General features: G+C 34.7%; 46 protein-coding genes, 1 tRNA gene and 1 pseudogene (1 of these 48 running past the window's edge). 23 read left to right on the plus strand and 25 right to left on the minus strand.

From position 1 onward, the window contains the following. Positions 1 to 308 precede the first annotated feature (308 nt). The gene (locus ACIQ2L_RS08145) at positions 309 to 8,624 is read right to left on the minus strand and encodes an SdiA-regulated domain-containing protein (protein ID WP_396157704.1); all 8,316 of its coding nucleotides are present in this window, start codon (positions 8,622 to 8,624) and stop codon (positions 309 to 311) included. Positions 8,625 to 8,900: 276 nt separating this feature from the next. On the opposite strand from ACIQ2L_RS08145, the gene ACIQ2L_RS08150 reads away from it, so the two are divergent. After that, the gene (locus ACIQ2L_RS08150) at positions 8,901 to 9,839 is read left to right on the plus strand and encodes an L-threonine 3-dehydrogenase (RefSeq protein ID WP_396157705.1); all 939 of its coding nucleotides are present in this window, start codon (positions 8,901 to 8,903) and stop codon (positions 9,837 to 9,839) included. A 4-nt stretch (positions 9,840 to 9,843) separates the two neighbouring features. Here ACIQ2L_RS08150 and ACIQ2L_RS08155 read toward each other — a convergent pair whose 3' ends face one another. Next, the gene (locus ACIQ2L_RS08155; RefSeq protein ID WP_396157706.1) at positions 9,844 to 10,353 is read right to left on the minus strand and encodes a nuclear transport factor 2 family protein; all 510 of its coding nucleotides are present in this window, start codon (positions 10,351 to 10,353) and stop codon (positions 9,844 to 9,846) included. 105 nt (positions 10,354 to 10,458) lie between these two features. On the opposite strand from ACIQ2L_RS08155, the gene ACIQ2L_RS08160 reads away from it, so the two are divergent. After that, on the plus strand, positions 10,459 to 12,063 hold the full coding sequence (locus ACIQ2L_RS08160; protein ID WP_396157707.1) for a murein L,D-transpeptidase: 1,605 nt from the start codon (positions 10,459 to 10,461) through the stop codon (positions 12,061 to 12,063). 168 nt (positions 12,064 to 12,231) lie between these two features. On the opposite strand, the gene ACIQ2L_RS08165 is transcribed toward ACIQ2L_RS08160, so the two are convergent. Next, positions 12,232 to 14,250, minus strand: coding sequence for a M13 family metallopeptidase (locus tag ACIQ2L_RS08165; RefSeq protein WP_396157708.1), 2,019 nt, complete (start codon positions 14,248 to 14,250; stop codon positions 12,232 to 12,234). A gap of 219 nt (positions 14,251 to 14,469) precedes the next feature. Here ACIQ2L_RS08165 and deoC point away from each other — a divergent pair, with 219 nt between their 5' ends. Genes deoC through ACIQ2L_RS08180 form a run of 3 tightly spaced genes read left to right on the plus strand, consistent with a single transcriptional unit; the run spans position 14,470 to position 17,737 of the window. Next, entirely contained in the window at positions 14,470 to 15,372 is a 903-nt protein-coding gene (gene deoC / locus ACIQ2L_RS08170; RefSeq protein ID WP_396157709.1) for a deoxyribose-phosphate aldolase, read from the plus strand. 5 nt (positions 15,373 to 15,377) lie between these two features. Next, a complete protein-coding gene (locus tag ACIQ2L_RS08175; RefSeq protein ID WP_396157710.1) occupies positions 15,378 to 16,844 on the plus strand; it encodes an aldehyde dehydrogenase family protein in 1,467 nt (488 codons plus the stop codon). 11 nt (positions 16,845 to 16,855) lie between these two features. Further along, positions 16,856 to 17,737 (plus strand): aldehyde dehydrogenase family protein, encoded by an 882-nt coding sequence (locus ACIQ2L_RS08180; protein WP_396157711.1) that lies wholly within the window; start codon positions 16,856 to 16,858, stop codon positions 17,735 to 17,737. 100 nt (positions 17,738 to 17,837) lie between these two features. On the opposite strand, the gene ACIQ2L_RS08185 is transcribed toward ACIQ2L_RS08180, so the two are convergent. The 4 genes from ACIQ2L_RS08185 to ACIQ2L_RS08200 form a co-directional block, all read right to left on the minus strand. Then, the gene (locus ACIQ2L_RS08185; RefSeq protein ID WP_396157712.1) at positions 17,838 to 18,788 is read right to left on the minus strand and encodes a transporter; all 951 of its coding nucleotides are present in this window, start codon (positions 18,786 to 18,788) and stop codon (positions 17,838 to 17,840) included. Positions 18,789 to 18,793: 5 nt separating this feature from the next. Continuing rightward, a complete protein-coding gene (locus tag ACIQ2L_RS08190) occupies positions 18,794 to 19,831 on the minus strand; it encodes a cytochrome-c peroxidase (protein WP_396157713.1) in 1,038 nt (345 codons plus the stop codon). Between the two features lie 164 nt (positions 19,832 to 19,995). Continuing rightward, entirely contained in the window at positions 19,996 to 20,781 is a 786-nt protein-coding gene (locus tag ACIQ2L_RS08195; RefSeq protein ID WP_396157714.1) for an MbnP family protein, read from the minus strand. Between the two features lie 116 nt (positions 20,782 to 20,897). Continuing rightward, positions 20,898 to 21,275 (minus strand): hypothetical protein, encoded by a 378-nt coding sequence (locus ACIQ2L_RS08200; protein WP_396157715.1) that lies wholly within the window; start codon positions 21,273 to 21,275, stop codon positions 20,898 to 20,900. A 105-nt stretch (positions 21,276 to 21,380) separates the two neighbouring features. On the opposite strand from ACIQ2L_RS08200, the gene ACIQ2L_RS08205 reads away from it, so the two are divergent. From ACIQ2L_RS08205 to ACIQ2L_RS08230, 6 genes and pseudogenes are all read left to right on the plus strand, one after another. Beyond that, positions 21,381 to 22,349, plus strand: coding sequence for a 2-hydroxyacid dehydrogenase (locus ACIQ2L_RS08205; RefSeq protein ID WP_396157716.1), 969 nt, complete (start codon positions 21,381 to 21,383; stop codon positions 22,347 to 22,349). Between the two features lie 169 nt (positions 22,350 to 22,518). Further along, a pseudogene (locus tag ACIQ2L_RS08210) lies at positions 22,519 to 22,590 on the plus strand (VOC family protein); the annotation flags it as partial. A gap of 53 nt (positions 22,591 to 22,643) precedes the next feature. Then, positions 22,644 to 22,982 (plus strand): TM2 domain-containing protein, encoded by a 339-nt coding sequence (locus ACIQ2L_RS08215; RefSeq protein ID WP_396157717.1) that lies wholly within the window; start codon positions 22,644 to 22,646, stop codon positions 22,980 to 22,982. A 3-nt stretch (positions 22,983 to 22,985) separates the two neighbouring features. Beyond that, entirely contained in the window at positions 22,986 to 23,390 is a 405-nt protein-coding gene (locus ACIQ2L_RS08220) for a DUF2752 domain-containing protein (protein WP_396157718.1), read from the plus strand. After that, positions 23,387 to 23,818 (plus strand): hypothetical protein, encoded by a 432-nt coding sequence (locus ACIQ2L_RS08225; protein WP_396157719.1) that lies wholly within the window; start codon positions 23,387 to 23,389, stop codon positions 23,816 to 23,818. The genes ACIQ2L_RS08220 and ACIQ2L_RS08225 overlap by 4 nt, the downstream gene beginning before the upstream one ends. Before the next feature lie 83 nt (positions 23,819 to 23,901). Beyond that, a complete protein-coding gene (locus ACIQ2L_RS08230) occupies positions 23,902 to 24,618 on the plus strand; it encodes a M48 family metallopeptidase (protein WP_396157720.1) in 717 nt (238 codons plus the stop codon). A gap of 30 nt (positions 24,619 to 24,648) precedes the next feature. Here ACIQ2L_RS08230 and ACIQ2L_RS08235 read toward each other — a convergent pair whose 3' ends face one another. Then, a complete protein-coding gene (locus ACIQ2L_RS08235; RefSeq protein ID WP_396157721.1) occupies positions 24,649 to 26,460 on the minus strand; it encodes a GNAT family N-acyltransferase in 1,812 nt (603 codons plus the stop codon). Positions 26,461 to 26,670: 210 nt separating this feature from the next. On the opposite strand from ACIQ2L_RS08235, the gene ACIQ2L_RS08240 reads away from it, so the two are divergent. The 3 genes from ACIQ2L_RS08240 (at position 26,671) to ACIQ2L_RS08250 (ending at position 29,344) form a co-directional block, all read left to right on the plus strand. Then, positions 26,671 to 27,432: an exodeoxyribonuclease III gene (locus tag ACIQ2L_RS08240; protein ID WP_396157722.1), complete on the plus strand. Its 762-nt coding sequence runs from the start codon at positions 26,671 to 26,673 to the stop codon at positions 27,430 to 27,432. A gap of 58 nt (positions 27,433 to 27,490) precedes the next feature. After that, complete coding sequence (locus ACIQ2L_RS08245) at positions 27,491 to 28,456, plus strand: OmpA family protein (RefSeq protein WP_396157723.1); 966 nt, start codon at positions 27,491 to 27,493, stop codon at positions 28,454 to 28,456. Between the two features lie 360 nt (positions 28,457 to 28,816). Beyond that, on the plus strand, positions 28,817 to 29,344 hold the full coding sequence (locus ACIQ2L_RS08250) for a hypothetical protein (RefSeq protein ID WP_396157724.1): 528 nt from the start codon (positions 28,817 to 28,819) through the stop codon (positions 29,342 to 29,344). Between the two features lie 199 nt (positions 29,345 to 29,543). Here ACIQ2L_RS08250 and acpS read toward each other — a convergent pair whose 3' ends face one another. The 9 genes from acpS to ACIQ2L_RS08295 all read right to left on the minus strand — a co-directional run bounded on the left by acpS (position 29,544) and on the right by ACIQ2L_RS08295 (position 35,896). Next, entirely contained in the window at positions 29,544 to 29,924 is a 381-nt protein-coding gene (acpS, locus tag ACIQ2L_RS08255; RefSeq protein ID WP_396157725.1) for a holo-ACP synthase, read from the minus strand. A 25-nt stretch (positions 29,925 to 29,949) separates the two neighbouring features. Then, complete coding sequence (locus tag ACIQ2L_RS08260; protein WP_396157727.1) at positions 29,950 to 30,519, minus strand: nucleotide pyrophosphohydrolase; 570 nt, start codon at positions 30,517 to 30,519, stop codon at positions 29,950 to 29,952. Beyond that, positions 30,509 to 31,384, minus strand: a complete 876-nt coding sequence (locus ACIQ2L_RS08265; RefSeq protein ID WP_396157728.1) for a dCTP deaminase domain-containing protein — start codon at positions 31,382 to 31,384, stop codon at positions 30,509 to 30,511. The genes ACIQ2L_RS08260 and ACIQ2L_RS08265 overlap by 11 nt, the downstream gene beginning before the upstream one ends. Positions 31,385 to 31,486: 102 nt before the next feature. Further along, positions 31,487 to 32,500, minus strand: coding sequence for a nucleotide kinase domain-containing protein (locus ACIQ2L_RS08270; RefSeq protein WP_396157729.1), 1,014 nt, complete (start codon positions 32,498 to 32,500; stop codon positions 31,487 to 31,489). 29 nt (positions 32,501 to 32,529) lie between these two features. Next, positions 32,530 to 33,267, minus strand: coding sequence for a hypothetical protein (locus ACIQ2L_RS08275; RefSeq protein ID WP_396157730.1), 738 nt, complete (start codon positions 33,265 to 33,267; stop codon positions 32,530 to 32,532). Between the two features lie 12 nt (positions 33,268 to 33,279). Continuing rightward, the gene (locus tag ACIQ2L_RS08280; RefSeq protein ID WP_396157731.1) at positions 33,280 to 34,119 is read right to left on the minus strand and encodes an ImmA/IrrE family metallo-endopeptidase; all 840 of its coding nucleotides are present in this window, start codon (positions 34,117 to 34,119) and stop codon (positions 33,280 to 33,282) included. A 2-nt stretch (positions 34,120 to 34,121) separates the two neighbouring features. Continuing rightward, positions 34,122 to 34,460 (minus strand): helix-turn-helix domain-containing protein, encoded by a 339-nt coding sequence (locus tag ACIQ2L_RS08285; protein ID WP_396157732.1) that lies wholly within the window; start codon positions 34,458 to 34,460, stop codon positions 34,122 to 34,124. Further along, on the minus strand, positions 34,450 to 34,740 hold the full coding sequence (locus ACIQ2L_RS08290) for a hypothetical protein (protein ID WP_396157733.1): 291 nt from the start codon (positions 34,738 to 34,740) through the stop codon (positions 34,450 to 34,452). Before ACIQ2L_RS08290 ends, ACIQ2L_RS08285 begins: the two co-directional genes overlap by 11 nt. 364 nt (positions 34,741 to 35,104) lie before the next feature. Further along, on the minus strand, positions 35,105 to 35,896 hold the full coding sequence (locus ACIQ2L_RS08295) for a helix-turn-helix domain-containing protein (RefSeq protein WP_396157735.1): 792 nt from the start codon (positions 35,894 to 35,896) through the stop codon (positions 35,105 to 35,107). A gap of 318 nt (positions 35,897 to 36,214) precedes the next feature. Here ACIQ2L_RS08295 and ACIQ2L_RS08300 point away from each other — a divergent pair, with 318 nt between their 5' ends. The 3 genes from ACIQ2L_RS08300 (at position 36,215) to ACIQ2L_RS08310 (ending at position 39,733) form a co-directional block, all read left to right on the plus strand. Beyond that, complete coding sequence (locus ACIQ2L_RS08300; protein ID WP_396157737.1) at positions 36,215 to 36,607, plus strand: response regulator; 393 nt, start codon at positions 36,215 to 36,217, stop codon at positions 36,605 to 36,607. Positions 36,608 to 36,636: 29 nt separating this feature from the next. Beyond that, positions 36,637 to 37,176 carry a heme NO-binding domain-containing protein gene (locus ACIQ2L_RS08305; RefSeq protein ID WP_396157738.1) on the plus strand — a complete coding sequence of 180 codons (540 nt, stop codon included), beginning with the start codon at positions 36,637 to 36,639 and terminating at the stop codon, positions 37,174 to 37,176. Between the two features lie 70 nt (positions 37,177 to 37,246). Continuing rightward, positions 37,247 to 39,733, plus strand: coding sequence for a PAS domain S-box protein (locus ACIQ2L_RS08310; RefSeq protein ID WP_396157739.1), 2,487 nt, complete (start codon positions 37,247 to 37,249; stop codon positions 39,731 to 39,733). A 380-nt stretch (positions 39,734 to 40,113) separates the two neighbouring features. Here ACIQ2L_RS08310 and ACIQ2L_RS08315 read toward each other — a convergent pair whose 3' ends face one another. From ACIQ2L_RS08315 to ACIQ2L_RS08330, 4 genes are all read right to left on the minus strand, one after another. Then, on the minus strand, positions 40,114 to 40,689 hold the full coding sequence (locus tag ACIQ2L_RS08315; protein WP_396157740.1) for a hypothetical protein: 576 nt from the start codon (positions 40,687 to 40,689) through the stop codon (positions 40,114 to 40,116). A gap of 193 nt (positions 40,690 to 40,882) precedes the next feature. Next, positions 40,883 to 40,956, minus strand: a tRNA-Asn gene (locus ACIQ2L_RS08320). A gap of 191 nt (positions 40,957 to 41,147) precedes the next feature. Continuing rightward, a complete protein-coding gene (gene rseP / locus ACIQ2L_RS08325; protein ID WP_396157741.1) occupies positions 41,148 to 42,497 on the minus strand; it encodes an RIP metalloprotease RseP in 1,350 nt (449 codons plus the stop codon). Positions 42,498 to 42,598: 101 nt separating this feature from the next. Then, positions 42,599 to 44,515 (minus strand): M1 family aminopeptidase, encoded by a 1,917-nt coding sequence (locus tag ACIQ2L_RS08330; RefSeq protein ID WP_396157742.1) that lies wholly within the window; start codon positions 44,513 to 44,515, stop codon positions 42,599 to 42,601. A 177-nt stretch (positions 44,516 to 44,692) separates the two neighbouring features. On the opposite strand from ACIQ2L_RS08330, the gene serS reads away from it, so the two are divergent. From serS to mgtE, 6 genes are all read left to right on the plus strand, one after another. Next, positions 44,693 to 45,964, plus strand: coding sequence for a serine--tRNA ligase (gene serS, locus ACIQ2L_RS08335; protein ID WP_396157743.1), 1,272 nt, complete (start codon positions 44,693 to 44,695; stop codon positions 45,962 to 45,964). A 99-nt stretch (positions 45,965 to 46,063) separates the two neighbouring features. Beyond that, positions 46,064 to 47,842, plus strand: a complete 1,779-nt coding sequence (locus ACIQ2L_RS08340; RefSeq protein WP_396157744.1) for a tetratricopeptide repeat protein — start codon at positions 46,064 to 46,066, stop codon at positions 47,840 to 47,842. Between the two features lie 84 nt (positions 47,843 to 47,926). Further along, the gene (locus ACIQ2L_RS08345) at positions 47,927 to 48,250 is read left to right on the plus strand and encodes a DUF4286 family protein (protein WP_396157745.1); all 324 of its coding nucleotides are present in this window, start codon (positions 47,927 to 47,929) and stop codon (positions 48,248 to 48,250) included. Positions 48,251 to 48,261: 11 nt separating this feature from the next. Further along, on the plus strand, positions 48,262 to 48,582 hold the full coding sequence (locus ACIQ2L_RS08350; RefSeq protein WP_396157746.1) for a hypothetical protein: 321 nt from the start codon (positions 48,262 to 48,264) through the stop codon (positions 48,580 to 48,582). Between the two features lie 111 nt (positions 48,583 to 48,693). Further along, complete coding sequence (gene rsmA / locus ACIQ2L_RS08355; protein ID WP_396157747.1) at positions 48,694 to 49,473, plus strand: 16S rRNA (adenine(1518)-N(6)/adenine(1519)-N(6))-dimethyltransferase RsmA; 780 nt, start codon at positions 48,694 to 48,696, stop codon at positions 49,471 to 49,473. Then, positions 49,463 to 50,815: a magnesium transporter gene (gene mgtE / locus ACIQ2L_RS08360; RefSeq protein WP_396157748.1), complete on the plus strand. Its 1,353-nt coding sequence runs from the start codon at positions 49,463 to 49,465 to the stop codon at positions 50,813 to 50,815. The genes rsmA and mgtE overlap by 11 nt, the downstream gene beginning before the upstream one ends. A gap of 115 nt (positions 50,816 to 50,930) precedes the next feature. On the opposite strand, the gene ACIQ2L_RS08365 is transcribed toward mgtE, so the two are convergent. From ACIQ2L_RS08365 to ACIQ2L_RS08380, 4 genes are all read right to left on the minus strand, one after another. Next, positions 50,931 to 52,001: an arabinogalactan endo-beta-1,4-galactanase gene (locus ACIQ2L_RS08365; RefSeq protein WP_396157749.1), complete on the minus strand. Its 1,071-nt coding sequence runs from the start codon at positions 51,999 to 52,001 to the stop codon at positions 50,931 to 50,933. A gap of 80 nt (positions 52,002 to 52,081) precedes the next feature. Next, positions 52,082 to 55,558 carry a tail fiber domain-containing protein gene (locus ACIQ2L_RS08370; RefSeq protein ID WP_396157750.1) on the minus strand — a complete coding sequence of 1,159 codons (3,477 nt, stop codon included), beginning with the start codon at positions 55,556 to 55,558 and terminating at the stop codon, positions 52,082 to 52,084. A 230-nt stretch (positions 55,559 to 55,788) separates the two neighbouring features. Further along, positions 55,789 to 57,546, minus strand: coding sequence for an ATP-binding protein (locus tag ACIQ2L_RS08375; protein ID WP_396157752.1), 1,758 nt, complete (start codon positions 57,544 to 57,546; stop codon positions 55,789 to 55,791). A gap of 10 nt (positions 57,547 to 57,556) precedes the next feature. Next, a protein-coding gene (locus ACIQ2L_RS08380) for a response regulator (protein ID WP_396157753.1) crosses the window boundary here: on the minus strand, positions 57,557 to 57,671 show its 3' end. It continues 512 nt past the right edge of the window; only the last 115 of its 627 coding nucleotides appear in the window; its start codon lies off the right edge, out of view — the gene reads right to left on this strand; its stop codon occupies positions 57,557 to 57,559.

Here is a 57,671-nt window from a genome sequence, read left to right on the forward strand (position 1 = left end):
TGTTAGATTGTATTTCAAGATGGAACAAAATTATAGAATTGTGCAGTAAACTAATTTGATATAGAGTAGACAAATTATGTGAAAAGAGTAGACAAATGATGAAAATAAGAGTAGACAAATGATGAAAATAAGAGTAGACAAGTTTATTAAGAGTGATCTTGATGTTTATTGATTTAATTTAGTTACCCTAAAATTTACACTCGTTTATTGTCTACACTTACCCCGACTTTGAGCCAAGATTACAACACATAACAAAAAAAACCGCTTCGTTTCCGAAGCGGTTTTGATTATCAATTGTCAATTAAAGCTTATCTCTTAACCACTCTAACGGTTTCCAAATTATCTTCTTGTGCTACAACTACGTTGTACACGCCACTTGGATATCGATCTCCAATTGTTGTCGTTTCTAAATCATTTGTTCTCACCTCTCTTTGCTCAATTAATCTGCCTACCATATCGTATACTTTTACGTTTACTATTGATTGGCTTGCTGTTTTCACATCCAACATAAAGTTATCCGCAAATGGGTTTGGATACGCCGTAGCTTTAAACTTCGGTGCAACTGCTCTAAGAATTTCTGGTGCTACTACATTAATTTCGCATGAATTTCCATAATCACCAAACACGCCATTTATTTCAATTGCTACTTCAATAAAATAGGTTTGTCCTACTTGTGCCTCAGGGAAATCACTCAATTTAAAGTACGAATAATCAACTATTTTAGTAGCTACAACCAACTCATCTTCTGGATTCTCTGGATCAGGTTGTACTAACCTAACTCTGTATCTAGGGAAAAATTGGTAAGGAACAATGTTTAATTGTTGTGCCAATGTATAATCATTTCCACATTGCGTTTGAACCAACTGTGTTGTTGGGAATGCTGGTGTGGTAATATGACATTCCGCGCCATATCCGGATGGTGTAGACACTCCGTTAATTAGAGTGTAATACTGAGCCGATATCGAATAATTCGTATTGAACGATAAGGTAGTTCCAAACGACGACAGTTGTGTATAACGAGTTGGTAGTATCGCTGTAGCGAAGTACGTTGCGCCTCCTGTTACTCTAATTTGGAATTGGTATCCTGTAGCTCCAACAGCTGATCCTGATGCTACCGTAGCAGTCATCGACGATACTGTGGCTGGTGCTTCTACTGTTCCACACGTTGGCGCCACCAAATTGATTTTAGGAATTGGTAATGTGAACAAATCACATTCTGCTCCAAAAGTTGTGGTTTGCGTTGAGTTATCAGCTGGATCTAAATATGTATACGCTACAGAAACTTTATAAGCACCATTATACTCTAATGGTAGTCCTGTAAAAGTGTTGGCACTAATAAAACGACCTGCTGAAGGTGACGTAAAGAACGGTCCTGTTACTGGATCTGTTCCAGCTGCTTTTCGAATACGGAAAATGTATCCTGTAGCATTCAACCCTGCATTAGCAGAGATGGTACCATTCAAACCAGTTAACGTAGCACCACATGAACCTGTAGACAACGTAATTGCGGCTACAGCCGGTGGCGTTACAGTCATTGTATTTCCTAGATAACCAAGAATCTCATCATTGATAACCGCTGCTGCACTAATGGTATACGTTGCCGTATACGAACGCATCGGTCCTGGGATCGTTACATAACGCGTTGGTAAAGTAACCTCTTGAACCTCGTTTGCTTGTCCTGTTTGTATCTTAGTAATGATAAAGCGGTATTTAAGGTTTGTATATGGTGAGAATGAATACAGATTTGCTGCAACTGCATTTGAAAACGTAGTTAAGGTAGTCGTAGTTGAAGTCATATTGACAACCACTGGTGCACATCCTTCTGATAAGGTAGAATTACAGTTGTCATCAACATTGTTATAACAAACCTCAGGTCGTCCTGGGTTAATTAGGTTTGCTGCAACGCCATTAATAGCACCCGTATCAGTACAATCACCACCACCTGTTAAAGTAGCGTTAGTGTAACCAGCACCTGGTGAAGTACATGATGGCACAGCTACTCCAGTGTAATATCCGTCGCCATCAGCATCTAAATACCATAGTGGTTGTGGAGTCTCGCTTACTGTTACAGTAGCCGAAGCTGAACCTGCACATGATGGAGAGGTAACAGTGTAAGTATATACTCCCGCACCTGCTAAAGCTGGACTCCAAATACCACCTGTTTGTGGTGTTCCGCCAAGAGCAGAAAATAACTGTGCTGTTGTTACTGTGGTACCCGTACAAATCGATAATGTACCATTTGTACCTGCGTTTGGAGGCAATACATTATCAGTACGTGCTGGTACTCTTTGGATTCTACAGTCATTCACTAGTGGTGTATCAGCGATGCCATAAGGTGTGGTACTAAATTGATTTTTCATGTACTCTGCAAACGCATCTTGCTCAGAACCCGAATTCGCAAACGATGCCATCGCTGGACCTTGTTCAGGCACTGTATTCAAATCAAGTCTGCTTCCCGGAACTGATGAAGCAACAAATGGATAACCATCACCATTTCCTGCAAGGAAGTTCAATGTAACCACTCTAAAAGTACGTGACAAATTACCAACTGTTACACCATTAACCACTAAGGTATCGATAACATTACCAGCTGAATCTGTAATCACTGCATTCAAAATTTTTGAACCAGATGCATTACTGAAATTATAACTGTATCGTACACCTGCAACTTGAGCAAATTGTCCAGGAGTGGCAGTAGCTGTAGTTGCATTAACAGCATGTTCCAGAATTGCTCTCAAGCCGCTTGCTGTTAGTGTCATTAATGAAAGTTGATTGTTGAAACGCAATGAGTTTTCAATATCTAATTGAGAAATATCGCCAGATTGTTTACCTGCTCCGGGATTAGCAATTGGCGGCACTAATGTTACATTGTCTCCAACTGCAATTACGTTTCCAATGGCAGAACGGATACCTCCACCATTTTTGATAGAGATAACAGTAGTAGGATCATAAAACTTAGCTAACCATAAATTAGCTTCAGATGTAATATTACCAAGATTCGTTTCTTCTGTACGTACAAAATTTCTACGTCCTTCAAGGAAAACGGATGTTTTACCAAAGAGATTACCATCTTTTGAATTAATTACATTTCCGATAGCGTTACATAACAACTGTACCTGATAGCCACGAGTACCTGGTAAAAAGGCATTGCCAACATTGGCTCCCCAAACATCATTTAATCCTTGTTGGTCAGTTGCATAGACACCAGAAATAGCATCGTTGATTGATGCTGGTAACAAGTTACCATCTGAGTCAAAATCAACTACTAATCTTCCTACGTATTTGTAGTTGCCATCAGTGTTTAACACAGGCACTGTTCTTCCAGCTAAATCTGTTGCAAGGAAAGGATAAGTTCCAGCAGCTACATCACCTGCACGCAAACGGTCATTCGCATCAGCTAATAATGTATTAGAACCAGCAGCGATAATAATATCTACTCCAGTTAGTTTTGTAGCAAGATCTTGTTCGAAAGCAATTTGTTGCAAGTGAGAAAGAAGAATCACTTTATTACATCCGTCGGCAATTAAAGCATCTACCGTTGGCTGAACAATTCCTGCCAATATATTCATATCATTTGCACCTCCGCCAATTACTGTTGTAGCGCCGGGAGATGAAATACTTGCTAATATTTGTGTTGTACAACCTACAATACCAATTTTTTGACCACCTTTCATAATGATAGTTGATGGAGCAAGTTTGGTTTTGGCTGAAATCGCAGCAGGTGTTTCAGTAGGACTAGACATAAAGCTAGTATTTAATCTCAAACGATTGGTTGTTGAAATTGAAGCTAAATTTGAATCTCCACTGAAATTTAGATTTGAACTCAAGTATGGAAATTGTGCGCCATACCAAGTTGTAGTCGTTGCACCTGTATTATTTGCACCAGCAATCATTGTTCTAATTTCATTCGTACCTAAATCGAACTCATGATTACCTAATGCTGAAGCTTCGATACCAATAAAGTTCATAATAGAAATATCAGCTCTACCAATACTTACTGCTAAATTCACAGGAGGGCTTGTAAACGTTGTATTGTAGAAATTCTCGTAAGCCGTTTTATATACTGGAGCAAGTGTCGGATCGCCTCCTGAACTTAAGAATGGACCAGGAATATAGTTGTCTCCCGATGAAAGCTTAATTGTATTTACATAGCTTTCTTCAAGTTGGTCTACAATTGCAGCAAAACGTGGTGCATCTTGAACTGCTTCAACAGCACCCTCGAAATCTGAAGCATGTAGTACTTGTAATGTAAATACGAAATCGCTTATAGCGATATTTTGCGTAGTTGTGGTTCCTAAAACAATTCCCGATGAAGGATTGCTAATAGTTAATGTAGCAGTTTCAAGTGGCTCAACTGTATTGTCGCTCACTACTGTAAAAGTAACTGAACCAGTAGTTGAACCTGAAGGGATTGTAATTGTTGCATTGCTTAAAGTATAATCGGCAGCAGTAATACCTGTTCCTGATACACCTAAAGAAATTGTTTCATTAACACATACAGGTGCCGAGGCAGTTGCAGTAACAGTAACTATTGTAGCTGCTGTTTCAGTAGCTGTATTAGTTGTCACAGAAAGATCTACCGTGGCTGCTGGTAAAGAGGTTACCGTTGTTGTAGCTGTTGCAGTACAACCTTTAGCATCAGTAATTGTGTAAGTAAAAGTACCACCGCCAACAGTTAACGGACTTCCCGATACAGTATAAGGTAATGTTCCTCCTGTTGCCGTCACCGTAACTGTAGTCGTTGCACCAAAACATACTGTTGATAATGCTGGAGTAGCTGTTGCAGTAATGGTTGGACAAGGTGCTGTTATAATTGTACCTGGTGAACCAATTTCTGTTGCACTGTTGGCAGCAATAAATGCTCCATTAACACTTACGGCACTAAATTGTGTAATTGGTGTAACCAAACTATTAACACCTGCTTTATTGTCAAAAGTGGTATATGGAGCTGCAGCAGGCGAACTGCCAAACAATACCGAAGTTTGTGGAGTACTACTAGTTGTATTATATAAATTGACTTGATCTCCTCCAGTACCTAAACCAATTCCGCTACCCGTATAATTCCCGATGCGTAAGCCTCCTGTCGGATTAGTTCCAAACCAATTGTTCAAGAAAGCTGTAGTTTTACCAGGTAAATCATTAGTTTCGATAAAGATAACTGACTCCCCAGGATTGATGCTTGTGATTCCGTTTAACGCTACCGCAGCCGCAGGAGATTGTGAACTATCATCCACTTTCCAACCTGTAATATCAACGGCTACAGCTTTTGTATTCGTAACTTCAAACCAATCAGCACCCACAGGGCTGTTACCGCTTGACCAAGGAGCAACTTCTGAAATAAACAAACGACCTACAGAACCTGGAGAACCAATTTCAGCAACATCGTTTACGGCAACAAAAGCATCATTAACGCCCACCTCACTCAATAAAGATATTGTAGTATTGTTGAGTCCAATTGCGTTGTTGAAGGTTTTAAATAAAACTGTCGGAGAAGCTCCAAAAATAACATTAGCTTGTAAAACGCCACTTGCGTCATATAAATTCACCGCGTCACCACCTGTACTTAATCCGATACCAGAACCTTGATAGGTACCCACTTGTAAACTGGCTGGAGGATTGGCTCCAAACCAAAGTGATTTAAAGTTAGCAACAACTGTCGCAGCTGGATTAGAAGCGGAACTTTCCAAGAAAATTACTGATTCGCCTGGAGCAATACTTGTAATTCCTGTTAAGGCAAGTGAAGCAGCAAACGAGTTGGAACTATCGTCTACTTTCCATCCAGAAATGTTAAGAGCAGTTGCTCCGTTGTTGGTTACTTCAAACCAATCGGCAGCCGCTGGACTGTTACCACTTCCCCACGGAGCTACTTCAGAAATAGTTACGTTTGGAAGTTGTGGTGTTTCATTTACTAAGTCAGTAACTGACAATACAAAATTTACTGACGCGTCAGGTGTAGCACCTACGGTTGTATCGTCAACATTTACCGTAACGTTGTATGTTGATTTGGTTTCAAAATCAAGTACCGTTCCGGGTTTTATGAACAAGCTTGATGCCGTAATTTGGAAATTATTTGCATCAGCTCCAGACAACGAGTATGTATTTGTTCCTAAACCATCGTCAGTAAGCAAGATATCAGCAACTCTAACCGCTGGTGTAGTTATTGAGTTTTCAATAATGCTAGGAACGGTATTAGTCAACGCAATGGCAGTTGGCGCTTGATTTGGTGTTGTAGAAGGAGCATATACCCATAATTGTGGATGGTTTATGTCGCCACCACCATTTTCACTCACAATATAAATATTACCGTTATTATCCATAGTAATTCCTTCGTGTTGCTGAGAAGCAACATTTAGAGGATTTCCTGGATCAGTAACAATAGTAAGTGTACTAGCAATATTACCGTTTCTGTCTATATTTACCACTTGGGCATTTTCCTGACTTAATACCAAAAGATTTGGTGACGTTGACTGCGTAGGTATGTTGGCCAATACAAATACATCAGCAACATCTATAAAACCTAACAATGCTGGGTCAAAAAGATTAACAGAGTTCACTGTTGTAGGCGAACCATTTGTAGCAGTTCCAGCAGCAAAATCTACATTTGTTTGAAAAATCCCTATAGGATCGATTTCCTTAAGACAGATAAATCCTCCTGTAATTGGATCATAACAAAGACCTTCTGTTCCTGTATTCGGAACAAATGTTCCTATTTTTACAGTTTGCGTATTGCCTCTTGTAAGTGTGGTACCAGCAGCATAAGTAAATTTTACCAATTGTCTGTCGCGCTCTTCGCTCATTACGAATTGTCCACCACCAATATAGGTAAGCCCTTCTGTATCATAGAAATCAGTTCCTTGTGGACTACCTCCTAAAGCCATGGTCATCGTATCAATTAAAACACCTGTTTTTGATACTTGAGTAACAGAAGTACTACCATCGGCAGTGATGAATAACGTATCAGTATCCCAATTGTAAGCTACAGCCGATGCTTCTTGACACAATAAGTTATTCGTTGGAGCAGTTGTTCTTGTTGGTTCTGGTAAATCATAACGACCTACTCTAACATACGTAGAAAGGTCTATAGTCAATGCACTATCATTATCAGTAATAGCAATATTTTGAGTAGTTGTTGTGCCAAGCGTAATTCCAGCTGATGGACTGCTTATAGTTAAAGTTGCAGTTTCTGTACTTTCAACTAATGCATCATCAGTTACTGTAAAAGTTACTGAACCTGTTGTTTGACCGTTTAATATCGTAATGGTTGAATTACTCAATGTATAATCACCAGCTGTAATATTAGTTCCCGATACTCCTAAAGCTACTGTTTCATCAGCGCTTACAGCTGAAGAAGCGGTTGCTGTAGCTGTAATCGCAGTCGTTCCTGCTTCTGAACCTGCATTTGCACTAACTGAAAGTGAAACTGTTGGGTTAGGAGCAACATCATTATCAGTAATAGCAATATTTTGAGTAGTTGTTGTGCCAAGCGTAATTCCAGCTGATGGACTGCTTATAGTTAAAGTAGCTGTTTCTGTAGTTTCAACTACAGCATCATCTACAACTGTAAAAGTTACAGAACCTGTAGTTTGTCCGTTTAAAATTGTTATCGTTGAATTACTCAATGAATAATCACCAGTTGTAATATTTGTACCAGATACTCCTAAAGCTAGAGTTTGATCACCAGTTACGGCGGAAGAAGCAGTTGCTGTAACAGTGATGGCTGTTGTTCCTGCTTCTGTTCCTGAGTTGGCAGAAACGGAGAGATTAACGGCGGGGTTGGAAGGAATTACTGTGCCACTTACCGTAACGTTATCGAATCGCCATGTTCCTCCTGTTGCAACACTGGCGGGAGTATTAGATTGTCTAAATTGTCCTGTTGATTGGTAATGAGCGGCAACTGCCCTAAATCCAAAATTTGCGTTATTATCAACAGCAGTAATAGAAGATAAATTTACAATAACTCTCCTGTAGACATCGCCTGCATTATTTTCAAAACGTCCATTATTCAAAATACCTGCACACAGGGTCGTATTCGATGCTGTCATGGTAAAATTATTCCATGTAGTACCATCTGTGGTATATTGTAATCTAACAGTATTGGTAGAAGTGTTGGAAAAACGTTGATCCCATTGCACAATGATTCCTGAACGTCCAACAGTAGATACATTAAACTGAGCACCGCTTGATTCATTAGTTGTACCAGGATTGGCGGTACTAATTGCCCAAGCACCAGGATTGGCACCTGATTGGGCTCCACATCCACTTCCTGATAGGAGCATTCCTGTTGCTGTCGTAACTCCTGTCATACTTCCAACTAAAGTTGCAGAGCCGGAACCTGTATTAGGTGTTGGGTTGGCATTGGTACCTTGCAGCGGTTCAAATGTCCATTGCGAAATAGTAGTTTGAGACGTGGCATTTTGGACGAATCCAAATAAAGAGAGCATTAAAGTTAAAAAAAGAGCAAATTGTGTGTTTGCTTTTTTTCTCTTAACAAATGATTTAGAAGTTAATTCTAATTGATTTCGACTGGTATATTCAACATCGTTGAATAAACTTGACAGTTGGGTTAATTTAAAATTTAGAGAGTCAAGAAAGTTCTCAAATTTTAATTGTAAATAGTTCTTCATGTTTTGTGATTTTTGTTTTGAAGCGTAAAATTAAAATTCGAATCTTTTACTATCGAATTTCTTCAAACAACAAATCATTAAATTACAAGTGCTTAAAACATAATTTGTGAATTATTATTTAACAACTTGTTAATTATTTACTAACAAAAAAAGATAATTATGTTAAAGCTAAAAGCATTTTCGATTCAAATAGTTTTTGTTCTGTAATGATTTATAATAATTACTAGAACCAATATTTTTAAAATTATATCTTTGTTTAACAAACTAACAACTGAAATGAGTACAAAAATCCTAATCATCGGTGCTTGTGGGCAAATAGGAACCGAACTTACTCAAAAGCTAAGAAGTATTTATGGCAATGATAATGTAATCGCTTCCGATATCAGAAAGCTTAATAACGATATTGTTAACTCCGGAATTTTTGAGGTCGTAAATGCTTTAGACTACAATCAGATTGAGCATTTAATTGAGCAGTATCAAATTACCGATGTCTATTTGATGGCAGCACTACTATCGGCTACAGCCGAAAAAAACCCAGCATTTGCCTGGGATTTGAATATGAATTCTTTGTTTCACGTTTTGAATCTGGCGAAAGCCAAAAAGATTAAAAAGCTATTTTGGCCTTCAAGCATTGCCGTATTTGGCCCAACAACACCTAGGTATAATACCCCACAATATACCATAATGGAACCCACAACGGTTTATGGAATTAGTAAGCAAGCGGGTGAAAGATGGTGTGAATATTACCATAATGTGTATGGCGTTGATGTACGTAGTATTCGTTATCCGGGATTAATTAGTTGGTCAACCGAACCTGGGGGAGGAACTACCGATTATGCAGTTGACATATACCACAAAGCTTTGAAAGAGGGAAAGTATGAATGTTTCCTCTCAGAAAATACAGCGCTACCTATGATGTATATGGATGACGCAATTAGTGCTACCGTTGAGATTATGCAAGCACCTAGTGAGTCAATAAAAATACGTTCTTCCTATAATTTATCTGCAGTTAGCTTTGCTCCGACTGAAATAGCAGCAGAAATAAAAAAACATATTCCTAATTTTTCGATTTCGTATAAACCTGATTTTCGTCAAAAAATAGCGGATAGTTGGCCAGCTTCAATAGACGATAGCTTTGCAAGAGATGACTGGAACTGGAAACACAAATTTGATTTAGCTTCTATGACCAACGAAATGCTGGAAAATCTAAAATAATAGCTTACTTTTTTTCTTTTAAAGATCTAATTAATGCGTCTTCTATAGATGCTTTAATTTTTATGACGTCATCGGTTTTATCATTGGGAATAGTCATGGAAAGCACATAGTGTTTTATTTTCCATTGCCCATTAATTTGAATCAGTACCCCAGAACCACGACAGATTTTCATCTGCGTATCTAATAGCTCGTCAAACCAAGCCATTTTTTTATCATTACTTAAATAAATATGTCTTTCCAAAGCGGTAAAATTCCATGCTTTACCTTTATCAAAATAGGGTTTTGCAAATGCTTGAAAAGCGGGTTTAGTCCAATTTTCTGTAGCATCAGTTCCAATACAGATGGAATCATCGGTTAGCGCGTCAAAATAGTTTTCGTAATTGGCTTCGGATGCGGCTTTGTGCCAATTATCTAAAAGGGTATTAATTTTTTCTTTTTGAATTTCCTCTCCGTTTTTCAAAGCCGTAAAAGAAAGAAAAAAGAGTGCTGCAATAATTAGTGTAACTTTTTTCATAATTCAACTTCTTAAAATAATTAGTAATTAATATGATTTATAATTATTGTTTTTTGTGTAATTTTATCTCATAAAAAATTCAAAAATAGTAAAAAATAGTAAAAAATGAAAAGATTATCCTTTTTTGTTTTAAGTATAGTATTTGGTACTTTAGGACTTTCTTTTGTAAGCTGGTCGTGTAACAAAAAAGAAACGAACACTATTGTTTCTAGAGAGTTATCATCTAAAAAAACGTATCTTTATGAAGACGTACCTTTTGATAGTACTAAAGTAGCATCTTTTTTTGTAAAATACCCTAAACTACTGACTTTTCAAAAATCAATAGTAGCGCTCTATAAAAACAGACAATACCATTATGCTTGGTTTGATAAAAAAGGGGTAAATGAGGCGGCAGAAATGTTGTACAATAAAATGAGTACTGTGCAAGAGGAGGGAATTCAAAAAAATTTCCCTTATAAGACAGATTTAGATGTAATTTTTCAAAATTCTAAAACCTACTTATCGCCAAACTTGGATGCAGAATTATTATTATCTTCCTTATATTTTTTCTACGCTAAAAATGTTTTGACAGGTGTTGACGAAGAAGCCACAAAAAAAATAGGATGGTATTTGCCGCGAAAAAAACTTTCCTACGTTAGCTATTTAGATTCTATTATTGCAAAACCAGAATTATTGGCTAAAGACGATAAAGTAGTTTTAGGGCAATATTATAAGTTGAAAGAAATCTTAAAAAAATACCGTTTAAGTGAACAAAAAGGAGGATGGAATCCTATTAGAGTTGCGCCAGATTTTAAGTCAATAAAACCAGGAGATTCAAGCCAAACAGTATCTGACATCAGAACTAGATTGTTTGCAACAAACGATATAGCTTCTGACAATAAGAGTAAAGTATATGATACAGATTTAGTAAAAGGGGTAGTAAAGTATAAAAAAAGAAATGGATTTAAAGAAGATGAAGTAATTACTCAAAAACACATAGACGAGATGAATGTGCCTGTAGGAGAACGTATTAAAACTATTATTGTTAATATGGAACGTTGTAGATGGATTTCAGAAGAATTTTTACAAGATTCTGAATATATTGTTGTTAATATTCCTTCTTTTAAATTGACATATGTTAAAAATAACCGACCTGAATTTAAATGTAATGTAGTTGTTGGGGCAATGATGACTAAAACAGTCATCTTTAGTGGTAAAATGAGTTATATTGTTTTTAGTCCCTATTGGAATTTGCCTACCAGTATAATTAATAAAGATGTGAAACCAGGAATGAAAAAGAATAAAAATTATTTAGTACAACACAATATGGAATGGAACAATGGGAATGTTCGCCAAAAACCAGGGCCAAATAATTCATTAGGTAGAGTGAAGTTTATATTCCCTAATTCAAACAATATTTATTTGCATGATACACCTTCAAAAAGTTTGTTTAATGAAGAATCAAGAGCATTTAGTCATGGGTGTATTCGAGTGGGTAAACCAAAAGAATTAGCCTATGCAATTTTGAAAGATGATAAAAATTGGCCTACGGATAAAATTGATGCCGCTATGAATAAAACAGTAGAAACTACCTATTCATTAAAAAGAAAAATTCCTGTTATTATTGGCTATTTTACTGCTTGGGTTGATGATGAAGGTACTATCAATTTTTATAAAGATATCTATGAAAGAGACAATCGATTGTCTTCTATTTTGGTAGAGGAAGAATAATTTATTTTCTCTGAATTTCTTTTTCTAAAGAGTTAGTCATTAGTTGAAATAGAATACCAGGATAAACATTTACTATTTATTTTGGTTATATTAAATGAAATTATACTATTTAAAAAAGCCCAATCTTGTTTTTCAACGAGATTGGGCTTTGATAATTTAATTACAAAACTACCAAATCTTAACTCGTTTTTCTGGAGCAAGATATAAGGAATCAGTTGGTTTAATATTGAACGCTTCATAAAATTCGGGAACGTTTCGAACAACGCCATTAATTCTAAATTTAGCAGGTGAATGCGGATCACTTGCAATTTGACTTCGAAGTGCTTCTTCACGAGTCTTTTCTCCCCAAACTTGACCCCAACCTAAGAACACACGTTGCATACCCGTAAACCCATCTAAAACAGGGGCTTCTTTTCCATTTAATGTTGCTTTATACGCTTTAATAGCAATGCTTAATCCACCTAAATCACCAATGTTTTCTCCAAGTGTATATTCACCATTTATATTTAAATCTGGGAGGGCTTTAAAGCTGTTGTATTGTGCCACTAAAGCATTTGTTTTTGCTTTAAATGCAGTTAAATCAGAAGCAGTCCACCAATTCTTCATAACACCATCGCCATCAAAAGTACTTCCTTGATCGTCAAATCCGTGACCAATTTCGTGACCAATAACTGCTCCAATAGCTCCGTAATTTACCGCATCATCTGCTTTCAAATCAAAGAAAGGTGGTTGTAAAATAGCCGCTGGAAAAACTATTTCGTTAAGTGATGGATTGTAATAAGCGTTTACAGTTTGTGGGGTCATTCCCCATTCGGTTCGGTCTACTGGCTTTCCTAGTTTGTCCAGATTTCTTTGGTATTCAAATGCTGTGGACCTTTGCGAATTACCATACAAATCATTTTTAGCAATTTTCAAAGATGAATAGTCCCTCCATTTGTCTGGATAACCAATTTTTATCAAGAACTTATCTACTTTGTTAAGTGCTTGTTTTTTGGTTTCTGCACTCATCCAGTCTAGTTTTTTGATGCTTTCAGCATAGGCTTTTAATAAGTTTTTAACCATAGTTACCATACGCTCTTTGGCTTCTGGTGAAAAATGTTTTTCAACATATACTTTTCCAACGACTTCACCTAAACTCCCGTTAACGGTATTTACACCGCGTTTCCAATCTTCCTCAGGTTTTTCAGTTCCGTTTAATGTTTTACTGTAAAATTCAAAATTCTGATTGTCCAATTGTGTAGTTAATAATGAGGCAGATTTATTAATCAATCCCCATTTTAAATACGTTTTCCAAGTATCAATTGGCGTGCTTTTGATAATGTTGTTTAAATTTTTAAGATACTCAACTTGGGTAACCACAATGCTTTTTTCTTTTTCAACACTTGCTTTAGTCAGCATTTCTATCCAGTTGAAATCGGGCATCAACATTTTTAAATCAGCGGTTGCATATTTGTTGTACAATTTTAACATATCTCGAGTATCTTCTTTTTTCATGTGCTGATTCGCTAAAGAAGTTTCCAATGCCATAATTTTAGCAGCACTTTCAGCTGGATTCTCGATCCCACCTAATTGCAACATTTTTTCAACATGAATCACATATTTTTTACGGATATCGGCCATCTTAGCATCGGTTGAAGTGTAATATTCTTTTTCAGGAAGACCAAGTCCCCCTTGCCAAGTAATTAGAATATACTTAGTAGGATCTTTGAAATCGGTGTATACAGATATATTAAAAGGAATACTAATTCCGGTTCTGTTCGCGGTACCAAAAAAACCAGCTAAATCATTATAATTAGCAATACCATCAATCGCTTTTAATTCGGCTTGGATAGGCGTTATCCCTTTTGCATCTCTATCTTTTCGATTCATAAAAGATGAAAAACAATCACCTATTTTCTGCTCGTCAGTACCCTCGGCAGCATTTCCTTTGGCTGCTTCTTCAATAATGGCTTTTACATCTTTTTGCGATTGGTCATACAGCAGGTCAAAAGCGCCATAAGAAGCTTTGTCTGCTGGGATTTTCATTGTTTTTAGCCAAGCGCCATTCACATAATTGGCAAAATTGTCGCCTGGATTTACTTTGGTATCCATATTTTTTTTGTTGATACCTGAAGTTAGTTCTTCTTTTTTTGCACAAGAAGCCATCATTACTACTGCGGCTAGAATTGAGAGTTTACTATTTTTCATTGATGGGTTAGGTTTTATTTTCCGCTAAAGATAGTAAATTATCAAATAGCAGAATTTAAGTTAAATTGAATAGTTTGACTTTAAAAGTTATACTATGTTACGCGAAATAGGAATAATAATTAATGACAATGGTTTTTTGTCCTTAAGATATTTATATATTTGTTTGTTGGTGTTGATTAAAATTGTATTAATGCCTTCCCTTTTTAATAGAAATACTAAATGAAAAACACTGATTTTTTAAATTCCCCAAGAATTGATCAAGTTGGGATTGAGGAGCGCGTTGCCCGAATTACCGCTCGAAGTATCAAAAAGGAATCAAAAATGCAAGGGCTATTAATGGCTTTGAATATGATTGATTTGACTACCTTAGAAGGAGCAGATACTGAAGAAAAAGTAAAGCAACTTTGTTTTAAAGCACACCACTTACACGATGAAATTCCAGGATTGCCAACCACTGCAGCAGTGTGTGTGTATCCTAATTTTGTTAAACTAGCAGCAAACGAACTCAAAGGAACTGGTGTAAAAGTAGCTTCTGTTGCAACAGCGTTTCCTAGCGGCCAATCGAGCGCTGAAATTAAATTATTAGACACCAAAATGGCTGTCGATGGTGGTGCTGATGAAGTGGATATGGTGATCAGTCGCGGTAAATTCCACAGCGGAGAATACAATTTTGTTTTCGATGAAATTGCTATGATCAAAGAAGCTTGTGGTAAAAATGTGCGACTAAAGGTGATACTCGAAACGGGTGAAATCGGAACACTTGATAAAGTCCGACAGGCGAGCGACATTGCCATGTATGCGGGAGCCGATTTTATCAAAACCTCTACGGGTAAAATTAAACCAGCAGCAACCTTACCCGTGACTTTAGTAATGCTCGAAGCAATCCGCGATTACTATTACAAAACCGGAATTATGATTGGAATGAAACCAGCTGGTGGAATTTCGAACTCAAAATTAGCATTACATTATTTAGTAATGGTAAAGGAAACCCTTGGCGGAAAATGGTTAACCAACGAGTATTTCCGTTTTGGAGCGAGTAGTTTAGCCAACGATGTTTTATTGCAAATCGCAAAACAACAATCGGGTATTTATCAATCGAATGATTATTTTTCTAAAGTATAAACCGAATGAAAAAAACACATAAAATAGATTTTAGTTCGGACTGGAATTTAGCACCAGCGCCTGAAAGCACAACGCATTTTAAATTAAAGGAAACCTATGATTTGTTTATCAATGGAAAATTTGTTGCGCCTAAATCAGGAAAGTATTTCGACACCATAAATCCAGCTACCGAGAAAGTCTTAGCCAAAGTAGCCGAAGCCAACGAAGCCGATATCGATTCAGCCGTAAAAGCTGCCCGAAAAGCATACGATACCGTATGGTCAAAATTATCAGGGAAAGAACGAGGGAAATATATATATCGAATTGCTAGAATTATTCAAGAACGCGCTCGAGAATTTGCAGTAGTAGAAACCTTAAACGGAGGAAAAGCCATTCGTGAATCTCGTGATGTAGATGTCCCATTGGCGGCAGCTCATTTCTTTTATTATGCCGGATGGGCTGATAAATTAGAATATGCATTTCCAAATAAAAAGCCAAAATCACTTGGCGTAGCGGGACAAATCATTCCGTGGAATTTTCCTTTACTGATGGCTGCCTGGAAAATTGCTCCGGCATTAGCAGCAGGAAATACAGTGGTTATTAAATCTTCAGAGACTACTCCGTTAACGGCTTACTTATTGGCAGAAGTAATTCAAGAAGCAGGTTTGCCAGCTGGAGTTGTAAATATCGTTTCTGGAGCAGGACTTACAGGTTCTTATATTGTGAATCACGCCGACGTAGATAAAATAGCTTTCACAGGCTCAACAGCTGTGGGTAAAATAATTATGAAAGCCATTGCGGGTACTCCAAAAAAATCTACAATGGAATTGGGTGGAAAAGCAGCCAATATTATTTTTGAAGATGCGGCGTTAGATCAAGCCGTGGAAGGAATTGTAAACGGAATTTTCTTCAATCAAGGACATGTTTGTTGTGCGGGTTCACGCTTGTTTGTTCAGGAATCCGTATTTGATGTTGTCGTTCAGAAGTTGAAAGATAGAATGAATTCCTTAAACGTTGGAGATCCATTAGATAAAAACACTGATATTGGAGCCATCAACTCTAAAAAACAATTGGAAACCATAAATAAGTATATCGAAATCGGAAAACAAGAAGGTGCCGATATGTATCAACCTACTTGCGATGTACCATCAAAAGGGTTTTGGTGCAGACCAACGATATTCACGAAAGTAAGTCAGTCAAATCGAATTTCTCAAGAAGAAATATTCGGACCGGTTTTAGCCATACAAACATTTAGAACGGTAGATGAAGTTATCGAAAAAGCCAACAATACACCATACGGATTATCAGCTGGAGTTTGGACAGATAAAGGGTCAAAAATCTTCAACATGACGTCACAGTTGCGTGCCGGAGTGGTTTGGGCGAATACTTTTAACAAATTCGATCCGGCTTCACCTTTTGGAGGTTATAAAGAAAGCGGCTTCGGAAGAGAAGGCGGTGTTCACGGATTAGAAGCGTATTTAAAATTTGATTAAAAACTAATAGTATGTCAAGAATAGAAGTTTTGAAAACCTACAAAATATATATCGGAGGAAGTTTTCCAAGAACCGAATCGGGGCGTTATTATCCGCTTATTATAAACAAAAAGACTGTTGCTAATATGTGTTTATCGTCTGTGAAAGATTTTAGAAATGCGGTCGTTGCTGCCCGAAATGCTCAAGGCAGTTGGTCGCACAAAACCGCCTATAACCGTTGCCAAATTTTGTATCGAATTGGGGAGGTTCTCGAAGGAAGAAAAGCACAGTTTATTGCCGAATTAGAATTGCAGGGCATTTCTAAGACAAAAGCCCAAAAAGAAGTTGATTTGAGCATTGACCGTTTGATTTATTATGCAGGTTGGTGCGATAAATACACACAATTATACAGCACGGTTAATCCAGTTTCAGGAAGTTTCTTTAACTTTTCAGTGCCTGAACCAGCAGGAGTTGTAGCGGTTTTTGCTCCACAACAAAGTAGTTTACTGGGTTTGGTTACTCAAATTGCCTCTATCATTGCTGGCGGAAATACTTGTGTAGTTTTAGCTTCAGAGCAATTGGCATTGTGCGCCGTTACATTTGCCGAAGTGCTAGCCACTTCAGATGTTCCGGGTGGTGTGGTTAATATCCTTACGGGAAATCAAACCGAATTACTAACACAATTTGCCGCTCATAAAGACGTCAATGCTATTTTGTATTGTGGTGCAGCTTCAGATATGATTGCAAAAATTCAAGATTTAGCTATTGAAAATTTAAAGCGTGTTATTCTTCGAGAAGATGGCGATTACTTTGATGACAAATTTGAATCGCCTTATCTGATTTATGATTTTCAAGAAACCAAAACCACATGGCATCCTATTGAAGTGATTGCGAGTGCGGGTGCTGGGTATTAAATTATTATAAATAAAACTATAAATATATCTTTATAAAAAAAGCCATCAGATTTCTTTGATGGCTTTTTTTCAAACAGGCATATACTATTTTTAGTTAAACTTAGAGCGCATAGTTCAAATTAACGCTCCATCTGTAGTTTGCTTCAACTCTTCCTCCATTTAGATTTTGTTTAATAGGTAACATGGCATTGGCTCCAAAAGACCATTTGTTTTTGCCTAATTCAAATCCCATTCTGCTTAGAAAAATAGAGCCCGAGGTATTTCGCACTTTTTGACCAAGTTGGAAGTTAGATTCATAAATCTCACCTGCTAGACCCAATTGAGGGACGAATGAAAATTTAGGATTTTCGATTAGATAAAAAAACGTTCCAGCATAATTAGTTTGATTTCCAAAACGGTATTGCCTATCGTTTTCTGTTTTTATAGTATAATTGAGCATAGCGTTGAAGCCGAATTGCTTTCTTTTGATTACATATTCTGATGTAATCATATAATCCCAGCTGCCAGTACCAAGTTGATAAGATGTATTAAAACTTCCATTATTTGTTTCGTCAAATTTGCCAAATGGGATTTTTATTCCGCCACCTATTTGGACAAAGTGACTAGTAATAGAGTCTTTTTTTGTTTTAAAAATTTCATACATAGCGAGTATAGTGGCATCACCTATTCCGTTTATGGATTGATTGCCAGTGGTGGTTTCCCGATTGTGAAAATGATAGGGTATCAAAGTGGAGATTTGTATTTTCTTGTGAACAGGAATTCTGCCCCAAATTTGAACGGTGTTAAAATTTTCTTCGTACCAGGGCGAATTACTATACAAGCCATCAGTACTTTTGTAGTTTTGATTAAAGTAACGGATGCCAATAAAATTGGTATCGAGCATCGAAGCAAAACCCATACTTCCTCCGCTAGCGGAGCAACCACAGGCATCGCAAAGCAATCCATGGGCAAAATGGTGTAACTTAAATATCGGAGGATTGGTAAAGTTACCACTGCCCGAAGCTGTCAGTATTTGTGATATAAGTAGTAGAAATAAATTGATTTTTTTCATGGAAATTAAAATTCAGCAAATTTTGGGTTGGTTAGAAACTCATTATCGGTTAGCGTTTTCAGGAAAGCAATTAGTTGCGTTTTTTCTGTGCTTGATAAAGAGATTCCAAATGATGATCCATTAACTAATAGAGGATCAAGGTTTTGCGTATTTTGAATACCAGAAGTATAATGTTCGAGTACTGCTTCGAGTGTATAAAAACGGCCATCGTGCATGTATGGTGCTGTTTTCTCGATATTTCTTAAACTAGGCACTTTGAATTTATAAGTATCGGCAGGATTTTCGGTTACACGGTACCTGCCTTTATCGTTGATTGCAGGATTAATGGGTAATCCGTTATTTCTAAAAGAATTATCAGTAAATAAATCAGTGGCATGACACGAAGCACATTTTTGATTAAAAACAGTGTAACCAGCTAATTCTTGAGATGACATTGTCCCACCGGTCTCGTTTCTTCGGTATTTATCAAAGCGAGAATTAGACGATGTGAGCATGGTCATGAATTGGGATAACGCTTTGAGCATATTTTCAGCATTTATTTCCCCATCGGTAAATGCTTGTTTGTATAATTTTTTGTAGGACGGATCATTTTTCATCATATTGATGATGTTGATGATGTTACCATTCATTTCTATTTCGGAGGAAATAGGCACCATTGATAATAATTCGATATGATCGGCTGCGCCGTCCCAAAAGAATTGTGTTTGAAAAGCCATATTTTGAACAGGTGGTGCATTACGTGTACCAATTCCTTCGCCTACACCATGACTAAAATTGTGTCCGTGATGGGTAAACGCGTCTTCTTGAATATGACAAAATCCACAAGAAACCACTCCATCTGAAGCCAAACGGCCGTCATAGAAAATTTTTTTCCCTAGTTCAAATCCTTTTTCGGTTAAAGGATTGTTGCTCATATCGTAAGCCAAAGGAGGAAAGTTTGATGGTACTTTGTAATCTATTGGCAGGTTTTGATAGTTGGAGTCATCGTCTGAGTTGCAACTTCCGAGTGCTAGGATTAGTGCAAGTACTACTATTTTTTTCATGGTATTGAATTTTTAGCCCAGATAGTAATGAAAAGCCCGTAAAGGAAAAACAAATAGATTTTGTTGTAAAAAAAAGGCGACCATAGAAGCTTTTTTTTTTGCTTACAAAACTTTTGTTTTTCCTGCGGACTTGTAATGAATAGCTGGATTGGCTTTACATAAAATTAGTCGTTATGAACATGATCTACTTCAAACATGGTAGGCACATTGTTTGCCATTATGTTTTGCACTTTTGCTCCACCCATAACACTAAGACCTTCTTCAAAATTGATTTTGGTAGTTCCATCAATTACTTTTTTAAAGTCGGCTAAGATGTGAACTTGCGGCGTTACGTTAGTTCTAACCAGTGCTTTTTCGGGTAAATCCATTGAAATTTCAGCATAGTTATCGATGTCGCCTGTTTTTCCCGTATGTACTTTGAAAACTGCATTGGAGTGAGAAGCTGAGGTTACTGTACCTTCAAATTTGATAAATTTGTATCCTGCTGCCCAAGACCATGTCATGCCTAAAGCAGGATCGCTTGCGGTTGTCCAAAGATTGCCTTGCCCGTCAGCTCCTTGATTGAATTGTGCTTGGTCTACTCCGATTCCAAACTTAACTTTGGTATAGTTTGCTGCAGGAACATTAGGTAAATTGAGAATTGTGCTGGCAGCATCGGCTTCGTTTACAAAAAAGTAGCTTTCACTTTTTGGAACTGTATATGTTGTTCCATCCTCTTTTGTTAATATTATATTACTCACGATATAAATCAGTTTATCTATTTTTACCACTTCGCCATTGCTGTTTGTATAAGGCGTGTTGAAGGCAAGATTAGCACTGCCGTAAATGTTATCAAATTCTAATTTTAAGTTGCCTTCTCCTGTTGGAGTGTTATCATCATCGTTTGAACATGAGGTTAACGTTAATGCAATAGCCAATGCGACTGCATATTTTTTTAATTGAAATTTCATTTTTTGTTGTAATTTGTTTATAGAAATAGTAAAGCAATGCTAAATAGCATTACTTAATTTTGAACATACTTGTTCTGTCTTTTTTAATTAAAAAAAAGAATGCTTAATCTAAAATGTTAAACAATACAACTAGGTGGATGGAAAAAAACATAATCACTGAGGTAATCATAGTGATTAGTATACAAATTATTTATTTTCTCTGATGAAAATCTTGGTGATATTTTTAAATGGAAAACATAAGCATTATTGTAAAATAACACTTCAATTTCTTGTTTAGAATTATCTTTTTTATCAGAATTAATTGGTTTTTCATTTTCGGCAGCTTTTGCCATTTCTTTCATCAAATGACACTTTCCGTTACATTTCAATTCGGGCTTGGCTTTATTTTCGCAAAGTTCTTTTACAATATAATCATAGTTTATCACATAATCTAAAACCGGAAGTATTGGTTTTAGAAACAGGGTAAGTGCAACTATGAGGACTAATTTTTTCACCAAGCAAATATACTATCTGAAAATTTATTAGAATACGAAAATTCTAATTTTTTAATATTTTAACATATATTAAAATAGCATTATATTTACGCAACAATTGATACTATGAAATCTCGCTATACCAAAATTCTTCACATCGATAGCAATCATCCTTTATTATGGCAACAATTGGAAGAAGCAGGTTTTCATAATGAAGCTGATTTTACTTCCTCTAAAACAGAAATAGAAGCTAAAATTCATAACTACAACGGAATTATTATTCGAAGTCGATTTAAAATCGACCGAGAATTTATAGATAAAGCCACCAACCTAAAATTTATTGCTCGCGTTGGAGCAGGATTAGAAAGTATTGATTGTGACTATGCTAAAGCTAAAAATATTCAGCTAATTGCAGCGCCCGAAGGCAATCGAAATGCGGTTGGAGAGCATACTCTTGGAATGCTTTTATCGTTAATGAACAAACTAAATCGTGCCGATAAGTTAGTTCGTGAAGGCAAATGGATGCGAGAAGCTAATCGAGGACACGAACTCGAAGGCAAAACTGTCGGTCTGATTGGTTACGGCAATATGGGAAAATCATTTGCCAAAAAACTACGCGGATTTGACGTTGACGTTTTATGTTATGATATTTTAGAGAATGTAGGAGATGAAAATGCTAAACAAGTTTCATTGCAGGAGCTTCAACAACAAGCCGATGTGTTGAGTTTGCACATTCCGTGGACACCCAAAACGGATACGATGGTAAATACCAATTTTATCAATTCCTTTGCTAAACCATTTTGGTTTATCAATACTTCTAGAGGGAAAAATGTGGTGACGCATGATTTGGTAGAAGCGTTACAATCAGGAAAAATTTTAGGAGCTGGATTGGATGTCTTGGAATACGAGAAATTGTCGTTTGAAAATCTATTCATAGAAAATGATAGGCCTAAAGCATTCGAATACTTGCTTCAAGCTGAAAATGTTTTACTAACACCACATATTGCGGGCTGGACACATGAAAGTCATCAAAAACTGGCGCAAGTTATAGTAGATAAAATCATTAAATTATTCAACACCGTCAGTTCGAGTTGAAGTAAAATTTTCGACAGAAAATTTTACAGAAGTATCGAGAACCAATTTATAACGAGTCTTCTCGATACAATTTTAAAAAATTTCTAATCGCAATTTATTTAAAATCACTCGAAGTGACGAAACAAACAAATTAGTGATATAAGCAATACAGAATAAAAAAAGTACTGTTTTTGGTTGGATTTTAGACCCAGAAGGAGATAAAATTGAACTTTGGGAGCCAATTGATAGTGCTTTCTTATAAAATTTTATATTTTAGTCGAATAAATAAAAAATAACCAATAAAAAACCAAGACTATGGACGCACAAAAAGTTGACATGTTTATGATGATGAATTCAAAATATTTCGAAAGCCATCATTTGAATGCTGTTAGAGAAAAACTATTAACGCTAGATGAGACCAAATGGGGATTAGTTCAAACCATGCAATTCAAAGAACCTACAACTTCCTTAATTGTTTCGCTACTTGGAGGAAATTTAGGAATTGACCGTTTTATGATTGGCGATACCGGAATGGGAATAGGAAAACTATTAACTTGTGGTGGATTGGGAATCTGGGCAATCATTGACTGGTTCTTAATCATGGGTGCTACTCGTGAAAAAAACATGGAAACGTTTCAAAATACTTTTTATTAGTAGATGACTCGAAATAAGTTATATTCCTTGTTGCTTATAGCTTGTTTTACCGGATACGCTTACCTTTTTTATAAGATTAACTATTTACCAAATGAAACATTTCGGGTTTGCTTTATTAAAAATGTGACAGGATATTCTTGTCCTTCTTGTGGAGCCACTCGAGCTGTTTCATTGCTTTTGGAAGGGAAAATTATAGCATCACTACTGCTAAATCCTTTTGGAATACTACTTGCTATAGTCATGACAGTTTTTCCTTTATGGGTTTTAACGGATGTTATCCTTAAAAAAGACAGTTTTTTTAAAACTTATACAAAAACAGAATCATTTATTAGAAAACCTTGGATTGCAGCGATTTTAATTCTATTGGTTATGCTTAATTGGATTTGGAATATTTACAAACAGTTATGATACAAGAAACCACTTTTACTTATAAACCTGGCGAACACGAGCGCGAAAAAGCATCCAATAGTTATTTGATGTCTTTAGTTGCATTAATTGCCGGATTACCTTTGCCAATTATTAATTTATTGGCAACATTCTTCTTTTATTTAGCCAACAGGAAAGGCACTTATTTTGTGCGTTGGCATTGCACTCAAGCCTTGTTTTCACAAGTAGCATTATTAGGAATTAACAGCGCAAGTTTCTGGTGGACGGTTTCTATTATATTTACCGATGAAAAAGTAAGCAATCAATACTTTGCCTATATTTTTACCGTTATTTTATTCAATTTATTCGAAATTTTCTCCACAATTTATGCTGCTACGCAAGTACGAAAAGGAAAGCATGTTCAGTTTTTGTTTTTCGGAAATCTTACTAACTTAATTTGTAGACCCTAATGATACAGAAAACCATTCTTCAAGCACTAATAATAGTATCCGCATTTTTTTTGATTTGGTTTGGATTTTCCCAACTCGACTTTATGAAGTTTTTCAAAGTAAAAGAAAGAACGGAAAATCTAGAGCAAAAACTAGGCGATATGATTTGGAATCAAGTAGAAGATTCGGAAGATATTATCACGAATGATTCCATTCTAAAATCATTAGACAAATTGATTAAACCAATTTGTGATGCCAATGATATTGACCGTGATTCTTTGAAAGTTCATATTGTATTAAAAGATGAAATCAATGCTTTTGCCTTACCTAATAATCATTTGGTGGTTTACTCAGGTCTGATAAAAGACTGCAAAAGACAAGAAGCATTACAAGGAGTTTTAGGGCATGAAATTGCGCATATCGAAAACAAACATGTAATGAAAAAGCTCTCCAAAGAAATTGGCTATTCCGTTTTACTTACTGCAGCAGGCGGAACTAAAGGCGGACAAATGGCACGGGAACTTTTAAAAACACTTTCTTCTTCTGCTTACGATCGATCTTTAGAAAAAGAAGCCGATATCACCAGTGTGAAATACTTGTTAAAAGCTGATATCGACCCAAAACCAATGGCCGATTTTATGTATCAAATGGCTCAAGATACTACAATGGATAAAAGTATGTATTGGATTGCAGACCATCCGGAATCGGAAGAACGAGCTAAATATATTTTGGACTACATCAAAGGGAAAAAACTAATAAGCATACCCACAATTTCTGAAAATGATTGGAAAGCTTTTCAAGAACAAGTCGGAAAAGAATAACAAAAAGGCAACTAATTTAGTTGCCTTTTATTATTTATAATTTTTCTCTTTCCGTTCCAGTTCTGCTTGAAACTCTTCCATTACAGGTTTGACAGTACTTTCAGGTAAATCAGCAATGCGAATATACATTAAACCATCTACCGCATTGTTAAACAATGGATCAACGTTAAAAGCGACCACACGTGCATTTTGCTTGATGTATTTTTTGATTAAAACTGGTAAACGCAAAGTTCCGGGTTCTACTTCGTCAATAATTTTATCAAATTTATTTAAGTCAGATTCCGTTTCGTTAAACACAAAATCCTTGTCGGCGTCTTTCAGTTTTACTTTAAATTCTTTCTTTGGGTGAATGTATTGCGCTACATAAGGATCATAATAATGTGACTTCATAAACTCAATCATCAATGATTTCGAAAATTCGGTAAATTGATTGCTGATACTTACACCACCAATCAGGAATTTATGCTCAGGATAGCGCAGTGTTGTGTGTACAATTCCTTTCCAAAGTAAGAATAATGGCATCGGTTTCTGTTGGTAATCATTAACGATAAAAGCCCTTCCCATTTCGATAGATTTTGACATCATATCATACAATTCAGGCTCAAATCGGAATAAGTCTTGAAGATAAAAGCCTTCGATACCATATTTTGGAAAAATCTCCGAACCCAATCCCATACGATACGCTCCTGCAATTTGCTGCGTTTCATCATCCCAAAGAAACATATGATGATAATAGCTATCGCAACGGTCTAAGTCGATTGACTCATTGGTTCCTTCTCCAACGGCTCTAAAAGTGATTTCGCGCAAACGACCAATTTCATGAAGAATATTCGGAATTTGAACGGCAGGCACCAAAAAAACTAAATAATTTTTGCTTTGCAGCAAACGATAATCGCTTTCTCGTAATGCAGCAATCTCTTCTAAAATCTTATCGTGATTAGCAGGCTTTACAATTTGTTTCGGACTTTTAGAGGTTTTTAAATTCAGATTTAGATTTTGTGGATTCAATAGGTTGTTTTCTTTGTTAAAAGAATTGGCCAACATATAGGTCTTTTTTCTCAAGAATTCGGAGTATTCTTCAATACTCTTGTGTTCATTTTGTTCGGCTACCGAAATAGGTTTTCCTATACGAACTTTAATCACTCGATCTTTCTGAGTTAACAATTCCGATGGCAATTTTGCCGTTCTAAGTGTTGGGTTTATTTTGGATAATAAATAGAAAAAGCGACTGTTTTTGGCATGAAAATAAATTGGAATTACAGGAACCTGTGCCTTACGAATTACTTTGATGGCGCCTTCTTCCCAAGCTTTATCCACTACCAATTGCCCATCTTTATAAGTAGAAACTTCTCCAGCTGGAAACATTCCTAGCGGTTTTCCATCGCTCAAATGACGTAATGTTTCCTTAATGCCGATAACGCTAGATTTAGAATCTTTATGATTTTCAAAAGGATTAACAGGCATGATGTATTTTTTCATCGGCTCGATGCGATGCAACAAAAAGTTTGCAATAATTTTGAAATTAGGTTCTTTTTCGAGCATTAACTTCAATAACAAAATTCCATCTATTCCACCCAAAGGATGATTTGAAATAGTAATATAAGCACCGTCTTTTGGCAGACGTTTAAAATCCTCTTCTGGTATTTCAAACTTGATTTGAAACTCATCTAAAATGGCATTCAGGAATTCTATTTCACTTAAATGCTTGTTTCGGTCGTAAATTTTGTTTAAGGTTGAAATTTTTAAAGCCTTCATTAGTAACCAGCCACAAAAAGTTCCGAAAACCCCATATTTATCAGCGTTAATCGCTTTGGCAACTTCTTTAGCAGTAACTAAACCCATTTATATTTTGTTTTTTGAGCAAGTAACAAAGATAACAATTCTACTGAATTGAAGATTGCAGATTAACGATTTTTGATTGCAGAAGTTTATTCCCATTCTTAAACAAAAATCGTTACTTATAAATCATAAATTTATACTTGTTTTTATTTACTTTTGGACTCGAGGCCATTTGGCCGAACAGAACGAAGTTAAAAACTCTTAAGAGCACTCATGAGAATTATTTCTTATAACGTTAATGGTATTCGAGCAGCCATAACCAAAGGATTTTTAGATTGGATTCAACAAGCCAACCCTGATGTTATTTGTCTTCAGGAAATAAAAGCCACCGAAGATCAAATTCCAATTGAACAAATCAAAGCGGCAGGCTATCCGTATCAGTATTATTTTTCGGCCCAAAAAAAAGGGTATAGTGGCGTGGCTATTTTATCCAAAATCAAACCAAATAATGTAGTTTTTGGAACTGAAGTAACTCATATGGATTTTGAAGGAAGAAACCTCAGAGCCGATTTTGATGACCTTTCAGTAATGAGTTTGTATTTGCCATCGGGAACAAATTTAGACCGCTTAGACCACAAGTTTAAGTATATGGACGATTTTTTGGAGTATGTTAATGAGTTAAAGAAATCAATCCCAAATTTGATTATTTGTGGCGATTATAATATTTGTCACGAAGCTATAGACATTCATGACCCAATTCGAAATCAAACAGTATCTGGGTTTTTGCCCGAAGAACGTGCTTGGCTGAATAAATTCATGAAAAGTGGTTTTATTGATAGTTTCCGTCATTTTAATAAAGAACCGCATAATTATAGTTGGTGGAGCTATCGTGCTGGCGCAAGAGGGAATAATAAAGGGTGGCGTATCGACTATAATTTAGTGAGCGAAAACCTTAAAGATCGAATGAGTAGAGCTGTGATTTTACCAGAAGCTAAACATTCGGATCACTGCCCGATTTTAGTAGAAATAGACTAAGAGAAGAAAGAAGCATGAAGAAAGAGAAAAGAATATAGAACATAGAAAATAGATGATAATGATAAAAAGAATAGTTTTTTGCCTAGCCGTATTCAGTTTGATGACCTCGTGTGTGTCTAAAAAAATCTATAATGATTTGGAAAATAAATACACCGATTTAAAAAAGGAAAACCGATTTTTATCCGACGAAAATGACGAATTGCACAAGGCTAACGCTGAATTTGATTCGGTTAACAAATCACTAATTGCGGAACTAAAATCGCTAAAAGCAGATAAAGCAAAACTTCAGGCCGACTGTACGGCAACTGGTAATAATTTGAAAGCATTACAGGATTCCTATGCAGCGCTCGAGAAAAACAGTAATGATGCCTTAGCAACCAACATGGCTAAAAACCGAGAATTGTTGGCACAATTAGATACTAAAGAAAAAGCATTGGCTGCTGAGCAAGACCGTTTAAACAAGCTGAATAATGAATTGGCCGCAAATACCAAACGATTGAATGAGTTAGAAAGCATGATTGCTGCCAAAGATGCTGCCATGAAAAAACTAAAAGACACTTTGTCAAAAGCGTTGAATGCCTTTGAAGGAAAAGGGTTGACCGTTTATCAAAAAAATGGGAAAGTGTATGTCTCCATGGAAAATAAGTTATTATTCCAAACTGGGAGTTGGGCCGTTGGTTCAGAAGGTCGACGCGCAGTGGTTGAGGTCGGGAAAGTATTGGCTCAAAATCCCGATATAACAGTGTTGATTGAAGGGCATACCGACAATGATAAAATTCTTGGAAATATTGGTGGCGGCATCCAAAGCAACTGGGATTTATCGACCAAAAGAGCCACGGCCATCGTGAATATTTTGGCTGAAAATGGCGGTATCAGAAAACAAAATTTAACGGCTGCTGGCCGCGGTGAATTCGCTCCAATTATGAGTAATGATACTAATGAAGGCAAAGCAAAAAACCGTAGAATCGAAATAATTCTAACGCCAAAACTAGATGAGATTTCAAAAATGTTGAATGAGTTTTAAGCGATTCGATAGTCAAATCACTAAACCCGTAAAAGTTATTTTACGGATTTTTTATTTATTAACAATTCCCAAAATTAACTTTTATAGATGTCAAAAGTACACTTGTTTTTGTAATTTTATTCCATGTATGCTTCAGTCGATTGTAATAATTTTTACGCTTCCTGCTAACATGTTTTTCAGCCGATTAAAATCACCGACGATAATGAGTGTACTATTTGGGGCATTGTGAAGTTTGTGACTAAAAGTAATTGAAGTTAAAAATCAGTTTCTTTCGCTTCGGTTGCAATAGTTTATGTTGCTTAATTAATCAGATTTTCCAAAACCCATCAAAAAAAAAGTATATTTGAAATAAAATACCTTATGAAAAATATCTTTTCCTTACTCGTACTGGCCTCTTTGTTTTTGGTTTCGTGTAAAAATACCGAGACTACCGATGATGTTGTGGTCGATGCCGAACCTCAAACAACCAACGATTCGGTAGTAATGCCAACGCAAACGGCACCTGCTGCAACAACGCCCAATTCGGTAATGTATAACGCTACCAATACTTCGACGGCAACGAATACGCCTGCAGCACCAGCTGCTGTAGCTACGGCACCCGGAATGAATCCGCCGCACGGTCAACCCGGTCATATTTGCGGAATTGCGGTTGGCGCACCTTTAAATTCAGCTTCTAAACCAGCTGCCGCTCCGCAACAAAGCAAACCCGCAACGATTACATCGGCTAGTACTACTCCCGGAACGGTAACGAATAACGGCACCACAGTCACCACGGTTAATAACAATGCGACAACTACTCCGGTTGTAACGGCACCCGGAATGAATCCGCCACACGGAGCAGAAGGACATGTATGTTCTGTTGCGGTTGGGGCGCCATTACCGAAATAGGTTTTTTAGAAATTAATTAAACTAGGAAAGCCCGATACTTTCGTATCTGTTGCTTGTGACAAAAAAATCGCAACGAGAAATTTTGCCACAGAAAAAGATTTGATATTACATTGTAAAATTAAAAACCCAGTTGAGAGACTGGGTTTTTGTTTTTTTATCATAGAATGCGCTATCTGGTCAACCTTCTTTTGGATATTAATTAACTCAGTTTTTCTGCAATAACATAAGCAGTTGAGAAATTTGCAGAATGACTAATGCTGACATGCCAAGAATTTATACCTATACTATCAGATAATTTTTTTACTTCTCCAAATAATTCAATTCTTGGCTTACCATTTTCTAATTGCAAAGTTTCAATATCTTTTAAAGAAATTCCATCTTCCATGCCGATTCCCAAACATTTTAACACGGCTTCTTTTACTGCAAATCTACCAGAAATAAAATTTGATTGTTTATGGGAAATATATAAGTCTATTTCTTTTTGAGAAAAGCATCTTTTCTGTTTTTCTAAATCAGAATTCCATTTCAGTTTTTTTATTAAAGAATGGTCAACAATATCACAGCCAATACTAATTATCATAAGTCCCAAATATATTTTTTATAGTTTAATTTTCGTAAACTGCTGTTCTTTCTATCATATTGAAATGTATTCTTCCACCATTGTTATTTACTAGCTCATTAAATAAACTATAGCCTTTTAAAATTGCATATTTCCATTCTTTCTTGGAACGTTCAGAAACTTCGAAAGAAGATGTTAGACACTTAATTTGATTTAGCAAGGATATACTAACCTTAGTTTGATTTTTAAAAAAATCTTTCTGTTTTGCGTTATTGAATATCATTAGAGAAATAGCTTCTTCCGTAATTGTAGCCCTAGCACCATCTTCTATTTCATCAATCTCCGGTAGACTTTTTCTTTTACGCTTCATCATTGCTCTTGTACATGGTGACCAACAAAGCATAGTTGCAAATGTGTAATGAAACACATCATGAAATCTATATGAATCTATTTCTTTCGAATTATCATCAATAATGTCGCCAACTTGAATTCCATCAATAGAAACCTTTGTTTTAAATTTAGAATCAACTTTTAATGATTCGAAATTCACTATAAAATTTCTTGGAAGTTGTTCCAATTCGTTAAAATCTGAATCAAAAAAATATTTAGTTTTCATTTTTTTTAGTTTTTAATTGTTCTAGTTCGGATTTGTGTTTTTCCAAACTATCAATTTCAAGTATTAATTTTTTCTTTTCAATTAATCTTGAATTAATTATTGAATCAGTAGTTGTTTGCTTTTTTTTCAATTCTAATCCTTGTTCAAATCCATTATTGTATGAAATCCAATCCAATACGAATTTAAACAAGATAATTATACCTAACCCAACGGCTGTTTTTATCAAATAGTCTTTAGCGGTTTGCTCTTTCTCAAGTAATCCAATTTTTGTAATTAAAGAGCTTTGTGTCTCATCAATTTTTGTGTTTAATTCGTTCTGATTGTCATCAATACGTTTGCTTAACACATTTGGTGAAGCTAATTCTCCTTGACTTAATGCTTCAACAGGTTTATTTGGTATATTTTGTTGCTTGTCATGGTCGCCACGATAATCATCAGTTTCAGTAATTTCAGCAAACCAAATGGGAAAACATTTTTCGCCTCGGTTCAATACAATTGTTGAAGGACCGGCATTGTAAACAGAGAATAATAATTTACCCTCAAATCCTGGATCAACATGAAATCCTGAAACATTTACTAAACCTTTGAATTTAATCCCTGCTTTTATTGAAATAAAAGCAATCTTATCTTGCGGTATTTTTACCTTTTCTTCAGTAAGAAGTAAGGCAAATTGCCCGGGTTCAATATATATTTTTTCTGCAGGATTAAGCTTTTTTATTGATCTTGGCTTTGTGTCAGTCTGAAATGCTTCATCTCCTAATGACAACTCATAAGCTCCGTTTTTTATATGCTCCTTTTCGAATGGTTTAATGACGTCAGTTCCTTCGAGAATTTCTTTTAATTTTTTGTTACCAATAAATGCCATATTCGTATTAGATTTTAAACAAAGTTACGATACTTATTCATTTTCTTTAGTTGTAAGTCAGATAATTACAACCAACCTTTTCAACAATAATATTTTAAAAAGCTATATATTTTTATTTATATTCCATTTAGGTGGAAACCAAAAATTGATAGGCTTCTTATTAATTTTGAATGTTTGTTTTATTCTTAATCTATCACTGTTTCCCATTATATCAGGGTGCTTTACTCTAGCATATTTGTCCACCTCACAAAAAATATTTTGACAGTCGATAAGTTGCAATCTTCGACCCCACAATGTTTTAAATGACAGTTCTAACCTTTCAAACTCCTTTTCTTGTCTATCAGTCATAAATTTTATGATTTCAACATTACTTAAACCTCCTGTATCATTAAAGCATTTACTTATTCCTCCCTTTGCTCCAGGTCCTGCAACTACAAATTCGGACTCTGAAAAGTTTAATATTTGTGAGTAATTAATATCTATTACAAGCTGATAAGCTAAAAAATCGCCCAATCCAGGAAAGCTTTTTAATAATTCAAAACATTCTTGCATTGTTTTGAAAGACATTAAAAACTCATGTGTGTTTTTATTTATTATAAGCTCAATTAGTTTAAGATGATTACTATGCTTTCTTAAATGTCCAAAATATGATTTGCACGATGGCATAATGTAAGCGGCTGAGTAAATCGTATTTTTTGAAATTGCATTTGATAAAACTCTGTCATATGCTTGAAAATCATAGTCTTCCCATGTTAAATTAAAATTTTCTGAAAGCAATTCCCATGTTTCAATTTTGTTAAATAATTTAAACAACAATATTCTAAATAAAATTTCTTTTGGAGAATTTGGTAAATTCTCATTATAAATTACATTTTTTATCAAAAATTGACTGACTCTATCACTTGCTCGATATACATTAGTAAACTTGTATTTATTGATTATTGGGTCGGATGTTAAAGGGAATTCTATCCCTTCAATTCTGTTAAAAAATACCTCTTGCCTCAAAGATGCAAATTTCCAATAGGAATCAAATACTTCAGTTGGTTTTGCAGGTGCTAATGGCACATGGATAATAATTTCACTCTTTTTTGTATCCAAAACTAAATTTTCTTTCAAATGCTCCATTTCGCAAAAATAGAAGTTAATTAATCATAGCCTACATTTTCTTTGAGATTTTGCAATAATTTTCGAGCATCTGTTTTTCCCAAATAATCTAGCTGCTCGACGCCAACAAAACAATTAAACTTTTCAAACCGCAAATTCATTTCTTTTGCCATAAATTGACCTAAATATGTCAAACCTAACCAATTCCCATATCCTCTTTCATAAAGGTATTGTATGGCATAAAAACTATTCAATATCAATCCTCCATTTTTGTTTACATAAAACGTTACATGTTGAAGACATGGAAATCCTTGATATGGGGAATCTGTATGATCATATCTAGGGTCAAATATAGATGCTTGTAGCTTAGACCTTCGAACACCTTTGTCTTTTAAATATGAAGAAATTATTATTTCAAGTTGATTTTCATGACCATCAAACGAAATTAATCTCTCAAAATAAGTTCCATTTCTATTTTTTTTGTTGACTTTCTTTATACGTGCTAAATTTATTTTATATCTTTTATATAGCTCAAAACGATCATACTGAAAATACTCATAAAGTGATTGTGGAAATATTGTTTCCGCCACGGTATTTATAGATGCCTTTTTGTTTTCTGAAAGGCTCTTGTCCAATATTTCTCTAAACTTTAAATCTTCTTCGAATCCAGTTAAACTTATCAAAAACGGTGTGAGCTCCTTATTTGTTGAATTTACTGCTAATTCAAGAGTTTTATACCATGCTTTTGATAAGTTGGTTCCTTCTATTTGTTCAATCATTTTTGTTATATTTTAATTCTCTAAGTGACGATATTCAGCTAGTCCAACATATCTTTCATTTTGTATTCTAATAAAACAGGAAATATCATCATCTTGACCCCTTGATATTCCGGCATTTTTTGCTCTAAATACCTTACCCATAGGAATATCTTTAAATTCTTCCAGATGATTACTTTCGATGTTTAAAGTATTTGGTAATACTATGTAATTATTAACTTCTAAATCAATAATTTTTGGAACATATTTTTTGTCAAATATCTTAAAATGGGACGTCTCCATTTCTTCTCCCATAATGTTTTTTAATAATTTTTGAGGCGTAATTTTTAAAAGTTGCTCAGCCTTTGTTCTGCTGATGATTTTGTTGGCTCTAGAGTGGACTATCATAGTTCTATAGCCTGTTCCAAAGAATGATGAAATTGTGAAAAACTCAATTGGACCAACTTCTTCTGGATTCCAGTTTCTTTTGATAAATTCAGCTTTAATGGCAACTACAGGCATTAAAATTGTCCCTGCAAACATATCAACTAGTTTTTCTTCTTCATTGTCTGATGAATAACCATCGCTGTTTACTTCATCTACTTTTGTACCATGGCCAAAAACATGATGCCCAAGCTCATGAGCACATGTATAGACCCTTCTTGGTAAAGGACGAAGACTTGATAGCAATATGGTAGAATATGAGGAGTCATCTTGCTTTACATACATGCCTTCCATATTAACATCTACAAATCTGACATCTAAACCTAATTTTGAACACGAGTCGAAAATATTAATAGGTTCATGCATATTCAAATTAAGAATTTTTCTAACCTCGCCAGCTTTTCTCATTGCCTGCATGTAAAGAAAATCCATAGTTATCTTTTTTTAGGGAGGATTTTTAAAATATCCATTACTTTTTTTAAGTCATCTTCACTTAATTTCTCAAGTTCTCTTGCAGCAAGCTTAAATTGCTCAGTCTCTTCTTCTGAATCTTGTAGTAGTAGCCAATTACTATCTACTTTATATAAATTTGCGAATTGAATTATTTCTTCAGCACTCACTTTTCGATTACCAGCCTCTATTTCAGATATTGCTGGGCGCTGAAGCTCTAGCTGTATGGCTGCTTGAGCTTGCGATAAACCACATGATATTCTAGCCTCTTTAAGTCTTTCCGCGATTTTTTCACGACTTGAAATAGCATTATTATTTTCCATAATCTTTCCCTTCTTTAATCAGCTTTTTAGCTGCATCTATAATTGACAATTGTTTTTTTGTTTTTTTATCATGAAATATATAACAATCATAAGGAATTTCTACCTTCAATTTGCTTGATAATTCAGAGATTACATCGACAAGAATGAGGCTTGATATTCCTGAAATATTTCCAGGGCAACTATTACCGTCAATTTCGCCGTCAATTTTTAAAAGTTTTTTTGTGTCATTTATAACTTTTAAAATTTCTTCTTCTACTATTTTTTGACTAAGCGCTACCATTTGTATGATTTTAATACAAATGTAGTAAGAAAATCTTACCATGCAAATTTTTTTTGATTTTTTTTTGATTTTTTTTGATTTTTATTGTTGATTAACAAAATTATGCATAAATAACAGGGAAATATTTATATAAAAATACTGCAAACACTGCATGTCACAGTATCCGTTTTTATAAAGCAACAAATTAATTAAATTGTCCCGCACGACTCGAGCCTAGCGACTGGCGCAGCAAATCCTTTTGTGTGGCATTCTAAAAGATAAAAAAACAAAAAACCCAATACTTTCATATCAGGCTTTTTAAGCTCCCCCTTTTAGAGAACGTTACAACTTTGATGCGAGGATTACTTATTTGACTCTTAGAAAATTATTTAATAAGCCCACTTTCATCTATTCTAAATAACCACTCTTGGTCATAACAATCATTGGACACATTGAACGTTGCACAAATTTGCTTAGTAGCTTCTATTTGGTATAGATTATCCTCCACTAAAGTAATTCTCAATCCATAATCGTTCAAGAATTCTCCATATGTTTTTTGCCAAAGAATTTCCCCATTTGAACTAACTTTAGCAACTACTACATCATAGTTTCCTTTACCAAAAGAGCTAGTAGAACCCACTACAATATAATTTCCGTCATTTGTTCTAACCACCTGTCCTGCCTTATCATAACTTGTTCCGCCTATAATACGCTTCCATAATACATTGCCCTTGCCGTCTTTTTTAACAAGCTCAATATCACACTCATTTTTAGCACCACAGTTGACGGTTGCAACTGATATGGTTGAATTATCCGTTAGAGTATTAAACATTGATTTCAAATCTTTGAAAGATAGGAATCCGACTGCAACTGTTATAAGCACCAATAGTGTTTTCATATTTCTTTTGATTAAAGTTTTACTATCTACAAAAAGATTGCTAAAGTTGGAAATGACTATTTTGAATTCAAATTTCCCATCATTTCCACCAATTGGAACTTCATTTAATTTTACATCCAATGCTGCTCCGATAGCATTCAGAGAATAAATACTTGGAGTTACTTCACCGTTTTCAATTCTTTGAATGGTTCTAACCGCAATTCCACTCTTTTCAGCTAGTTCGGTTTGAGTAAACCCCTTTGAAATTCTAATTTCTTTTACGTGTTTCCCTATTTTCATTTTACAAATGTATAAAGAATAAACGGGTGCAAAAACGACTTCTAGGTGTCATATAGGCGACAGAATTGCGAAATTAAGTTATATATCTGATTAAAAAGATGCAACAAGGGTAACTAAATCAACAAAACCCGACACTTTCGTATCAGACATTCTTTAAGCTCCCCCTCTTGGAGCAAGTTACAAATTTGATGAGAAGGTCGCTTATTCAATTATCTTGAAATCTAATTGATGTTACGTAAGATAAAATTAATAATTTTTCATATATTGTAAACTTTTTCAATTAATTTGTAATAATAATAGTGATATAAGTTTTAAAGTATGAAAATTTTAATTGTTGAAGATAATAAAATAGCTCTGATGGGGATTAAGAAAATATTATCTGAATATCCAAATATGGAAATATGTACAGCTGAAAACGGATTGATAGCTTTAAACTTGCTCAATGAATCCGAATCTGAATTACCGCATTTCACCTTACTAGATTTGAATATGCCTATAATGAATGGATTCGAATTTCTTAAAGAAATAAAGAAGAAAGATAATTTAAGAACCATGCCTGTAATTATTCATACTACATCTTTTAACACTTTAGATGTTCAAAAGTGTGAAGAATTAGGAATTTGCGGCTATTTTGTAAAAGAATTAGATATGGTTAAATACAAATCTAATATCAAACTCATAGCAAATTATTGGAGAGAAGCTAAAAAGTAATAAAAACGCAAGTAATTCAAAAAAACTACATGAAAGGATTTATTTTTACCAATTTTATAGATTTTATTGAATTGAACCACGGATTAGAAATGGTTGATGAAATGATAACCAATTGTAATTTACCGTCGAAAGGTATTTATAGTTCATTTAGTAGCTATGAATTTGATGAATTGGTTAGTCTTTTAACTTATGTGTCTAAAAAGACGGATGTCAACCCAGAAATTCTTTTAGAAAAATTTGGGATTTTTGTTTTTCCATATCTTATTGGTAAACATTCGTATATTATTGATCAATATGATAATCCATTAGATTTGATAGGAGGTATTGAAAATCATATTCATATTGAAGTAAAAAAACTTTATAACGATGTAGATCTTCCAACTTTTAGACTTGTTGAAAAAAACGAAAAAAAATTATCCATAATTTACAGTTCCTCAAAAGGATTATCATACTTTGCTATTGGCTTAATAAAAGAGACTTTAAATCATTTTAATGTTAAAGGAACCGTTACTATTGACAAGTCTTTGGATGTTGAAAAAAGTGTTAAATTTAATATTGAACTAAATTAGACAGACTTAGTTTAACGCTTTATTCATTAATACATTTCTTTATTATTATTGACTAAAAAACTTCTTTATTTTGCTTACAAATGATATAGAAATATTAAAAAAAGCCCTTGAAAGAGAGCGTAAATCTAGAGAACTAGCTGAAAGTTTTGTAGAGAAACGCCTAAGGGAGCTTTATGTTAGTAATATACAACTTTCAAATAGAGTATTGACACAAGAAGAATTCCAGAACGATCTTTTAGATAATTTGGTGGATGCATTATTTGTAATAGATTTTAAAGGTGAAATATTAAAAATTAATAAAGAAGCAACAAAACTTCTTGGCCTTGTTAACGATTTAAAAATTAATAATATATCACAGTTTTCTAATAGAAACAAAAAGGGAATCAAAAAACTATTAAGTAAAGATAATCTTGAAAATGAGAATGAAGTTTTTTTTTATGAATTTATAAATGAAAAAAATCAAAAAAAATACGTTAATATTAAATCAAAAATTTTAGTTGATTCTGAAAAAAATCCCTACGCTTATCAAGCAATTGTAAGAGATGTAACCGATAAATATTTACTTGAATTAAAAATACAAAAGCAACAGCAATTTGAAAAATTTGAATCACAAATTTTAAAAGATTTATTAAAGAGTAATGATATTTTTACCAATGCCTTTGACTTGGTTAATCATATTGCTCAATTTTTGAATTCGGATGATTGTGTTATTTATGGTTTTATTAATAGAAAGTTAGTTCAATTAGCAACCACAACTACTAAATTAGATGCTAATCATATAATAAAAAATAAATTATCAAGAAGCATAGATAAAGGTGTTGTTGGAAGAGTAGTAAGATCTAAAAAAGGTGAAATAATTAATGATACATCTAAAGATAAAGATTATATTATTGACGATAGATATGGGCTTTCTGAAATTACAATCCCTGTTTTATTTGATGGAGATATAGTTGGTATTATTGATTCTAAACATGCTGAAAAAAATCATTATGCTAAAGATAAATTAGCTACTTTATCGAAAATTTCAATTTTAATTTCTCTTTACTTAAAAAATTCAGCATCAGAATTAGAAAAAAAATTAAAGGAAAAAGAACTAGAAGCCACAAGAAACAGATTAGGAATTATTTTTGAAAGTTATTCGGATGCTAAAATTATAGAATCTAAAGACAGATATATAGAATTTGTTAGTAATGCTTTTTTAAGTCTTTTTAATATTCCTCTAGAGGAACATAATCAATTAATAGGATTATCTTGTAAAATTGTATGGGATAATTCTAAAGTTTTTTTTCTTTATGAAAATGAATTTGTTAGTAGAATTGAAGAAATAGTTAAAAATCAAGAGGCGGTAAATGATGAATTACTTGAATTAAAGGACGGAAGATTTTTTTCCAGAAGCTATAATCCAATATTTCTCAATGGCAAATTAGATGGTCATGTATGGACATACAGAGATGTTACACTTCAAATTAATTATGATAAAAGTTTAGAATTTCAAAATACAAAATACAAAAATATTATTGAGAATATTAATCTAGGATTAATGGAAGTTGATAATAAAGATGTTGTTTTATCTGTAAATAAAGCCTTTTGCAATATGAGCGGTTATGATTCTAATGAACTTATTGGAAAGAAGGCAAAAGATGTTTTATTAAAAAAAGAAGGTATAGAAATCATGAATGCGAAAAACACAATTCGTAAAAATGGAATTGATGATGTCTATGAAATTGAACTTTTCACTAAAAATCGCGAGACGAAATATTGGCTTATTAGCGGTGCCCCTAACTACAATATTAATGGTGAAGTAATTGGCTCGTTAGGGATTCATTTGGATATTACAGAAATAAAAACATTAATTATTAAAAACGAAAATTTAATTTCAGATTTAACAGAGAGTAATATCGAACTTTCTAATTACGCCCACATAGTATCACACGATCTTAAAACACCTTTACATAGTATTGCATCATGTGTGGGTTGGCTTAAGGAAGAGAATGAAGATAAATTAAGTAAAGATAGCTTAGAATATATTTCTATCATTAATGAATCTATAATTGATATGGATAATTTAATTTCTAGCTCTTTACAATTTTCTGAACTTAGATCCTCTAAAAAAGAAAACAATAAATCTGAAACACAATTAATTGTTGAGAGTGTTATAATGAATATTGATATCAACAAAATTAAAACACTTAGTATAAATATACTAAAGCCATTACCAGTTATTAAATTAAATAACACGAAAACCAAACAGGTCTTTCAAAATTTAATTGAAAACGCCTACAAATATAGAGATGCTAACAAAAAGAGCTTTGTTAATATTAATTGGGAAGATAAAAATGAACATATAATGTTTTCAATTGAAGACAACGGAATTGGTATAGCCGAAGAACATTTTAATTTTATTTTTGAAGCCTTTAAAAAACTAAATAACAGAACAGATTCTAGTGGTATTGGATTATCAATCGTTAAAAAAATAATAGAAACTGCTGGCGGCAAAATTTGGGTTGACTCAAAATTAAATGTAGGAACTACATTTTATTTCACTATACCTAGATAACATCTTCAAAATAATTAAACAGACATACTACCTTGCTCCCCCTAAAAGATACAAATTAAAAAACCCGATAGCGCGGATTTGCAATCCGTGCCCTCAAACAATTTCAAAACAAACATAGCAAAGTAACAACGATGGTAGATTCATTGAGCTATTGCACGGATTGCAAATCCGCGCTATCTGATGTTGTTGGGTTAAAACAAAAAAGCCCGATACTTTCGTATCAGGCTTCTTTAAGCTCCCCCTATTGGAGAAAGTTACAATTTTAATGCGATGATTGACTATGTAACTATCAGAAAATTAAAGGGTTGAACTTCGTGTAAAATTGCAGGAAGTTATATTTACTTTTTCTTAAAGCTTTGTAACTTCCTGATGTACTTTTTTTAGTTTTTCATAAAAATAATCCAATCCCATTCTGCTGGATTTCCAATTCCAACACTTGGAGTGTATAAAAATAGTTTAACACTAGCGTTCGGATTTGAATATAAATATTGTCTAACTTTTACCAAACTTTGCACTGAAGTCCACACTTCATTATAACTGTATGTTGTATTATCTGGATTAAATATATTTACAAATCCTGCACTTGGTGCAACATAATCTGTTGTCATAACTGTATCAAATTGATTTGCATTTAATAAATTTTGAGGATAATTCATTCGTCCAAGACCACTCCAAACAATTGTCCCATCAAATAATGTTTCTTTTAATTCTTGATAAATAATTTTAACACTTCCAAAATCACGAGGAGCAACATATTGATTAGTTAAGGTCATATTTGAGGTAGTATTAGGAAAAGATAATTCCTTTCCTCCTTCAAACTGATTTGTATTATAGTCAACTTTCAAAACCAAAACCTTGTTTGGATTTGTTGTTGGTGTATTGGCTTCCTCGTTGTCATTTGAACAAGAGATTAATGTCAAAATAATAGCTGTAAATGATAAAATTTTAGTTTTCATATTTTTAGTTTTCATATAAAAGTGTTAAATAGATGCTTTTTTCTTACAGAGTGTTGGCTAGTATTATTATAGAAAAATAAGGACAAAAAAATAAAATTATTTTGCAAAAACAAAAAAAATTGAAAAAAGTTAGAGAATTACATATAAAAACAAAAAATCCAACCTAAATAAATAGATTGGATTTCTCAATTTGCTCCCCCTCTTGGGCTCGAACCAAGGACCCTCTGATTAACAGTCAGATGCTCTAACCAACTGAGCTAAGGAGGAAACTGTATGTTTTCAGTAACTACTTTTATTTTCTTTTCACGAACCAATCCCGATAGCTATCGGGACTCTGATTAACAGTCAGAGGCTCTTTTTATTAACTATAGAGGATTGTAATATCCTTTTAAGCGGTTGCAAATATAGAACGAATTTTATTTTTTACAAATAAAAAATAAAGAAAAATGTAAAAAATGTTATTTGTTAAAAATTGCCTTGTATATATCATTTCCATTAGCAAATAGCAATAACGAAATAAGTAATACAATACCAACCATTTGGGCTCTTTCTAAGAACTTATCACTAGGTTTTCTGCCACTAATCATTTCGTATAATAAGAACATTACATGACCGCCATCTAAAGCAGGTATTGGTAATAAATTCATCACTCCAAGCATGATAGACAATAAAGCGGTGATGCCCCAAAAGGCTTCCCAACTCCAAGTGTTCGGGAAAATATTAAAGATTGCTGCAAAGCCTCCAACCCCTTTATAAGCTCCAGTACTTGGTGAAAAAATCGCTTTTAATTGTTTGCCATAACTGCTTAATTGTTGAAATCCTTTGTTAATTCCAACCGGAATCGATTCGAAGAACCCAAATTTTTCCTCACTCACTTTATACAAACCTAATTTGGAAAGATCTTCATAAGGCATGATTCTATTGGCATAATAAGCCCCAATTTTGGCACTATCATTAACTTTTAACGTAGTGGCAATTTCTTTGTTGTCTCTTTTTATAATTACGGGAATTGTTTGCCCTTTTAAGCTGTCAACAGCTTTGATAATTTCATCAGCATATTTTACGGGCTTACCGTTAAAACTAGTGACCATATCTTTGGGCTTTAATACCGCTTTGTTTGGAGAATTTTCAGCGACACCCGATACTACAAACGGGATACGCAATTCAACCAAAGAAGCTCTTTTTCCTTGCATCAATTGGTCGATAAAGTTCACGGGGAAATGTACTTTTTCCTCTTTGCCATCACGTAATACGATAATCTCCTTAGACAAAAATAATTTCTCATTAGACTCGTAAAAGCGTTCTACTTTTTCGCCATCAATAGAAATTAATTTATCTCCTGTTTTAAGTCCGGCTTTTTCTACTACTGGATTAGTAATCCAGATTCCGTCTTTTACCTCACTATTGGCAATATATTGTTCACCATAAAAGAAAGTCATTCCAATGTAGATAATGAATGCTAAAATAAAATTCACCGTAACACCACCCAACATGATAATTAAACGTTGCCAAGCTGGTTTAGAACGAAACTCCCATGGTTGCGGTTCTTGAGCCAATTGTTCCGTATCCATACTTTCGTCAATCATTCCTGATATTTTTACGTAACCGCCAAGAGGCAACCAACCGATACCATATTCGGTTTCGCCGATTTTCTTTTTTAGTAACGAATATTTAATGTCAAAAAACAGATAAAATTTTTCTACTCGTGTTTTAAATAATTTGGCCGGAATAAAATGGCCCAGTTCGTGAAGTATAATAAGTATTGATAAACTCAGTAAAAACTGAGATAATTTGATTGCAATTTCCATTTTTGTAATGTATCGATTTATTTTAAACGGACAAAAGTAAGGTTTCCGCCTTACTCTTTCACACTTTTTTTGTTAAAAAGGCCTGCCTGCCGTCTGGCAGGCTATTTTTTTATGAATTTTTTATGAAATACCCCATCAGAAGTTTGAAGGTCTATATAATGAATGCCAGAGGATAAAGAGGTCACAGAAAAATTTAAAGTGGTATTTTCCATGATTTTTTGCCCTAGGTTGTTGTATATAGTTACGTTTTCTAGGATGGTTGATGTTGGCATTTGAATATGTAATATATCCGAACTTGGATTAGGGTAAATGGTTATAGCATTTTCTAAATCAAAAATTTGATTTCCCAAAGTAATCGATGAATTAGCAGAAATTAAATGTCTGTCTGGGTCGAATTCAACATTGGTAATTGGGAAAGGAACACTCATAATTAGTTCCTCTCCGTTAAATGTATTATCCAATACCAAATCAGCTTGTTGCCCACTTGCGCCAAAAACTCTAACAGGAACAGGCATTTCAAAATAAGAAACAGAAGCATTCGATTGTGTTTGATTGATAGTGAATTTTGCTTGACCAGCACCCCAATTTTGAGCTGTAATGGTATAGGTTGGATACCCTTGATTGTAAATCCAGTCATTAAAAAACTCTGTTAAAGGTTGTCCGTAAACGGCTTCTAAATGAGATTTTAAATTGGTAGTTACTGCATATTTGTATGCCAAATCACTATCAGCTAAATAGTTCCTAAGCGCTAGGAAGAAAGCAGTGTCTCCCATTTTGAAACGCAACATTTCTAAAACCATTGCCCCTTTGTTATAACTCAATCGACTACTAAAAATTCTATTGACATCAGTTGCTTGTGCATCGGTTAAATATACATTTCCTGTTGGACTCGATGTAATGTAATTAATCATAGCGTCTTTTTCATCAACAAATGCAGCGTCACCATCAAAGCTTTCAATCACTAAAGCAGCTAAATACGTCGCAAACCCTTCGTTTAGCCAAATGTCTTTCCATGTACCGCAAGTTACTTTATTGCCAAACCATTGGTGTGCTAATTCGTGAGCGATTAATTCTCTGCTAAAATTTTGCATAAACGATACCGTAGTGTGCTCCATTCCGCCACCCCAGCTAAATTGGGCATGTCCGTATTTTTCATTTTTAAACGGATACGGTTCAAAAAGTGTTTCAAATAAATTCATTATGGCTGGAGTCTGAGACAAATCAGCAACAGCAGTAGCGTAATTTTCAGGATAGATATAATTTACAATTGGAAAAACAGTGGTAAGTCCGGCTGTCTGATTGTACACTTGATAATTGGTTACGGCAATAGCAATCAAATAGGCTGGAATTGGATAATTGTGGCTGAAACGGGTCGTTTTATTTGCACCAGAAACCACTGGTGCGCCTATTTGAACGCCATTAGAAACAGCGGTATATTGAGATGGATTGGTAATATACACATCGATAGTATTGATTTTATCATTCAAATCTTGTTTACAAGGCCACCAATCTCTCGCGCCAAAAGGTTCAGAAAGCGTCCATATTATTGGAGAACCATTATGTGTTGATTGTACAAAAGAATCAAATCCATTGGCTGGTGGAACACCAGAATAACTAATTTCAATAGTAGCGGAAGTTCCGGTTGTTTGCGTAGACGGCAATGTAATGATCAGTTGATTATTGGTGTCTTCAACAAATGTCAAGTTGGTGACACCTTTTTTTACCGAACTTACCGTTAACTGGTTGGCAAAATCAAAGGTAATAGTATTCATATTGGCCAAAGCAGTGTAGGTAGTTGTGATTTTCCCGGTAACAAATTTTACACTTGGATTAATTGTAAATTCTAATTTATGATAGGTTATATCATAATTTGCTGTATTTGGATTTACTTGAACACTCATAAGTTGCGATGCCGATTTCATTTCAGCTTCAGCAATCGAGTTTATAGAACTTTTTCTTTTTTGTGCAAAAACAAAAAATATTGAGAAACAAAGTAAAAATAAGTAGGTTTTTTTCATAGCAATGATAAAATTTTTGCGAATATAATAATTTTTGAAGGAAACTATTGCCAAAATAATATTAATTTACATGGGTATCAACTTGATTTTTATTCGGTTAGAAGCGTGTAAGTTTTTAAGTATCACAAAGGTTTTATAAAACATTTCATTAAATTTGCGTCCTTATAAAGTATAGACATGTTACAGATAAGTTATATCAGAGAAAACAAAGAAAAAGTGATTACGGCTTTAGCCAAAAGAAATATGGATGTGAAAACACTCGTAGAAGATGTAATCCAGTTAGATGAAACTAGAAGAAGCACTCAAGTAGCACTAGATAACGCTCTAGGCGAATCGAACAAACTATCTAAAGACATTGGTGAATTGATGAAAAATGGCGAAAAAGCCAAAGCTGAAATATTGAAACTAAAAACAGTTCAGTTAAAAGAAATAAGCAAAGAACTTTCTGAAAAATCAGAAGCGATAGCAAATGAACTTTTGCAAAAAATGTATTCACTACCAAATCTTCCTGCGGATATCGTTCCGGTTGGAAAAACCCCAGAAGAAAATCTAAACGTTTTTGAAGAAGGTGACATTCCAGTTTTACACGAAGGAGCTCAACCGCATTGGGAATTAGTAAAGAAATACGACATTATTGATTTTGAATTAGGTGTAAAAATTACTGGCGCTGGATTTCCGGTCTATAAAGGAAAAGGAGCCAAATTACAACGGGCTTTAATATCCTATTTCTTAGATAAAAACACAGAAGCAGGATACCAAGAGTTTCAAGTGCCTCATTTGGTAAACGAAGCATCGGCATACGGAACGGGACAATTACCTGATAAAGAGGGTCAAATGTATCATGACGCAACTGATGATTTGTATTTGATTCCAACTGCTGAAGTTCCGGTAACCAATATTTTCCGAGATGTGATTTTGCAGGAAAGTGAATTGCCCATTTTGTGTACTGGTTACACACCCTGTTTCAGAAGAGAAGCAGGTTCCTATGGCGCACATGTTCGGGGTTTAAACCGTTTACACCAATTTGACAAAGTAGAAATCGTTCGAATAGAACATCCTGATAAATCGTACGAAGCTTTAGACGGCATGGTAGAACATGTGAAAAAATTGTTGCAGGAATTAAAATTACCTTACCGAATTCTGCGTCTTTGTGGGGGCGACATGGGTTTTGCTTCCGCTTTAACATATGATTTTGAAGTGTTTTCTACAGCGCAAGATAAATGGTTAGAAATCTCTTCGGTTTCCAATTTCGAAACGTTCCAAGCGAACCGTTTGAAATTGCGTTTTAAGGGAAAAGAAGGGAAAACACAATTAGCGCATACTTTGAACGGAAGTTCCTTAGCATTGCCAAGGGTTTTGGCCGGAATCTTAGAAAATTATCAGACTCCAGATGGGATTGTAATCCCAGAAGTATTGCGCAAGTATACTGGGTTTGATATCATCAACTAAAAAAGTTAAGCTGTCTTAAAATGGGCAGCTCTTTTTAACATTTAATTGCACTAATCGGACACAAAAAGTGGTACTTTAGTGCATTATTTTTAAAATCCTATGAAAAAAACGCTCTCATTTCTTTTGCTTTTTATTTCTTTTTGGGTTCAAGGCCAAAACGAGCAATTAGCAAATAACTATTTCGACCGCGGAGAGTTTGAAAAAGCTTTAGTAAGTTATGAAGACCTGCTTAAATCTCAGGAAGGAAATTACAATTACTTTCAAAGAGTAATTGAATGTTACCAGCAATTGCTTCAGTTTGACAAAGCACAAAGTGCACTCGAGAATCGATTAAACAAATACAGACAAGCCAATCTTTTAGTTGAGTTAGGGTATAATTATCAATTGCAAAAAAATCAGGAAAAGGCCAATAAATATTACAACCAAGCCATTGATAAAATCAAAAAAAATGCCACCGAAGTCTATGGCATTGCTTATGTTTTTGAGCGAAAAGCGTTGGTAGATTATGCACTTTTGGCGTATAAAACTGCCCTTGAAAAAGAACCCAAAATGAGTTTTAATTTTCAGATGGCAGTGCTTTACGGTCAGCAAGGCAATACTAGTTTGATGATAGACACTTTTTTAGATGAAGCTTATAGTAATCAACAAAATCTGCCCTTAATTCAAAATCAATTGTCCCGATTTATGACGGAACAAGAAGATGTTGTTTTTAATGATATCTTAAAAAAAGCATTACTAATAAGAGCTCAGAAAACACAAGATATTTTTTGGAATGATTTTTTGAGTTGGCTATTTATACAACAAAAAGAATACGGAAAAGCGTTTATTCAACAAAAAGCCATCTACAAAAGAAATCCAGATTCCTTTTCTAATATTGTTAGTTTGGGTCAAATGGCTATCGAAGATAATGACCAAGATTCGGCTCAAGAAATTCTGACTTTTGTATTGGATAACACCAAAGATTTAGATTTATTGATTCAGGCACATTACTATTTATTAGAAATGAAAATTGACCATGCTGCTGAGAAAGATTATCCAGCGATTACAAATGAAATTGATGTTTTGATAAAAGAGTATGGAGTAAGTCCGTATACACTTTCATTATTAAAATTACAAGCAGATTTCAACGCATTTCATTTGAACAATCCTGAAAAAGCCAAAGCCATTTTAAAAAGCGCTATGGAAATGCCTATCAATCGATATCAACTGGCAGAAACCAAAATGGAATTGGCTGACATTCTTTTATTTGAAGAAAAATTCAATCAAGCTTTACTATATTACTCACAGATCGATGAAGATATGGGAGGCGATGTTATCGGACAAGAAGCCGGTTTGAAAACAGCTAAAACGAGTTATTTTAAAACGGATTTTGAATGGGCTTCCCATCAGTTGAAAGTATTAAAATCAGCTTCATCCCAATTGATTGCCAATGATTCTTTAGAGTTGTTTTTATTAATAAGTGATAATACCGTTGAGGATTCGTTGCAAGTAGCTTTGAAGAAATTTGCCCGTGCTGATTTTCTGTTGTATCAAAATAAAAAGAAGGAATCACTAGAACAATTTCAGCTACTATTAAAAGAGCATAAAGGCGAAGATATAGAAGCGGTAACCTTATTGCGTATCGGAAAAATTTATGAAAAACAAGGCGATTTTATCAAAGCAATAGAAAATTATAATACCATAATTACCAATCATAAAGAAAGTATATACATTGATGAAGCACTTTATTATTCCGCTGAAATTTACAACAATCAGTTAAAAGATCCCGAAAAAGCCAAACCACTTTATGAAGAAATGATATTTAAACATGAAGATAGCATTTACTATGTTGACTCGAGGAACAAGTACAGGAAACTTCGAGGCGATACTAATCTTTAGTGTTCAGTCCCGATAGCTATCGGGAGTTTTTAGTGCTCAGCAAAATCAAAAATCGTTAATCACAAATCAATAATCGAAAATCTTATGATTTTATACAACGTCACTATAAACATCCACGAAAGTGTTCACGACCAATGGATGATTTGGATGCAACACAAACACATTCATGATGTACTTGCCACAGGAAAATTTTCTTCGGCACGCATGGTAAAAGTATTAGTAGAAGAAGAAATGGGCGGAACAACCTATTCCATTCAATACACCACTGACAGTAAAGAAACGTTGCAAAAATATTACGATGAAGATGCACCACGGCTTCGCGAAGAAGGATTGCAATTATTTGGCGATAAAATGTTGGCTTTTAGAACAGAATTGGAGTTGATTTCGGAATTTTTTCAGACCAATTAGAACTTAAAGACATGGATAAAAAGCCAATTAAAGATTTTGATGTTCTTTTAAAAGGACAATTAACTGTTAATTTACCAATTACAATAACAATGGTTGTTGTCTTTTTTGGACTTGCAGAATTTACTGATTTTTCTTTTTTCCGAAATGTATCAATTTCATTTATTCTTGGATGGATTTCTTGGGGGTTTTTAGTAAGAAATTGGATTCTTTGGGCAAAGAAAAATGATGTTTCCGATGAAAGATTATTAAAAATAGGAAAACCAGGATTAGTAGTTTGGAGTATTCATACAATTGAAACCGTTACTAAGAAGAATAAATATCCTTGGATATAAGTTAAAAACAATTTGCTTTGTGCCTTTGCGCCTTTGCGAGAAAAAAACCTTAGCGACTTAGTGTCTTCGCGGCAAAAAAACAAATTAGATACTGAAATAAATTCAGCATAAATGGAAAAAGTAAAAGCCAAAAAACACCTCGGACAACATTTTTTAACTGACGAAAGTATCGCATCAGCCATTGCCGATACCTTAGCGTTTGATGGCTATGACAACATTTTGGAAATTGGTCCCGGCATGGGCGTTTTAACCAAATACCTTCTGGAAAAACCAACGACAACGTATGTTATCGAAATCGACACTGAATCTGTTGACTATTTGAACACTCATTATCCAAAACTCCATGGAAAAATAATTTCCAAAGATTTTTTGAAATACAACATCAACGAAGTTTTTGAAGGAAAACCTTTTGCCATCATAGGAAATTTTCCTTATAATATTTCTACTCAAATTGTGTTTAAATGTTTGGAATTAAGGCATCAAGTTCCTGAGTTTTCGGGAATGTTTCAAAAAGAAGTAGCGGAACGAATCTGTGAAAAAAAAGGAACCAAAGCGTACGGAATTTTATCGGTATTAGTGCAAGCTTTTTATGAAGCCGAATATTTATTTACAGTTCCACCCAATGTTTTTAATCCGCCACCCAAAGTAAATTCGGGGGTTTTGCGCTTACGCAGAAAAGAGAATTTTACGCTGCCTTGTAATGAAAAATTATTCTTCTCCGTAGTAAAAATAGGTTTTCAACAACGACGCAAGACCTTAAGAAATAGTTTAAAATCATTCGCTTTATCTGATAATTTAAAAGAAGATACTATCTTTGACCTGCGCCCAGAGCAATTAACCGTTGAACAATTCATCGAACTCACTCAAAAAATAGAAGCCAATGCAGTTTAAAATCAGCAAAAAACTCTTAGAGCAAATCGAGCAACTCATTCAAGACAAAAACGACCAAGAATTGGAGGTTTTGTTGAATGATATGCACCATGCCGATATTGCGGAGATTTTTGATGAATTAGACATTGAAGAAGCGATTTATATTTTCAGAATTCTAGACGTTGAAATCACATCTGAAATTCTTACTGAATTGGAGGAAGATGTTCGTGAAAAAATTCTAAATGGCCTTTCCGCTAAAGAAATTGCCGAAGAGTTAGATGAATTAGATACGGATGATGCCGCCGACATTATTGCCGAGCTTTCACAAAGCAAAAAAGAAGAAGTAATCTCCGAACTTGAAGACGTTGAGCATGCCAAAGACATAGTTGATTTATTGCGCTACGACGATGATACTGCTGGAGGACTAATGGGAAAAGAGTTGGTGAAAGTCAATGAAAATTGGAATGTACTTACCTGTGTGAAAGAAATGCGAATTCAAGCAGAACATGTCACTCGTGTACATTCTATTTATGTGGTTGATGATGAAAATAGATTGAAAGGAAGATTATCCCTAAAAGATTTATTAACTACTTCTACCAAAACACCCATCAGTGAAGTCTATATTAAAAAAGTTGACTACGTAAGAGTAGATACCGAAAACACAGAAGTTGCTCGAATCATGCAAAAATATGACTTAGAAGCCATCCCCGTTGTAGATGAAATGGGAAGATTGGTCGGTCGTGTAACTATCGATGATATTGTTGACGTAATCAAAGATGAAGCAGATAAGGATTACCAATTGGCAGCCGGTATCTCGCAAGATGTTGAAGCAGACGATAGCATCTTGGAACTGACAAAAGCCCGTTTGCCTTGGTTGGTTTTAGCACTTTTAGGAGGTTTTATTAGCGTGAAAATGTTAGGCCTTTTCGAACCAGCAATGAAAGAACATGGCGAACTGTTTTTCTTTACGCCGTTAATTGCCGCTATGGCGGGTAATGTAGGTGTTCAGTCTTCTGCAATAATCGTCCAAGGTTTGGCCAATCACTCTATCAGCGGTTCTATTTTTAAGCGATTATTAAAAGAAATTTCATTGAGTCTTTTAAACGGAATTATTTTAGCGTCAATTCTATTATTAGGAAGTCATTTTCTTTTAGGGGTTGAACCTAAAATAGGGATGATTGTAACTATTGCGCTAGTTTCTGTAATTATTATTGCCTCACTTATAGGCACTTTTATTCCTTTGTTATTAGATAAATTGGGGATTGACCCAGCTTTGGCTACAGGGCCATTTATTACGACTAGTAATGATATTTGCGGAATTTTAATTTACTTTTCGATTGCAAAAATGATCCTTGGATTTTAGTTTAGGAGCAGCACATTTTCTATCTTCTGGCGTATGCTCCCGCTGTCCATTATATCTTTTTCTTTTCAAAGAAAAAGGATGCCATTCCCATCGGGGCTAGTAAGGACGTTTTTTTTTACTCCGCAAAAGCAGCCATAGCGGGTAGTGCTCTATTGTTAAAATCCCATAACGATTGGTTTTCCCAAGGCGAACCATTGGTCGATTGATTGCCTCTAAAAGCGACCCATTCGGTTCCCCAATAACAAAACCCAAATCCTTGTTGCGTTTCTTTTATCTTTTCTTTTAAGGCAAGTAAATAGGCTTTTTGCCCTAAAGGCGTTGCGCTAAATAAAGGAATAATTTGATCGGTTGTTCCCAAAATATTATTGGTCCAGTCATTAAAACCTAATGTAAAAGGATACGAAGTTTCGGCAATAATCACTTTTTTATTATGCGTTTGACCTAAAGTAATGATGGTAGATTTTACTTCTTCAAGATTCTTTCCGTGCCAAATAGGGTAATACGACAATCCAATATAATCATAATTTATAATAGTCATTTTATTGTAAAACCAACTCGCATCAGCACCAATACCTGCATAGTGCAGCATGATTTTTGTTTTTGGCGCTTGGGTTCGAATGGTGTTACTTGCAATTGATAATAATTCTAAAAATTCACTTTCATGGGTTGCCAAATCTGCTTTAGGCCACATAAACCCATTGTTTATTTCATTGCCAATTTGAATAATATCAGGTTTTATTTCAGCCACTACAGTTGACGTATAATTTGCAAAAGCAACTTTTAAATCGCTAAACGATAAATTAGCCCATGCTGCTGGTATCGTTTGCGCTCCTGGATCGGCCCAAGTGTCAGAATAGTGAACGCAAAGCCATACTTTCATGCCAGCATTTTTTACTCGTTGTGCTAATGCTTTGACTTCAGTAAAAGAAGAAAGATTTTCGGGAGAGTTATTCCAAATGCGAATACGAATGGTGTTACATCCCGCTTTTTTTAATGTAATTAATGCATCTTCCGATTGATTAGTAGCATTGAAGTATTGCGTTCCTTCACCTTCAATTAGAGGTAAAAATGACATGTCAGCTCCTTTGATAAACACTTCTTGTGAACTATCATTCGATGAAGTGTCCTCTGAACATGAAAAAGAAAACAATAAAAGGGTACAATAAAAAACGGCTCTTATTTTCATATTTCAAAGTTACTCAAAATTATGGAAGAGATTAAAATTAAAAATCCTCTGAGGATTTTTAATAACATTCATTTTAGAACTTAATCTGGTTTAGATGTAGCTTCTAATTTTTCGAGGCGTTCCAAAATAGCTCTTTGCTGTTGCTCCAATTGTTGTTTTAAGGTCTTTATTTCATTTTTTTGATTTTCAATAACTTCTTGCTGTTCCTGAACGGCTTTTACTAAAACCGGAATAATTTCTGCGTATTTCATCCCTAATCGTTCCGATTTTTGCCAAACTCGTCCCTGTCCTTCGGGAAGTTCAAACCAATCAGAATCTACAATAACTTGGGGCAAAACCTGTTTTACTTCTTGTGCTACAAAGCCTAAATGCGTAGCTGAGTTATCAATTGCGTTGTCTTTCCATTGAAAAGAAATCGGACGCAACTGTTTGATTTTATCTAACCCAAAAGTTATGGGTTTCATTTCTTTTTTATCATTAGCATCACTCGTCTGAATCGTTCCGTTTACAGCAAACACATTGGTCCAGCGCAGCCCTAATTGTCCTAAGGTAATACCATTATCAATAGCAGGTGTTACAGAACTGCCTCCTAATCTTAAAACATCATTGACTGTGACTAAATCATCACTACTTTGCCCGAAAAACAGCAATCCAGCTTCATTTCTCATTTGCCAATCTGAGCCCGAACGCTTTAGTTCAAAACCTACCTCGGTTGATGCCGTATTGGTAATCCTTCCATAAACAATTCCTGCATTTGATACTTCTAATTTTCTAGCAGGAGTAGCCCCAATTCCAACATTTCCGGCAGAAGTTATTCTAACTAGACCAGTCGGCACATTAAAATCTACACCACCAGCATTGCCTCCGGTTGCGTTTGTAGTGCCAAAAAGTGCCATTGCTGCTCCATTCGCACTGCTTCCTGATTGTGGGCCAAGAAACATATAATCGGTATTATTTCGGTATACCAAGGCAGCATTATCAGCAGAAAAGCCATTCGTTAAAAAGGTTCTTCCTGCTACATGCAATCGTTCTAAAGGTGCCGTAGTGCCTATACCTACATTAACAGTGCTAGTGGCAGAATTTACGCCATTTACACTTCCTAAAACCAAACTGTTACTAGCGCTAACTAATGCATTGGTGCCAATAGCTGCGGCGTTTGTTAAATTATTGGTGGACAAATTTGCATTACATCCAATTATCGTGTTTAGTGTCCCATCTGTATTAACGTTTCCGGCAAATGCTCCCACAAAAGTATTTTGATTACCGATACCATTACTAGCACCTGAAGAAAATCCGAAAAATGAATTATTTGCTCCCGTTGAGTTTCCATTTCCAGAAAAAGAGCCCACAAAGGAGTTTTGATTTGCTTGGTTTACTATTCCTGCTCCATTTCCAATTAAAATATTGTTCGATCCTGTTGCCCCGTTTCCTCCAGCCAGCCTGCCAAGATACACGTTTTGACTTCCCGTGGTATTGGACTGTCCTGCACCAGCTCCAACATAGGTGTTACTTGATGTAGTGGTATTAGAAGCTCCTGCGCCTTGACCAACAAAGGTGTTACTATCACCTGTTGTGTTTAGTAGCCCAGCAGTACCGCCAAAAAAGGTATTGGAAACCCCTGTATTAACAGGCCCAGCGTTCAAACCTAAACTCACTAAACCAGTCGCAGTATTTGAAATATTTCCTGCAAAAGTATTTCCTGTTCGAAAACGGAGCGGTTGACTATCAGCTGTACCTAGAAAATTTGTTAAAGCACTTGTACCCGTGTTACCATTCAGCGCCCATAAATTTGTAGTTACTGGAGGTGTACCAACAATCCCACCGCCTCCGTTTGGGTCTATAACGGTTAATGTTCTATAAGACCTAAAAATAGAACCAAATGCTGATAATGGGGTTGCAGGACTATTTATCATCTGGCAATCGGGAGCAGACCATTGTATTTGAATTGTTTGAGGAATTCCTATAGGTACAGATACTGGATATGAAATGTTAGTGTCCCATGTAGTAATATCATCATCAAATAAAGAAGAATTTACAATAGATTGTTTGGAAGCAGTTTGCCAACTTGTAACTGGAATTCCATTTAAAACTATTCGGAAAAAAATAGCGGTATTAGCACAAGCATCATCAAAGCGATTGCCAGCAGCAGAAAAATTTACAAGAACAACATCGTCCTTAGGTGTAAATGTGACACTCATCTGTGGAAGCGAGAAAAAAGTACTCGACGAAAAAGTATCAAGAGTTCCAACGGCGGTATAGTATGTTGGGTTATTCTCTCCATTAGCATCAAAACGAACCCAATTTGTTGTATTCCAATAATAAAACCCGGGATACACATTATTCGGATTAACGCCTGCTGTTGCTGTGTTGTAAATCATAGTGCTTACGGGTAAAATACCTCCCAGAGGGTTAACAACTGGTGCTTGAACTATTTTACTAGTTAAAGCCACTCTAGGAATCAAAATTCCGTGATCATTAGCATTAATATCAAGAACAGCATTTGGCAACGAGGTACCAATTCCAGTTGCTCCATTTTTCAAAACCACCATCGCATCGCTTCTTTCCGCTACATCAACTGTATTATTATTATTTGCATCAATGGCGTTTCCAACTACAAATAATCTATCAGTTGAATTGGCTGTTCTAAATTGAGTGGCTCCGTTTGTAGACGGTGTGTAAGTGGTTGCGCCAATTCCGACAACAACTTCTCCAAAACTATTAGCAAAATTATTTAGGCCTGCAACGAAAGTGTTGTCTCCCAAGCTATTTGAAAATCTTCCAAAACCTGTTGAAAAACTTCCCGAGGCAATAGTATTATTGCCAAAAGCAAAAGAAGTATTACCTGAAGCAGTTGAGCCATTTCCAAATGCAAATGATGTAGAACCTGAAGCGGTATTTGATAGGCCAAAAGATGTTGAAAGATTTCCTGATGAAGTAGAATTATTGCCAAATGCAAATGAAAGACTTCCAGAGGCAGTAGTGTTTAAACCAAATGCAACTGATGTTGATCCAATATTCGTATCATCCCATTGTGTTCCTGTTACAATTCCCGCTCTAAATGCTGTCTTTCTCGGATTCCAAACCATTCTAGTACCAGCACCTGAAGGCGCTACAACTCCAGTTCCAGAAGTTCCGGTGGAAACCAAACCATCTGTTCCATTAATTAAAACCGCTCCGGTATCGGCTGTTATCGTTCCTCCATTTCCTGGTCCACCAAAATCGTAGGCTTGGTCAAGTGTTCCTCCGTCGGCTCCTTGTATAGCAATCCAATCCGATGAGGTATTATTCCAATAATAAAAACCTATTGGTTTAGGATTTCCCGAAAATGTAGTCGAAGTCGTTAAATACACCAACATTCCTTGTTGTGCAAGGGTGGGATTGGTAGCAGGGAAAACATCAACTTTTGGAATTAAAATCCCGTCTGTATTGCTCGGTGTTGCCTGATTGCTCGATTGCACATCGAGTTGGGCATTCGGAGTAGTGGTATTAATTCCAACTTGAGCCTTACTTTCGATTCCAATAACAAGTAGTGAAAAGAGTAGTATTTTTTTTATCATGATGCTGAATTTTTAGTCGATTACTTTACAAAAAGTTATGATCTAACTCTCTGAAAATGATGGATAAAATTCCGCCTTTAGTTCAAAACACGCAATACGATATTAGTCATAGTATAATAAGATGAAAAATGCTTTAACTCTTTAAAAATGGCTATTGCTTTACTAGATTAAAATAAAAAAATACGCTAAAAGGCGTATTCAGGAAAACTGCAAATGGCTTGGAGACCGATTTATTTCAGAGGAATAGTCAAAGTAATTTGTAAACCATCATTTTGAGCAAAATTGACTTTTCCTCCTAATAATTCAATTCTTCTTTTAATATTGGTAATTCCATTCCCAAACTGATTTTCCTTATTCATTCCAGAACCGTTATCAGCAACAATAATCTCTAAAATATTTTTGTCATTAACTTTAATGCTAATCTCTATTTTTTGAGCTTTAGCATGTTTAACAGCGTTGTTTAACAGCTCTTTGACACATAAAAACAAATGTTTTCTTTGCGCTCCGTTTATAATTAAGGCTTCTTTAGAAGCTATGTTGGTTGTGAATTCAAATTCAATATTTGTGCTTTCGAGTAAAGTAACGCCATATTGTTTGACATACTCTGTAAAACTTTGTAAACCGTTATTATCGGTACTTAACGACCATATAAAAGTGTTAAGTTGCTGTGAGATTTCTTTACCAGTTTGAACAATTTTGGTAGCCAACACTTTTTGTTTCTCTCCGGCATTTTTGTCTTTAAGTAACAAATCGGCATGAATTAAAATACTACTTAACCCACTTCCAATATCATCATGTAAATCTTTACTGATGTCATTTTTTTGATTTAATAGTGTTTGCTGAACTTTGTTTTTTCTTCTAATAATAATTATAAATAAAACGGATAGTAAAATCCCCAATAGCGCTGCTATCAATTGTAAAAAAGTATACTTTCGTTTTTTGATTAGCTCTTCTATTTGAAAGTTAAGTAGTTTATTTTCGTTTTTGGCGTATTGTTCTGTAATGTTTTGAATCTTTAAGTTTCCCTTTAAACGGATTTCTTCATTGTTGTTGATTAATTTTTCTTGAACAATGGAAAGCTTTTCTATTTGATTGGTTTTTTTGAAAACATTCAAAGCAATTTTAAAAAAATAATGCTGAAAAGTAGCGTTAACATTCTTTTTATGAATCAATTCAAGCCCTTTTTCAAACCATTGATTATTTTTTATTTTATTGTTTTCAAAACATTGTATCAAAAAACCATAATTGAGTAGAACAATATCAAAATAGTGACTTTTTTGAGCTGAAAGAATACTCTTTTGAAAATAGAAAACAGCGCTATCCATTTTCTTTTCTTCAAGATAAATTTGCCCAAAAGTTTGTTCTATATTGGGAATTCCTCGTTTACTATTTGTTTTTTTTGCAAATAAATACGCTTTCGTGTTATACCATACAGCAGAATCTGTTTGCTGAATTATCAGCTTTAATTGTGCAATATTGTTGAAAATATGTTCGTTTTGAATCGAACTACGGATAGAAGATTTAGTATTTTTCTCAGGTTGATACGCTTTAGCTTTCCAGAACGACTTTTCGGCTTCTTTCAACTCATTCATTTCAACTTGATTAATTCCCTTAAAAAAATAGGCATTAGCAATCAGCGAATTATCTTGAAGTTGTTTTGCCTTCTGAATTGCTTTTTCAGCTTCATTAGTGCCAAATTGAAATAAACCGTCGTAATAAAAAAGTTCCGATTGTAAGCTGTGAATAAAAACTGTGGTTGTATCGTTTTGTTTTGGTGAAACTAAATCCTTTGTTTTGGCTAACCACTTTTGTGATGATTGAATATCATCGACTTCCAAATAATACTCTGCTAAAAGAAATGATCGGGTAATTTTACACTTTTGAGTCTTACAGTTATTAAATTCTTGTAATTTACTTTTATCAGCAAACTTCTGTGCGTTTACAGCAACAAAAATAAACAGCAAATATAAGTTTAAATAAAATTTCATGGCTCTAAAATTAGCGTTTTAAATACAAATTTACGGCTTCAACTCTTGTATTGACATGTAGCTTCTCATAAATGTTCTGGATGTGTTTTCGAACGGTTCCAACGCTTATTTCTAAATGATGCGCT

The sequence above is a fragment of the Flavobacterium sp. genome (assembly GCF_044369455.1).
Lineage (GTDB): Bacteria > Bacteroidota > Bacteroidia > Flavobacteriales > Flavobacteriaceae > Flavobacterium.

What these genes read in the sequence shown, in the direction of transcription:
- ACIQ2L_RS08230 (WP_396157720.1), top strand. Translation starts at nt 23,902, where the DNA reads ATGAAGTTTTTCAAAGTAAAAGAAAGAACGGAAAATCTAGAGCAAAAA.
- ACIQ2L_RS08305 (WP_396157738.1), top strand. Translation starts at nt 36,637, where the DNA reads ATGAAAGGATTTATTTTTACCAATTTTATAGATTTTATTGAATTGAAC.
- ACIQ2L_RS08180 (WP_396157711.1), top strand. Translation starts at nt 16,856, where the DNA reads ATGTCAAGAATAGAAGTTTTGAAAACCTACAAAATATATATCGGAGGA.
- ACIQ2L_RS08195 (WP_396157714.1), bottom strand. Translation starts at nt 20,781, where the DNA reads ATGAAATTTCAATTAAAAAAATATGCAGTCGCATTGGCTATTGCATTA.
- ACIQ2L_RS08220 (WP_396157718.1), top strand. Translation starts at nt 22,986, where the DNA reads ATGACTCGAAATAAGTTATATTCCTTGTTGCTTATAGCTTGTTTTACC.
- ACIQ2L_RS08235 (WP_396157721.1), bottom strand. Translation starts at nt 26,460, where the DNA reads ATGGGTTTAGTTACTGCTAAAGAAGTTGCCAAAGCGATTAACGCTGAT.
- ACIQ2L_RS08265 (WP_396157728.1), bottom strand. Translation starts at nt 31,384, where the DNA reads ATGGCATTTATTGGTAACAAAAAATTAAAAGAAATTCTCGAAGGAACT.
- ACIQ2L_RS08290 (WP_396157733.1), bottom strand. Translation starts at nt 34,740, where the DNA reads ATGGTAGCGCTTAGTCAAAAAATAGTAGAAGAAGAAATTTTAAAAGTT.
- ACIQ2L_RS08155 (WP_396157706.1), bottom strand. Translation starts at nt 10,353, where the DNA reads ATGAAAAAAGTTACACTAATTATTGCAGCACTCTTTTTTCTTTCTTTT.
- rseP (WP_396157741.1), bottom strand. Translation starts at nt 42,497, where the DNA reads ATGGAAATTGCAATCAAATTATCTCAGTTTTTACTGAGTTTATCAATA.
- ACIQ2L_RS08295 (WP_396157735.1), bottom strand. Translation starts at nt 35,896, where the DNA reads ATGAAAATAGGGAAACACGTAAAAGAAATTAGAATTTCAAAGGGGTTT.
- mgtE (WP_396157748.1), top strand. Translation starts at nt 49,463, where the DNA reads ATGCAGTTTAAAATCAGCAAAAAACTCTTAGAGCAAATCGAGCAACTC.
- serS (WP_396157743.1), top strand. Translation starts at nt 44,693, where the DNA reads ATGTTACAGATAAGTTATATCAGAGAAAACAAAGAAAAAGTGATTACG.
- ACIQ2L_RS08350 (WP_396157746.1), top strand. Translation starts at nt 48,262, where the DNA reads ATGGATAAAAAGCCAATTAAAGATTTTGATGTTCTTTTAAAAGGACAA.
- ACIQ2L_RS08275 (WP_396157730.1), bottom strand. Translation starts at nt 33,267, where the DNA reads ATGATTGAACAAATAGAAGGAACCAACTTATCAAAAGCATGGTATAAA.
- ACIQ2L_RS08190 (WP_396157713.1), bottom strand. Translation starts at nt 19,831, where the DNA reads ATGAAAAAAATAGTAGTACTTGCACTAATCCTAGCACTCGGAAGTTGC.
- ACIQ2L_RS08260 (WP_396157727.1), bottom strand. Translation starts at nt 30,519, where the DNA reads ATGAAAACTAAATATTTTTTTGATTCAGATTTTAACGAATTGGAACAA.
- ACIQ2L_RS08285 (WP_396157732.1), bottom strand. Translation starts at nt 34,460, where the DNA reads ATGGAAAATAATAATGCTATTTCAAGTCGTGAAAAAATCGCGGAAAGA.
- ACIQ2L_RS08280 (WP_396157731.1), bottom strand. Translation starts at nt 34,119, where the DNA reads ATGGATTTTCTTTACATGCAGGCAATGAGAAAAGCTGGCGAGGTTAGA.
- rsmA (WP_396157747.1), top strand. Translation starts at nt 48,694, where the DNA reads ATGGAAAAAGTAAAAGCCAAAAAACACCTCGGACAACATTTTTTAACT.
- ACIQ2L_RS08365 (WP_396157749.1), bottom strand. Translation starts at nt 52,001, where the DNA reads ATGAAAATAAGAGCCGTTTTTTATTGTACCCTTTTATTGTTTTCTTTT.
- ACIQ2L_RS08215 (WP_396157717.1), top strand. Translation starts at nt 22,644, where the DNA reads ATGGACGCACAAAAAGTTGACATGTTTATGATGATGAATTCAAAATAT.
- ACIQ2L_RS08330 (WP_396157742.1), bottom strand. Translation starts at nt 44,515, where the DNA reads ATGAAAAAAACCTACTTATTTTTACTTTGTTTCTCAATATTTTTTGTT.
- ACIQ2L_RS08240 (WP_396157722.1), top strand. Translation starts at nt 26,671, where the DNA reads ATGAGAATTATTTCTTATAACGTTAATGGTATTCGAGCAGCCATAACC.
- ACIQ2L_RS08185 (WP_396157712.1), bottom strand. Translation starts at nt 18,788, where the DNA reads ATGAAAAAAATCAATTTATTTCTACTACTTATATCACAAATACTGACA.
- ACIQ2L_RS08300 (WP_396157737.1), top strand. Translation starts at nt 36,215, where the DNA reads ATGAAAATTTTAATTGTTGAAGATAATAAAATAGCTCTGATGGGGATT.
- deoC (WP_396157709.1), top strand. Translation starts at nt 14,470, where the DNA reads ATGAAAAACACTGATTTTTTAAATTCCCCAAGAATTGATCAAGTTGGG.
- ACIQ2L_RS08375 (WP_396157752.1), bottom strand. Translation starts at nt 57,546, where the DNA reads ATGAAATTTTATTTAAACTTATATTTGCTGTTTATTTTTGTTGCTGTA.
- acpS (WP_396157725.1), bottom strand. Translation starts at nt 29,924, where the DNA reads ATGATAATTAGTATTGGCTGTGATATTGTTGACCATTCTTTAATAAAA.
- ACIQ2L_RS08345 (WP_396157745.1), top strand. Translation starts at nt 47,927, where the DNA reads ATGATTTTATACAACGTCACTATAAACATCCACGAAAGTGTTCACGAC.
- ACIQ2L_RS08250 (WP_396157724.1), top strand. Translation starts at nt 28,817, where the DNA reads ATGAAAAATATCTTTTCCTTACTCGTACTGGCCTCTTTGTTTTTGGTT.
- ACIQ2L_RS08150 (WP_396157705.1), top strand. Translation starts at nt 8,901, where the DNA reads ATGAGTACAAAAATCCTAATCATCGGTGCTTGTGGGCAAATAGGAACC.
- ACIQ2L_RS08160 (WP_396157707.1), top strand. Translation starts at nt 10,459, where the DNA reads ATGAAAAGATTATCCTTTTTTGTTTTAAGTATAGTATTTGGTACTTTA.
- ACIQ2L_RS08205 (WP_396157716.1), top strand. Translation starts at nt 21,381, where the DNA reads ATGAAATCTCGCTATACCAAAATTCTTCACATCGATAGCAATCATCCT.
- ACIQ2L_RS08245 (WP_396157723.1), top strand. Translation starts at nt 27,491, where the DNA reads ATGATAAAAAGAATAGTTTTTTGCCTAGCCGTATTCAGTTTGATGACC.
- ACIQ2L_RS08225 (WP_396157719.1), top strand. Translation starts at nt 23,387, where the DNA reads ATGATACAAGAAACCACTTTTACTTATAAACCTGGCGAACACGAGCGC.
- ACIQ2L_RS08340 (WP_396157744.1), top strand. Translation starts at nt 46,064, where the DNA reads ATGAAAAAAACGCTCTCATTTCTTTTGCTTTTTATTTCTTTTTGGGTT.
- ACIQ2L_RS08315 (WP_396157740.1), bottom strand. Translation starts at nt 40,689, where the DNA reads ATGAAAACTAAAATTTTATCATTTACAGCTATTATTTTGACATTAATC.
- ACIQ2L_RS08370 (WP_396157750.1), bottom strand. Translation starts at nt 55,558, where the DNA reads ATGATAAAAAAAATACTACTCTTTTCACTACTTGTTATTGGAATCGAA.
- ACIQ2L_RS08145 (WP_396157704.1), bottom strand. Translation starts at nt 8,624, where the DNA reads ATGAAGAACTATTTACAATTAAAATTTGAGAACTTTCTTGACTCTCTA.
- ACIQ2L_RS08165 (WP_396157708.1), bottom strand. Translation starts at nt 14,250, where the DNA reads ATGAAAAATAGTAAACTCTCAATTCTAGCCGCAGTAGTAATGATGGCT.
- ACIQ2L_RS08175 (WP_396157710.1), top strand. Translation starts at nt 15,378, where the DNA reads ATGAAAAAAACACATAAAATAGATTTTAGTTCGGACTGGAATTTAGCA.